The organism is Paenibacillus sp. P46E, assembly GCF_001909095.1.
In the GTDB taxonomy this organism is placed as follows: Bacteria; Bacillota; Bacilli; order Paenibacillales; family Paenibacillaceae; genus Paenibacillus_AQ; species Paenibacillus_AQ helianthi.
Genome location: NZ_LVYZ01000031.1, coordinates 57,672 through 115,342, shown reverse-complemented (window position 1 = coordinate 115,342; position 57,671 = coordinate 57,672). Strand labels below are relative to the sequence as shown.

Below are 57,671 nucleotides of genomic sequence, written 5' to 3'. Positions count from 1 at the left end.
CCCGGCTTCTGATCCAACCGATCGTGGAGAATGCGATCGTGCATGGACTTGAGAACGTCGAATACCCAGGCCGGGTGGAAATCAGTGTCTGTATCAAGGAAGGCTGGCTGCACCTCAAGGTAGAAGATAACGGCAAGGGGCTGAGTAGGGAGCAGATGGACCGGCTTCACAAGGAGCTGGATATCCCGGCAGGCGAATATGCCGGCTGCGGCCTATGGAACGTGTATCAGCGGCTGCAGGGCAACTTCGGCCCCGACGCTGAGGTCACGCTTACCCCGTCCAGGCTGGGAGGATTAAGTGTAAGGCTCCTCTGGAGTCCGGGGATGATTGACGAAGCGAAGGGGGAAGGTCATGAATAGTCTGCTTGTAGTTGATGACGAGAAGCATTATGCGGATAGTCTGGCGGATACGATTCCATGGACGACACTCGGTATCACCCGGGTGTTGAAGGCATATAGCGCGAGTGAGGCGCTTGCCCTAATGGAATCGGTGCCGGTCGACATCCTCATGACGGATATCCGTATGCCGCGCATGAACGGCCTGGAACTGATCGAGCAGGCCAGGAGGCGGATTCCCGGGTTGAAGTGCCTGCTGCTCACAGGTTATGCAGACTTCGATTATGCCCGCAAAGCGATTGAGCTGCAAGCGCTCGATTACCTGATGAAGCCGGCTAAGGATGAACAACTGCTTATGGCAATGGGCCGGATCGTTAAGCAGCTCGAGCAGGAACGATCGGTTGAACAGGGCTTCCGTATCTACCGGGACAATAGCGCAGAGCTGAAGGCAGGGCTCTTGCTCAAGGTACTCAGCGGCACTCTCAATGGCAAGGCGCTTGCCGAGAAATTGAAGCTGTTTGATCTCCCTCTTCCTATACCGGGCCGTGTCTCGCTATGCCTCGTTCGGCTGGGTCCCCCCTTTGACGGACAGGATCTGTATTCACAGTCCCTGATCCGGTTTGCGGTTACCAACATGCTGGAAGAACTGCTGATGGACCGGTATGACTGCTGGCCGGCTGCCGACGATGAAGAAAACCTGCTCGTTCTGGTGTACGACCTATCAGGCGCGCCGCCTGATTCGGAATGGGTGCATGAGCGGCTAGACCGTTTGAAGCAAGAAGTACGGAACTTGCTTAAAGGCGAGATATCCGTGGGGGAATCTGTTTGCCTCTTCCCGGAAGGGATGCAAGCCAGTTACATGACGGCCAAATCGCGTATAGGCAGTCACGTGTGTTCGTCCGGGCAGGTACCGGAGAGGAACGATGAAGAAGTGCGCCTCATGCGCAAGCTCTACGAAGCGCCTCTTCTGACGCATCTTTTGGAAACAGAGCAATGGGAAGCGGCGGAAGTTAAGATCCGCGCGTTCGTGTCTCCCTTACTGCATACAGGTTCGCCCGACCTAATGCGCGATGTTTTTTTCTTCCTGTCTAACAGCTTCCAGTATATTGCAAATCGCAGCGGCAGGACGCTGGTCCAGATGCTCACTCCGGGACAATCCGCCTTTGTTAAGGGGAAATCGATGCTGCACGCATCGCAGCTGGAGAACTGGGCCCTGGACTCACTGCGCACGCTTCATGATAAGCTGGGTGAGGAGACCGGGGACCACTGCCAGGCGATCGTCCGAAAGACGCAAGTCTACATCCGTAAGGAACTGGACAAGGACTTGTCACTGACTTTGCTGGCTAAGCGGGTCTTTGTACATCCTAACCATCTGTCTAAGCTCTTCAAACAATGTACAGACACTACCGTATCCCAGTATATTTACGAGCAGCGCATGCTCAAAGCGTGCGATTTGCTGAAGCATACGAATCATAAAATCTACTATATAGGAGAAAGTATCGGTTACCCGAATACCAATTGGTTTATCCGGAAATTCCGTGACTATTATCAGGTGACGCCGCAGGAATTCAGAGACAGATACCGGGCGGGAATGGAGTGATTGAGCCGATGAAAAGGCAAAGAAGAATAATCATTCTCTGGGCGGTTCTGACAGGAGCCCTGCTACTTGCCGGCTGTTTCAACAGCGGCGGGAAGACGATTCAAAACAGTCCGGAGAGCGGGGAAGCGAAGCCGCTATGGGACTTCAAATACGATCCGCCGGTTACGATTACGACGGCAATCGTGGACGAGAACCGGCCAAACGCATTCAAGCCGGGCGAGAGTCTTACGGACAACGTGCATACCCGCTGGATGGAGGAACATCTGGGGATCGTCACGAAGTTCGACTGGATTGTCAGCAAGTTCGAGGACGCGGACACCAAAATCCGGTTAGCGCTGGCTGTGAATGGCAAGCTGCCGGACACCTTTAGCGCAGATGGAGACATCCTGAAGAATCTGCTCAAAGCAGACAGGTTGCTTCCGCTGGACGATGCCATTGAGAGGTTCGCGCATCCGAAGCTGAAGGAGGCGCTGAGGAAGTATGCCTATACCATGACGGAGGTGACCAAAGACGGTAAGATTTACGGACTTCCCCGCTTCAGCGAGGGAAATGAGGGAACGGTCATGTGGATCCGTAAGGACTGGCTTGAGAAGCTGTCGCTCAACCCGCCGGCGACGATCAGTGAGCTCGAGAACGTGCTGAAGGCGTTCTCTGAGCAGGACCCTAACGGGAATGGCCAAGACGATGAAGTCGGCCTGGCGGTTCCGTTGAAGGAAGGCCCATGGAGCTGGATGGGGCAGACGGATGCGATCGCTGGCGCTTTCTCCACACAGATGCTCAGCACGTCTGACATTAAACTGTTCTGGAATGAAGACGGGAATGGCAGTCTGGTCTATGGAGCCGTTCATCCGGATGCCAAGAAATACCTGGAAACGATGGCGTCCTGGATGGCCAAGGGCTACATAGACAGGGATGCTGGCATACAGGATTCAAGCCAAGCATCTGAACTGGCGGTCAAAGGAAGGGCAGGGGTCATGTTTGGCCCGTTCTGGATGGGAGCCTGGCCGCTAGGGGATACGGTGAAGGCCGATACCGAAGCGGACTGGCAGGCCTATCCCCTTCCTGCCGGACCGGAGGGTTTAAAGGGTAAGGCGCAGAAACCGTTGTACGGCATATACACGGTGTTCAGTAAAGACTTTCAAAATATGGAGGCCTGGTTTGCCTATTATAATAAACTGCTTGCCCAAAATTTGGGCCCGGACGATCCGTACTTCGATCCCCGTTTCGCCAAAGGGTATCACGAAGGCTACGATTATGTGATCAAGGACGGCAAGGTCATCACTGTTAATTTCGCGACGGAGGGGGTGCCGAATGAGAAATGGCCGCTTGCGGATGGATCATCGATGGATATGCGTTGGATGCTCTACCCGCTGACGGGTGGTGCGCCGACACTGCCTTATATGAATGCGGATGCGATCAAAAAATTGTCTGAGAATTCAGATGCTGAAGTGAGGACGCCGATCGAACAGGGCATCAAGGGACTAAATTCGGCTCAATGGGCTGCGGCCGGGGTAGCGATTGCCGAACAGGGGCTCGAAATCCCGAACCGGTATCACGGGCCGCTAACCGACGGGATGGAAGAGCACGGAGTGTTCCTGCAGAAACTCGCAACAGAATGCTATCTGAGCATCATTTACGGTGAGAAGCCGCTCTCCTACTTCGATGAGTTCGTAGCCCAATTCTACAAGAATGGCGGAGACGTGATTACCAAGGAAGTGAATGATTGGTACAAAGAAAACAAGCCATGATATTGTGGCTTGTTTTCTTCTATGTTCACTTATTTCTTCTATATATTAGCGTCAGCGGAGTGAATTAAAATGACAGATAAGCATATGTTTCATGCCTGTTTTGTACGAAGCTGTTCAAGGTGTAACGCTCTTAAAACGATTAGGAGGAGAGGCAATGAGGAAAAAAACAAGTGTATTCCTGGCATTTACCATGTTTGTGAGCATTCTTTTTTCGAATCCGATCAAGACTGTTGCTGCTGCAAGCGAAGCGCCCGCAGGGTGGAGAGACTTAGTGGACTACCGCATTTTCAGTACGATATCGGATGGCTGGGCCGGGGATAGCGGATTTGGACTTGAGACGGTGGATAGCAAGCTGCCTATCGATACGACAACCATGTACAACGGTTTGCCATCGCTGCTATTAAACACGAAGACCCCTACGAGTCCGTCCTGGTACAATGCTCTGATTACGGTTGCCGGCTGGAAAGCATATGACTTCACTTCTTATTATCCCCACGGCTTCCTTGAGTTCAATATTAAGGGGAATGCAGGCGGAGAGTCCTTTCTCCTTGGCTTCAAAGACAGAGTGTTCGAAAGGGCTGCAGGGAATGAAATTACCACTACGGTTAACATTAACAGCTATACCAGCATCACGACGGGCTGGAAGCATGTAAAGATCCCGTTAAAGGATCTGATGCAGGTCTCGCAAGGCATTAACATTTCCTCCATAGATTCATTATCGCTTAAGAATAACGGGTTTCAGCCGTTAAAGGTCTGGCTCAATGATATCCGGGTTACCTCTCCCGATAAAGAGAAAGAGTATGCCCCCATCAAGGTCAATCAATTAGGATATCCGGCGAATGGCGTAAAGCAGGCACTCGTGACCGGATTTGAGGATGTCCTCACGGTTAATGCGGGTACTCCGTTCACCATTATTAATACCGCTACCAACTCCACGGCCTTCTCCGGAACGCTTGTGCTCACCAAGAATTATGATGCTATCGACAGTGGAGAGCGGGTGTTCACTGCAGACTTTACCCCTCTAACGGTTCCGGGAAAATATTATGTGGCGGTACAGGGCCTTCAGAATTCGCCCAAGTTCTCCATCGGCGAGGCTAACGATATCTATGCCCCTTTCCTAACTGACGTATCGAGATACTTCTATTACCAGAGAACCGGAATTAATATTACCAGCCCGTACACCCAGAATTATCAGAGAAGCGATTTCACTCCTGATACAGCAGTTCCTTTCATGTCTAATCCTTCTGTTAAAAAAGATGTTTCCAAGGGATGGTACGATGCGGGGGATAAAGGCAAGTACGTAAACGCCGGTGCCAAAGCCCTGTCGGATCTCTTCTGGGCCTATGAAATCATGCCGGAGAAATTTACGGACAATCAATTTAATATTCCTGAGAGCGGAAACGGCATCCCCGATATTCTGGATGAGTCAAGATGGGAACTGGAATGGATGCTCAAGATGCAGGATCCGGCAACCGGCGGTTTCTATGCGCGCGTAACCTTCCAGGATGATGACAATATGGTCGACAGGCAAATCATTGATAAGGATACGGTTAGCTCACGGACCAGCATCAAAACAACCGCTGATACGGCTACTGCAGCCGGTGTATTGGCTCATGCCTACCTGATTTACCAGAATATCGATCCGGCTTTTGCTCAGAGCTGTTTGAATGCAGCCGAAGCGGCATGGGGATATCTGGAGGCGCATCCGGAGAATATCCGTACGCCTAACACGGGCCGATGGCCGTATGATGTCACGGATGATGCATCGAATCGTCTATGGGCTGCAGGCTCCCTGTACCGGTCGACGGGGAACGCCAAATACAATAATTATTTCCTTGCAAACTATACGAATATGGGAATTTATTTCGAAGACACCCTTGATTTCGCCAGCGGATGGGCGAACACCTGGAATACAGGCTTCTTCAGTTATCTGAAAGCCGCTAATCCTAATTCCGCTGTCGTAAGCTGGTACACCACCAAATATCAGCAATGGTTCAATGACAAAGTAAGCAGATATAATGACAGTGCCTGGAAAAGCATCATCAAAGACGGTAACTATTATTGGGGTATCACCATGCAGGTTGCGGATACGCCGATGGAAATGATTATCGGGACGAAGCTGCTGGGAACCTTCGAGAGCAACCGCGCAATCATTAATAAAATTACCTACAGCCAGTTAGACTGGATTCTCGGGCAGAACCCGGTAGGCGTCTCCTTCGTTTCGGGTTATGGAGATAACAGCGTACAGTATCCGTTCAGTATCATGTACAGAACAGACAATTTGCCTGGGGTACCTAAGGGCTATCTGGTCGGAGGACCGAATAAATTCTCCAATGATATCACCATAGGAAACCAGATATCGAGATTCGCAGGCAAAAACTATAACGATAATTTCCAGGAATGGACGACAAACGAGCATACTGTGTATTGGAATTCCGGGCTTGTATTCGTAGCCGCATTTGCAACTGGAAATAGCAGTAACTCTTCAATCAGTCCTGCTGCCGCTGCCTTTGACAAGAAAATTGCGAATCAGGCGAACATTCCGGTGACTCTGACCCTGAACGGCAACACGTTCACTGGTATTAAGAATGGTACGGTGTCCCTGATTGCAGGCACGGATTACACGGTATCAGGCAACACCATTACGCTGCTCAAAAGCTATCTCGCGCAGCAGCCAACCGGAACAACGAACCTTACGTTCCTGTTTAGCGCCGGATCTTCTGCCGCGCTATCCATCGCAGTGAAGGATTCGTCAGTCACCAACGCGGTGATCACTCCGACGGTCGCTGTCTATGACAAGAATGCCGTGAATCCAGCCGGTATTCCGGTGACGCTGACGCTAAACGGCAACACGCTCACTGGTATTAAGAACGGAACGGCATCTTTGGTTGCCGGTACGGATTACTCAGTTTCGGGCTCAACGGTAACCATTCAAAGGGCATACTTGGGCGCCCAGCCGGTGGGCACAACTACCCTGACATTCAATTTCAGCGCTGGAGCGAGTGCGTCCCTTACGATCTCAGTAATCAATACCGCCACCGGCGGAAGCGGGTCCATCAAGGTGCAGCAGTACAATTCCAGTGTAGCAGCCACGGTCAACACACTGAATCCGCGGATCAAGCTGACAAACACCGGCACCTCCGCGGTCAATTTATCCGATGTGAAGCTGCGTTATTATTACACGATCGATGGGGATAAGGACCAGAGCTTCTGGTGCGACTGGTCGAGCGCCGGCAGCAGCAACGTGACGGGAACCTTCGCTAAGCTGGCAACTCCCCGGACCGGGGCAGACTCTTATCTGGAGGTTGGTTTTACGGGCGGAGCCGGAAGCCTGGCGGCTGGAGCCAGCATTGAGATTCAGATCCGTGTGAGCAAGACCGATTGGTCGAGCTACACACAGACAGGGGATTACTCCTTCGACCCGGCACATACAGCATATGCTGACTGGAGCAAAACGACTGGTTATATCGCAGGTGCCCTCCAATGGGGAATTGAGCCCTGAAGAATGGCGAAACTCAGTGAAAGGAGTGGAACAACTCTATTGAAAGTTATGCTGGCTCCTACGAAACCAAAATCGGTATTTACATTTTCTATCGTGAAGAATCTTCGTGCTTTTTGGATGTTTTACGTGATGATGCTGCCGGGAATCGTTCTGCTCCTGATCAATAATTATATCCCAATGTCCGGGATTATTATTGCCTTTAAGACAATCAACTACCAGGAAGGAATTCTGGGAAGTCCTTGGACGGGGATGAAGAATTTCGAATACCTGTTTGCCTCAAAAGATTCATACATCATCATCCGCAACACGCTGCTGTATAATTCACTGTTTATTGTGTTGAACTTGGGGTTTCCGCTGGCGTTCGCTTTAATGCTTAATGAGATGAAGAACCGCTTCCTCTCGAAGCTGCACCAGACGATTATGTTCCTGCCGTATTTTCTGTCCATGATCGTCATCTCGTACCTGGTGTACGGGTTCATGAGTGACGAACGTGGCTACTTCAACGGTACGCTGCTGCCGGCGCTTGGCCTGGAGCCTGTGCGCTGGTATTTCACGAAGGAAGTATGGCCAATCATCTTGCCGATCATTAACACGTGGAAGAACATGGGCTATTACACGGTCGTGTATATGGCGGCAATCATCGGCATCGATGAAGAGTACTATGAAGCGGCAACGATTGACGGGGCGAATAAGTGGCAGCAGATGAAAAAAATCACGATTCCTTTGATTATGCCGGTCATCACGATTATGACATTGCTGCAGATTGGCCGGATTTTCAATGCCGACTTTGGACTCTTCTTCCAGGTGCCGCGTGAATCAGGGGCGTTGTTCCCCGTCACGAACGTTATCGATACCTATGTTTACCGTACGTTCCTGACGGTTGGGGATATCGGTCTTTCATCAGCGGCCGGATTGTTCCAATCCGTAGTCGGTTTCGTGCTGGTTTTTGTATCCAATTGGGTCGTTCGCCGCTTTAACCGCGAGAACGCGCTGTTCTAAGAGAGGATCCCCTATGGCAAATATAATGAGCAAATCTGTATCCGGTTCAGGTTCAAAGAATCAGCTGTCGGGACGGGCGTCAGTTCTCATCAACATCTTCTTCGTGATCTATTCGGCCCTCTGTATCCTGCCGTTACTGCTGGTTGTTTCGGTATCTTTCTCCGATGAACAGTCCGTCATGACACACGGATACCGGTTCCTGCCGGAGAACTTCAATCTGGCGGCTTACCGGTTTCTGATTAAAGATATCGATCAGATCGTTCATTCTTACGGGATTTCGATAGCGGTCACGGTGATCGGTACGATACTGAGCGTCATCGTAATCGCGCTGTATGCATACCCGATCTCGCGGAGTCACTTCCCGCAGGCCAAGTTTTTTACATTCTTTGTTTTTCTTACGATGCTGATTTCCGGCGGTCTGGTCCCTTGGTACCTGGTATACGTGCAGATGCTGGACCTCAGAAATACGCTGTGGTCACTGATTATGCCGCTGATTATGTCTGCATTCTGGGTGCTGATCATGCGCACCTTCTTTAAGGAGACTGTGCCTGAGGCGGTATTGGAGTCGGCCAAAATCGATGGGGCCGGGGAACTGCGGATATTTATCCGGATTGTGCTGCCGCTGTCGCTGCCGGTTCTGGCGACAGTCGCACTGTTCCAGACGCTGACGTACTGGAACGACTGGTTCCTGAGCCTGGTATTTATTTCTGACAATCACAACATATCGGTACAATACTTTCTCTACAAGATGATGGTCAATATCCAGTACCTCTCCAGTAACCCGAACGCAATGGCTGAGATTACCCGGGCTGGCGGAATGGTTAACTTTCCGAGTGAGACCGTGCGGATGGCGATGGTCGTCGTGGGCGTCGGGCCGATCGTCTTTGCCTATCCGTTCTTCCAGAAGTATTTTATCAAGGGACTGACAGTCGGCTCCGTCAAAGGCTGAGGGGGCCGGCACCATATATCATTTGGGGGGGATTAATTGAAGATGAAGCACACCAAAAGTAAGACTGCACTTCTTCTAACAGTATTAATTATGTCGTCCTTGGCTGCTACGGCTTGCGGGAATTCAAACCATTCTAACACAGCCGCACCGGGAGAAAGCGTCAAGGCAAGCACCGCACCGGACGCTCCTGCGAATACAACCACTGATAATGCAGCCACAGATGCCTCGAAGCTGAAGCCTTATAAGCTAAAGCTGGTTTACGAAGGTGCACCGCAGGCGGACGAAGCTCTTGTAGAGGAAGCGCTGAACAAGATTTTAACCGAGAAAATCAATGCAACGATTGATATCGCACCGATCGACTGGGGGGCATGGGATGATAAGATTAACCTCATGATCGCTTCGCGCGAGCCTGTAGACATTCTGTTTACAGCCTCATGGAACGGCTATGCGAAGAACGTGGCCAAAGGCGTATACATGGATCTCGGCCCCTTGCTCGATCAATATGGCCAGGGCATCAAGGATAGCTTGGACCCGGCTTTCTTAAGCGGCTCCAAAATCGGCGGTAAAAACTACGCAGTCCCAACCAATAAAGAACTGGCATCGTCAGGTGGTATCGTGTACCGGAAGGACATTGCTGATGAACTCGGCATCGACATGAGCAAGGTTCAGAAAATTGAGGATCTCGATGCTGTCTATAAGATCGTCAAAGAGAAGAAGCCGAACATGTATCCGCTGTATACAACAGGCGGAACATTCTCCTCACACTCCTTTGTGGAGCTGGATTATCTGGGGGATACGACGATACCTGGCGCCATTGATAAGAATAGTACGGATGCCATAGTCAAACCGGCCGAAGAATTCCCGCAGTACTTGAATGCGCTGAAAGTAACCCGGGATTATTTCCTGAAGGGCTACATTAACAAAGATGCAGCTACTTCTCAAACTTCATCTCTCGATGCCTACAAGACCGGTAACGTGTTCTCCACCGTAGAGCCGCTCAAGCCGGGGAAGGCAGAGGAAATTGCATCCGCGACAGCGCTTGACGGCAAGCTTGCCCAGATTACGCTGACCGGCAAAACGGTCGCAACATCAGAGACTACCGGCGCCATGCTGGCCATCTCTACAACGTCCAAGGACCCGGAACGCGCTATGATGCTGATTAACCTGCTGCACACGGATCAAGAGATTATTAACCTGCTGAACTTCGGCATTGAAGGCACACACTATACGCGCAGCGGCAATGTCATGACCCAGACGGAGAAATCCGGTCAGTATGCGCCGGGCGTCGCTTGGGAGCTGGGGAACCAATTCCTGAACTATGTGTGGAGCTCGGAAGCCCCGGACAAGTGGGAGCAGTTCAAAAAGTTCAATGAAGGTGCCAAATCATCGCCGGCGCTCGGCTTTACCTTTGACAGCGAACCGGTTAAATCGGAGGTCGGAGCACTGGCCAATGTTCTAAGAGAATATCAGAAGGCACTTGAGACGGGTTCGGTTGATCTGGACGAAATGCTGCCCAAGTTTATATCCGCCCAAAAATCCGCCGGCCTCGACAAAGTCATTGCCGAAAAGCAAAAACAGCTTAATGAATTCCTCGCCAGCCAGAAATAAACTCATCTGGTTCATAAAAAAAGCAGTGAACGGAAAGTCCCGCTGATCCAAATGGATCAGCGGGACTTTCAAGTTGAAACGGTAATGTAACTGGCTTCGACCGTCGTTGTTACGGGTTGAGGTTTTTTTGTTATTTTCAGGCCGGAAATCAGGGGGATAAGGATTATTCAGGAGGTTGATGATTGGCCGAAATCTAATAAAAGTGGAATTTTTCCCAATGAGTGGTTCCTTATGCGCACGGGTGATCGGTTCTATAATTATGTATGCGGTTACACAAAACCGAGGAATCAATATAAAGGGGAGGCAAAGTATGAAAAGTATGAAACGTGTTTTGGTGGGGATCTCTACAATGCTTGTGATGACATCAGCTCTCACAGCGTGTGGCGGAAACTCAAATTCCAATTCAAACTCAAATTCATCCAGCCCAAGCGCAAGTCCAGCTCCATCCGCCAGTACTGCCGCGGCTCCAGCAGCCGGGAAGGGCGAAAAAGTGACCATCAATCTATGGAGCTTCACGGACGAGATTCCAAACATGACCAAGAAGTATATGGAAACCCATCCCGATGCAAATGTGGAGTTCAAAACTACGGTAATTGCAACCACGGATGGTGCTTATCAGCCTGCACTTGACCAGGCTCTTGCCGCTGGCGGCAAAGATGCACCGGACATTTATGCAGCTGAATCGGCGTTCGTGCTTAAGTATACACAAGGTGACGCATCCACCTATGCTGCTAACTATGCTGATCTTGGCCTTGATGACCAAATGGTTAAGGACGCGGGTATTGCCCAATATTCGGTTGATATCGGTAGCAAAGACGGGCAGTTGAAAGGCCTCGGCTACCAGGCAACCGGCGGAGCATTTATCTATCGCCGCTCGATTGCCAAGGATGTATTTGGAACCGATGACCCGGCTACCATCAAAACTGAAGTTGGACCCGGCTGGGATAAATTCTTCGATGCAGCTAAGAAGCTGAAAGCTAAAGGATACGGCATCGTATCCGGTGACGGCGATATCTGGCACCCGATCGAGAACAGTTCTGACACAGGCTGGCTGGTCGATGGCAAACTGCATATTGATCCAAAGCGCGAACAGTTCCTGGATCTTTCCAAAAAGCTAAAAGACAACGGCTATCATAACGATACCACTGACTGGACAGAAGCATGGTATGCGGATATGTCCGGTACCGGCGCTCAGCCAATCTTCGGATTCTTCGGTCCTGCTTGGCTCATCAACTACGTGATGAACGGTCAAGTGAAAGACACGAATGGCGACTGGGCAGTTACTGAGCCGCCAACAGGTTTCTTCTGGGGCGGTACCTGGTTGCTGGCTAACAAAGACGTGACCAAGGACGATGCTAAGAAGCAAGCAGTTGCTGACTTTGTGAAGTGGGTTACCCTGGATACTTCCGAAACAGGCCTTCAGTATTACTGGGCTAACGGCACGATGAAGCAAGGCGAGCAGGGCACGAAGGATAGCGTTGCTTCCTCCGTGGTAATGTCGAAATCCAACGGTGAAGTTCCACTGCTCGGCGGACAAAACATGTTTGATGTGTTCGTTCCAGCCAATGCTAACGCTTCAGGTAAGAACTTGACCCAGTTCGACGAAACTATCAACAAGATCTGGCGAGATCAAGTACGCGAATACACTGCAGGCAATAAGACCCGTGATAAAGCAATCGAAACCTTCAAGCAGCAAGTCAAAGACCAGCTTGGCATTGAAAGCGAATAAGAAGGAATCGGAGGGGCGGGGGAGTTATCCCGCCCCTTCATATCAACTAATGAGGTGAGAGCATGCGCCGCAAAGATGTCAGCTATGCGAAATACGGTTATATCTTTACTTTTCCATTTGTTCTTGCATTTCTGATTTTCTCACTGTATCCCATTTTATACACCGCAGTGATTGGATTTACCGATATGAAGGGACTAATACCTAAGCCGATTCATATGCTGGATAACCCTTTTCAGAATTTCAAGGATCTCCTTTTTGATAATCCTTCATTCCGGAAGTCTCTGATTAACACGGGGCTGCTCTGGATTACGAACTTCGTCCCTCAGATGCTTCTTGCGCTCCTCTTGACCGCATGGTTCACGAACCGGCGCCTTAACATAAAAGGACAAGGCTTGTTCAAGGTTCTGCTCTACATGCCAAACATCATTACTGCGAGTACAATTGCTGTACTGTTCAGTACTTTGTTCGCTTACCCGATGGGGCCGGTAAATAGTTTGTTTCATATGATGGGATGGAGCGACAGTCCGATATTCTTCCTGCAGGATAAGACGACAGCGCGTGGCATTGTGTCATTCATCCAGTTCTGGATGTGGTACGGTAATACCATGATCGTTCTGATTGCAGGCGTTATGGGTATCAATCCGGCACTCTTCGAGTCTGCAGCGATTGATGGTGCGAACGGGTTCCAGATTTTCTTCCGTATCACACTGCCGAGTCTGCGTACAATATTGCTGTTCACCCTGATTACCTCGATGGTGGGTGGTTTGACCATGTTCGATATTCCGCAATTATTCCTTACGGGCGGACCGGATGACTCCACGCTTACCACGTCCATGTTTATCTACGGGCAGGCATTCAAGGGCAGTTACATGTATAACCGTGCTGCAGCAGCGAGTATGATTATGTTCCTAATTTCAGCTTTGCTGTCGGGCTTACTGTTCTACGTGATGCGCGACCGCGATGCGGCCAAACTAAAGAAAATCCAAAAACAAAAGTACAGAAACGCTGCTCAAGCAGCCGCGAGGGAGGTGTAGCGCATGGAGAAAATATCGGAAAATGGTAAAGTAAGCCGGAGAATAAACAAAACCATCATCTATGTGGTCTGCATCGCTTTGGCGGTGCTCAGCATTCTGCCGTTCTGGATCATGTTTGTAAACGCCACACGCTCTACACCGGAAATCCAGAGCGGAATCTCGCTGCTTCCTTCGTCCCACATGATGCGCAACCTGCAGGTACTGCTCGACAAGAGCTTTGATCCGATTCAAGGGTTTATGAACTCTTTCATTATCGCAAGTTCTGCAACACTCTGTACCGTCTATTTCTCGTCCCTGGCAGCCTATGGGCTCGTAACGTATAGCTGGAAGCTGCGGGGTCCATTCTTTACCTTCATTATGTGCGTGATGATGATTCCTTCCCAGGCAAGCGCGATCGGGTTCTATCAATTCATGTATAAACTGCATTGGACGAACAATTTCCTTCCGCTGATTCTGCCTGCAATTGCAGCGCCGGCGGTAGTGTTCTTCATGCGTCAATACCTGCTCGCCACATTGTCCATTGAGATTGTAGAGGCCGCACGGGTAGACGGATCTGGCGAGTTCCGCACGTTCAACCGGATTATCATGCCGCTCATGATGCCGGCAATAGCGACACAAGCGATCTTTGCTTTTGTAGCCAACTGGAACAACCTGTTCATGCCGATGATTCTCCTTACACAGAAAGAGAAGTACACGATGCCGATCATGGTAAGTTTGCTTCGCGGTGATATTTACAAGATGGAGTTCGGCTCGATATACATGGGTCTGGCTTTGACGGCACTGCCGCTGTTTGTAGTTTATTTCCTGTTGTCGCGGTATATTATCGCAGGTGTAGCACTTGGAGGCGTGAAAGAATAATTTTGCCGTCAGGCATGTTTCAATGACGGGTGTAAACATTTCAAAGAGGGGAAGAATTCTGTTATGGCAGCACAAAATGAACCGTTAGTTACCCATCTCTATACAGCCGATCCTTCCGCTCATGTATTTGAGGGCAAGCTGTATATTTATCCATCCCATGATATCGACCATGGCGGTCCTACGAACGATAATGGCGACCAGTATGCGATGGAAGATTATCATGTATTTTCTTTGGAAAATCCAGCGTCTCCGTGTGTGGATCATGGAGAGGCGCTTCATCTCCGTGATGTCCCCTGGGCTTCCAAACAAATGTGGGCACCCGACGCCGCGTACCGGAAGGGGACCTATTACCTGTTTTTTCCGGCCCGTGACAAGGAGGGCGTTTTCCGTATTGGCGTAGCAACGGCAGCCTCGCCGGCGGGTCCTTTTCTGGCTCAGGAAAGCTATATCGAAGGGAGCTTCAGCATCGATCCCGCAGTATTTGTTGACGAGGACGAAAGAGCTTATATGTATTTCGGCGGCTTATGGGGCGGACAGTTAGAAAAGTGGCAAACCGGCGTGTACCAGCCGGATGCAGCTGAGAAAGACGCAGGAGAACCGGCTTACGGCCCACGGGTAGCGGAACTGACGGAAGACTTGCTGTCCTTCAAATCGGCCCCCGGGGAAATAACCATTACCGATGAAGAAGGGAACGCTATCCTTGCCGGTGATGAAGACAGGAGATATTTCGAAGGTCCATGGATGCATAAGTATAAGGGGAAATATTATCTGTCCTACTCCACAGGCACGACCCATAAAATCGTCTATGCCGTGAGCGACAAGCCTTGTGGACCTTTTGTGTTTCAAGGAACGATTCTGGAACCCGTCGTGGGCTGGACGACCCACCATTCCATCGTGGAATTTAACGGGAAATGGTACTTGTTCTACCATGACGCATCCTTGTCCGGCGGCGTGGACCACAAACGCTGTGTCAAATTTACGGAGCTGCATTATGAAGAAGACGGCAGAATCCGGCCGGTACTTCTCTAATCGAATGCCCCGCCTCAACTGCCTCTGTCCTACAGAGATAAGGATGTCTTGAAGCTAACGCTTTAAGACATCCTTATTTGCGTTTCTTTCATGTTTGCCTTCATTCACTACCTGCAGGCAGCATAATCGTAAAGGTTGAACCTTGTCCCGGCTCGCTATTTACCGCAATGGTGCCTCCGCTTAAGCTGATGATGCGTCCGACCAGAGGCAGGCCCAGTCCGTTGCCTTCGGAGGAACGTGCAGGGTCGCCTTGGTAGAATTTTTCAAAAATATGCTTGCGGACCTGAGGGGTCATTCCTATTCCTGTGTCGGATATGACCACTCTAATCCAAGGGTCTCCGGGCCGGAGAGAGACGGAGATTTCCCCGCCTTCCGGCGTGAATTTGATCGCATTGCCAAGTAGATTGAGCCATACCTGCATGATCAGCTCTTCATTCCCATAATACTGCAGCTCGTCCAGATCAATGTTGAGGTTCAGCTGCTTGGGAGCCCAGGCCGGCTCCAGCAATAACAGAGCCTGACGGAGCTGCTCATCCAAGCGGTATTCCGTTTGTTCTGTGAGCAGTTCCTGGTTTTCGAGCTTGGAGATTTTGAGAATATTGCCGGACAGGGTGGATAATTGCCGGGCGCTGTCTATAATCATGCCGGTGTATTCATCATGCTCTTCTTTGCTGAGATTATCCTCCTGCAAGAGTGTGGCGTACCCCTCGATAGCGGCAATGGGCGTCTTGAATTCGTGAGACACATTGACAACAAAATCATTGCGGAGGGTCTCGATGCTGCGCAGCTCCTGAACCATAAGATTGAAGTGATGGGCAACGTCGCTGATCTCACCCACCCGGTGCGATTCATTCAAATGAATGTCGAAGTTGCCTGTGGAGACCACCTTGGCCGCCTTGATCAGATCCGCAATTGGAGATAATATTTTTCGGCCCACGGTCACGGTGATGGTTGTCCCGAGGACGAGACTGAACAAAACAATGGTCAGAATAGGCGGAAAAGGATTTCTGTTCTGTATAGTTTCATTGCCAAGGCGAATGTATAGATAGGCTAAGATCAACATGAGTAAAAGGAAGGACAAAATAATCACAAACACCAACGATACAAAATACCACCACAAACCTCTGTTTTTTTTGAGCCTCATCCCAGCTTCACCGCCTTGTAGCCCAATCCTCTTACGGTGACAATTTCAAAGTCAGAGCTTTCCCTGAAACGCTCGCGCAAACGGTTAATATGAACCACCACTGTATGCTCGTCGGATTCTGTATCCATTCCCCAAATTTCATCCATCAGCTGCTGTTTGGTAAAGATTTTGTTCGGATAAGAGATTAATTTATAGAGTAAATAAAATTCTTTCTGCGGAAGAAGGGTGCTCTCTTGGCCCTGAATGACAGTTAACGCATCATAATCGAGCACCGTTCGTCCCCATTCGATCCGGCGTTCGCTGATAATCCTGGCCCGGCGAAGCAGTGCCCCAACCCGTAGAATCATTTCATTTACATTAATGGGCTTGACCATATAATCGTCGATTCCGACGAGAAATCCCTGCTGTTTGTCAGCAAAGTTCTCCCGTGCCGTCACCATGAGAACCGGAAGATTGTTGTTATTGTCCCGGAGTGTCCGCGTAAGCTCGTAGCCGTCCATACGCGGCATCATAATATCGCAGATGATCAGATCGATATATTCCTTATCCAGTAACGTGAGTGCATCCTCGCCGTTCACTGCCGGGATGGCGTTGTATCCATTTTTGGTCAGGACTGTACAGAAGAGCTGCCGCAATTTGCTGTCATCCTCAACCACAAGAATATTAAACATGGGGTTTCCTCCTGGAATGCTTCATTGGTTTCACTATATAGATGACTTAAGTATACCTCATCAAGATCAAGTGAATCTCAACTGGTGAAGTTTAGGTTTAGTTTACATTGGGCGCTTATACTGGGGCCAGCAAGACAAGAAGAGAGAGAGAGTAACGATCAATGATCACACGGGTACGGAAAGGGAGAAGAATACGATGCTGCAATTAAAAAACATCACCAAGAGCTATAAGACCGGGGAATTCACACAGGTTGCACTGGATAAGGTGAATCTGAATTTCAGGGAGAGTGAATTCGTTGCGATTCTGGGCCAGAGCGGATCGGGTAAGACAACACTGCTGAATATCATCGGCGGACTGGATCAATATGACAGCGGGGAGCTGATTATTAACGGCCAATCCACGGAGCATTTCAAAGACGGAGATTGGGATGCATACCGCAATAACAGTGTGGGCTTTATTTTCCAAAGCTATAATCTGATTTCACATCTGAGTATTACGGATAATGTGGAGATGGGGATGACACTCAGCGGGGTAGCCTCTGCTGAGAAGCACCGTAAGGCGCTTGAAGCGCTGGAGAAGGTTGGACTCAAGGAGCATGTCCATAAAAAACCAAACCAGCTCTCCGGTGGACAAATGCAGCGGGTCGCAATTGCCCGTGCCCTGGCCAACAATCCGGACATTATTCTCGCGGATGAGCCGACAGGTGCTCTGGATACAGAAACCAGTGAGCAAATCATGGAGCTGATTAAGACCATCGCGGAAGATAAACTGGTCATCATGGTTACCCATAATCCGGAGTTGGCCGAGAGCTATGCAGACCGCGTGATCCGCTTCTCGGACGGACATGCGGTATCGGACAGCAATCCGCTGGCCAATCAAAAGCTCTCAAGCTCCTACAAGCTGAAAGAGACCAGCATGGGTTTTTTTACCGCCTTGAAATTATCCGGGAAAAATATCGCAACCAAGAAATGGCGGACGGGCCTGACGGCTTTTGCTTCAAGTATCGGGATCATTGGTATCGCCTTGATTCTGTCCTTGTCGAATGGATTCGATAAGCAGATCAGCTCCTATGAAACCGGGGCGCTCTCCAACTTCCCGATCTCGATCAATCAGACGGCAATGAATGTAGAGCTGGGGCCGCCAAGAGACGGAGCATCAGAACTTCCCTCATACCCTGCAGAGAAAAAGCTGTATCCCTATGACCCCAGCGAAAACTCTACACAGCATACCAATGTGCTGACCAAGGAATATATAGATTATCTAAAGAAAATCGATCCTAAGCTAATTGACGGAATTTCCTATACCCGCACCGTGAATATGAATGTACTGGTATCGGATGGACAAACGGCGACCACGCTGGATAAAAATAATATCAGCTTAACGGCATATCCCAGCAAACAGGGAAGTGAGACAGGGAGCTATCTGGAGCAATATTATGATGTGCTGGAGGGAAAATATCCTTCCGGGAAGACGGATGTCGTACTCATTGTGGACGAATATAACCGCCTGACCGATGCTGCGGTAGATGCCCTGGGGCTCGATTATAAAGTGGACAGCATCAATCTGGGAGATCTTATTGGAACTCAGCTGAAGCTTGTGATGAATAATGACTATTACCGCAAAAACGGTGAGCAGTTTGTCGTAAACGGAACAGCGTCGAATTTAACAGAGCTCTATAACAGCCCTAAAGCAGTGACTCTGAACATCGTTGGGGTGCTGCGCGGCAAGGAAGGCTCCAGTGTATCTACAATGTCTCCAGGCATTGCCTATTCGGATGAGCTTGCCGCTTCATTTATAGCAGATGCACAGAAATCCGAGATCGTATTGGCACAGGAAAAAGCAGACGTCAATGTGCTGACCGGTCAAGCATTGTCAGATGGTGTCGCGGGTAGTGGTTCAGCCGGAGCAGCAGGTACAAACCGGCTGATGATGGGTCCTGGCGGAGGCGCAGCAGGAGGGCATGCTTCCTTGACTAAAGAGGATGTGCTTGCATCCCTAGGGGCAACAGATATTCCTAGCTCAGTTTCTTTGTACCCGATTGATTTCAGTGCCAAGGAATCGGTCACTGCTTATCTGGACAAATGGAATGAAGGCCGTGAATCCAAGGATCAGGTGAAATATACCGATTTGGCGGCTATGGTTACCAACATCTCCGGTGGTATCATGGACGGGATTACCATGGTGTTGATTGCTTTTGCCGCGATTTCCCTGGTAGTATCCTTGATTATGATCGGGATTATCACATATATTTCTGTCATGGAGCGGACGAAGGAGATTGGAGTCCTGCGCGCACTGGGCGCCCGCAAGAAGGATATTACACGGGTATTCAATGCTGAGACTTTTATCATCGGGGCTTGCTCCGGGATTCTGGGGATTGGTATTACCTACCTGCTTACCATTCCGGTTAATGCGATACTCTATAATCTGACCGATCTGTCAAACGTAGCCCAGCTCAACCCGTTGCATGCATTAATTCTGGGTGTGATCAGTGTAGGGCTTACGATGATCGGCGGCTTCATTCCGGCCAAGATGGCCGCGAAGAAAGACCCGGTTGCAGCGCTGCGCAGTGAGTAACGGCTTAACAGTCTAGTTATAGGATTAGCCGGAAAACTGCATTACCCATACAGAAAGAGAGCCGATCCATCGTTGAATCGGCTCTTTCTGTATCATTATGGCATTTATACATGAGCAGGAAAGGAGAATGCCGGAAGAAATCATGGACGGGTAAGCAGATTGAGCTCCTTCGCCTGGATAATGGCTTTGGTACGCCGGTTGACCTTTAGTTTGGCGAAAATATTTTTTACATGCACTTTTACCGTCCCAATCGCGATGACCAGTTGGTCGGCTATCTCCTTGTTTGACAGTCCTGCCGCCAATAGGGAAAGCACCTCTAACTCCCGCTCGGTAAGTGGTTCCTCCATTATAGCGGACAACGAGGCTTCTTCCGCTTCCGGGTCTTTATTGGACTGTCCGGCCGTATTTTGCAGCATGCAGAATAAAATTCCATTGGATGCCATAGCCTGAAGAACGGTTAGGCGATCATACGCGAATACACCGCTTGCCAGCTTGTTTTCCAGGTAGAGGACACCCAGCATATTCCCGTGAACGGTTACCGGTATACAGAGTGCGGACCCGGGCCGATGCTTCGCAATATAAGGATTATGGATCAGCCAGCTCTCTTCACCACCGATATAATGGACATGCTCTTGTGTGCGAAAGACATACCGGATGATGCCCTCCGGCAATAGAAGGCTATCATTCAGCTCAGAAGGCGGGAGGGGAGCCTGCGCTTCTGAATCGGCATACGCCTGAATATTGAGTCCATCCTTATTGTCCATCAGCAAAGCACCCTTGCTGGCACCCGCATATTTCATAATGGTATTCATGATTTCCGCAAGCACTGTCTCACTGTCCATCTGATTCGTTATCATTTGAGTGGTTTTGAGAATCGCTGCAAGATCCAGGCCGTCCAGGGCATGGGTCTCATGATGAGTACCGGCAGCCTCTCCAGCTAACTCTACATCACTCCGGTCCGCCGGAATAGGGATGATCTCAGACAATTCATTAGCCTGTTCCCCGCGTTGCCAGCAGAGTAGCAGGTCCTCTAATTGCTTTATTTTTATCTGCACTCCCCATTGTGTATACGCCTCAAGCGCCAATTGCAAATAGAAGAGGGCTGTTTTACCTTTATCCAGATTCCGGTAGTATCTCGCTGCGAGTTCACCCGCAAGGCTTGTCACCTGAACATCGCCTTGTTCTCTTGCTTCACGGATGGTTTTATCATACAATTCCTCAGCCAGAATGCCTTTACCAGAGGCACGCGCATGTTCAGCCTGCAGAAGGTAATGCCTGGACCGGTAATTGGCCGGACTCCATGCGGCCCATTTTTTGAAGCGGAGGAAATTTCTGTTGAATCGTTTCTTCAAATGTGCCCGTTTCCCAGGCTGTTCAGAATCTGCCAATAGGGCAAGCGATTCATACATCAGGCATTCCGGCAAATGCGGAAGATGTGTGGCATAGGCTTCATAGGGCTCTGCTTGACTGGCCCAGCGGATAGCTTCCTCATAATTACCCAGCAAATAGCTGAGTTGAGTCTTGTAGGTGCTGTACTGAAATAAGGTGGTAGCCGAGGTCTCCTCCATATGAATCCGGCCCAGGAACTCTTCTTCTTCAAAGCCTGTGCTGCTGAACGAATCCGGAGAAAGGGTTCTTCCCTGCAGCGCAAGAATAAATTGCTGATACAGATAAAAGTTCTGCTTCACAAACTCGTCGTTGGTTGTATCCAGAAATACCATATATTCAGTTATCGTTCTGGAAAATTCACTTAACGGTGCTCTTGTGTAGAGTGAGTTAATGTGCGCACCCATGGCATAGCTGGCAAATACATAATCCCCGGATTCCATCCCGAAACGAAGCGCTTTTGCCAAGTAAGCATCTCCTTCACGGGCATTTCCGGCAAATTGACAGAGTACACCGCCGAACATGGTATAAGATTTGCTTTTAACTGAAGTAATATTGTAACGCTCGGAAAGCTCAATTCCGACCTTGCCAATGGCATAGCCCTTATCAAATTTCCCCCGTGCATATCCCAGAAGCATACTGTAAGCAGAATAGACTGCTGCGGAAACAGGGGTGTTTCCATACTTAATAGATAGCTGAATGGCTCTGCACATGAGCAGGAAAAAGACCTCTTTGTTCGTGAAGAAGGTGGAGGGAGTAATCGCCAGAATGAGATGCATCGCAGCAATCCGGTCTTTGTCGGACATTTCCTCCAAATGCGCGAGCCGGTCATACCGGTTATGCAGCAGCACATCGATCCTCAGCGCTTCAATGAACAGTTCGAATTTGCCCGGATTGGGCGAAATGTTAACATGATGCTCCCGCAGACTTTCTAGACCGAGCGCAGTGCCCTCCAGATATTTACCCTGATTGATGTATTGCATAATCCGGATCATTTGCACTCTGCTCCGCTCAGCAGCATTGCGCGCACGGAGAAGCAAGAAGTCAATTATGCGGTCAGACTCCACAGCATTACCGCATAAATATTCACATTCTGCTTGTTCAGCATGCAGCTCGAAACAGAGCTCGAAGGTGTTGCTCCAAGCTTCTGCTGGCAGCAATTCTACCCCTTTTCTGAAATAACCCAGCGCAACGTCATAAGCGGAGGTGGCCTTGGCGCGGTTTCCCGCATCCAGATTCAATTGTATGAGCTGAAGGATCTCGGCTTCTCCGGTCATTCTGCCAGAGCCTCTATTCAGATGGTTGACCACATCAAACAAGTTCTCTTCGTACCCGGAAGCCTCCCTGTTCAAAGCTCTGCCTATTGAGCTATGGATCGCTTGTTTCGTATCATCATCAATCTGATTGTAAATCAGCTTATGTATATTATCGTGGGCAAAACGGAAGGTACCCGCTTCATCTGCCACTATCATCCCTTCGGCTTCAATCTGGGGCCATTCGGACATGACATCTCCGATCTCCCGATTAGCGACACAAGCTATCAGATTCGGATGGAAGGTGCTTCCTACACAAGCCGAAATTTGAAGCAGCTCCTGCGCAGTGACGGGTAGACGCCGCAGCCTGTGTTCCATCAAGTCATTGATCGCATAGCTGGGTTCCTGCCCAATGACCGATCCCAAATCCCATTGCCAGCACCGGTTCTCATGGTTATACACCAGAATGCTGTCATCCTGCAGGCGTAACAATATTTGCTTGAAATGAAACGGGTTGCCATTCGATTTATGATATAGCAGTTCTGTAAAAGATAGCGCAGTATCCGCTTGGGTATTCAAGGTTTCTATCGTAATATCGTTCATTTGTTCAAGGCTGAGCGGGGACAGATGAATATGCCGGATAGCTGCCTGATCGGTAACGCTCCCGCCATGTCCGTACCCTGGCAGACTGTTAAGGTCTATATCGTTATAGCGATAAGCGCAGACGAACATCAAATATTGGCATTCCGGATCGCACAACAGCGCGTGAATTAACTGCAGCGACGAAGAATCCGCCCATTGCAAATCATCGATAAACAGGACGAGGGGATGTTCTTTAGAAGCCAGCGCTTGAACAAATTTGCGGAAAACATAGATAAACCGTTTCTTCGATTCATTAGCCGGAAGCTCTTCCACAGAGGGCAGGGGGCCAAGTATCAGCTCGGCTTCAGGAATAATGGCAGTGATCACGTTGGCGCTTGCCCCGAGTGCTTCCTGCAGCTTTTGTCTCCACAGCTCGGACTGTTCCTTGCGTTCACCCAGCAAATGCCGCATCAATCCGCGAAAGGCTTGAATAATCGGATGATAAGGGCTTTCTTTAGAGATTTGCTCAAACTTTCCGGTGACATAAAAAAAATTACGGGCATGCTGCTGTTTGCGGAAAACCTCGTCCATAAGGCTTGTTTTGCCGATACCGGCTTCACCGGACACATACACCATTTCGGTTGATCCGAAGCAAGCAGAATAAAAAGCCTGGGTCAGCATGGAGATCTCATATTCTCTGCCGTGAAACCCCGGTTCCATAAAAAAGGTGTCGTGGGAACGTCCGACTTTATCCAGGTCTGCCAATAAAAAACCGGCATTTTGATAGCGGTTATCCGGATTTTTGTCGAGCAGTCTCATGACTACAGCTTCCAAGCCTTCAGGTAAATAGGTCTGCTCCTGGGTCAGCGGAGGGGGGACTTGGGCCAGGTGCATATACACCCATTCCAGCGGATTGTCGGCAAGAAAAGGCAGATGTCCGGCCAATAATTCGTAGAAAATAATGCCTACAGAGTACAGATCACTTCGCTCATCCACTGTCCGCAGCATTCTTCCTGTATTCTCAGGTGAACAATAGGCGAGGCCTGCATCTGATATACCATAACCGGCTGGACGCAAATAACCATGGTCTGAACGATGGAGGGCATAACCTGAATCTATTAAATAGGCTTCTTGTCCATTAGAACGAACACCGATCCGCTCCGGCCGCAAATCGAGATGAAGGATCTGTAACTGATGAAGCTGCAGAACACAAGCTACGATGGACCTGGCGAGGGTGAGAAACACCTCCGGGTTCATGCGGGTCTGTCCGTTCATCCATTCCCTAAGTGTTGAATTTCTGATAACAATGTCGGATTGCTGATTTACTTTCATTTTTAGACACCTCTAATCTTGAACGTAGTAGCGAATACAATCTATTGTAATGGAAGATATACCTTTTTAGGTATAGAGAATTTTAAGGAATGACTCTAATCTGGGAGTATGTTTAATGGGCTGAATTTAGAAGCAGGAGAGGTCTAGGTGATTAAAATGGAGAATGCACTGATTGCGTTTATTAGTATTGTTCTTCTTGGAATTGTGATCTTTGCGAAGATTTGGTGGGACGGATCCGGGATCAGTTTTAAATTTACAAAATGGTATTTTGGTATTTTTTTTATTGCGGCACTGATTGTTGGAGGAGGTACTTTTTTCGTCAGTTAAGTCATTATATCGGTAAGCTCCTTCGGATTTGGTAGGTACAATTCACAAATACATAAGTGTTTTTCGATTCATCGGAAATACAAGAAAGAGAGGATATTTTTATGAAAGGAATCAGACGATACAAACGCTGGATCGCCATGACTCTGATATTCATGCTTGCTATAGGATCGTTGTCTCATGGGGAAGTGTCTGCTGCAGATCCGGAGGTGCTCGATCAAAAGCAGGAAAATAATACTGGAAATGTATGGGCCAGTTATGATTATCCAAGATTTCAGACCTTTACTCCGGAGATTACCGGGAGTCTCAGCAGGATTGAACTGAATATTTTCGATACCGCTGCTCCAGGAGCCCTGAAGGTGAAAATTTATAAGGATGGCGATCTTTCGACATTGCTCGCTGAAGCGCAGCTGACTTCCTTCAGCGCAGGCTGGGTGTCGGTTAATTTCTCAGGAGCATCGCCTTATCTGCAGAAGGGTACGATGTATCGAATGGTTGCTTCCACGGAATTCGGAGGCTCGGCTGGCTTCGGATGGTATGGCAGCACCGGCAACCCGTATTCAAGAGGATACTCTTCGGCTAACAATTATGACTTCTCTTTTAGAACGTACATGGTTGCGGATTATTCGACATCCCCCGCATTAAGTGAGATCTCCACTGCTGAATCAAGTATTGTAGCGGATGGCATGAGTCAGACGGCAGTGACGGTGAAGCTGAAGGATGCACAGGGTAATGCGTTGACGACGGGAGGGGAGATCGTGGCCATTACGTCGACCTCGGGATCGGTGAGCACCGTCACGGACAACCATAACGGAACCTATACGGCGATGCTGACGGCACCGGTAACGGTGGGGACCGCGACCGTAAGTGCCACTGTTGGCGGAACTGCGCTGGGTGGAACGGCAACGGTGCAGTTCGTGCCCGGAGCACCATCTAGTGCGAACAGCACCATAGCCGTGGGCAATAGCTCGCTGATGGCGGACGGCACGAGTCAGACGGCAGTGACGGTGAAGCTAAAGGATATGCAGGGCAATGGACTGACGGCTGGAGGGGCGACGGTGGCCATTACGTCGACCTCAGGATCGGTGAGCACCGTCACGGACAACCATAACGGAACCTATACGGCGATGCTGACGGCACCGGTAACGGTGGGGACCGCGACCGTAAGTGCCACTGTTGGCGGAACTGCGCTGGGTGGAACGGCAACGGTGCAGTTCGTGCCCGGAGCACCATCTAGTGCGAACAGCACCATAGCCGTGGGCAATAGCTCGCTGATGGCGGACGGCACGAGTCAGACAATCGTGACGGTGAAGCTAAAGGATGCGCAGGGCAATGCGCTGACGGCCGGAGGGTCGACGGTGGTAATTACGTCGACCTCAGGATCAGTGAGCATCGTCACGGACAACCATAACGGGACTTATACGGCGATGCTGACGGCACCGGTAACGGTGGGGACTGCAACGGTCAGTGCTACTGTCAGTGGAACTGCGCTGGGCAGTACGGCAACGGTACAGTTCGTGACCGGAGCACCGTCCAGTGCGAACAGCACCATAGCCGTGGGCAATAGCTCGCTGACGGCGGACGGCACGAGTCAGACGGCAGTGACGGTGAAGCTGAAGGATGCGCAAGGCAATGCGCTGACGGCCGGAGGGGCGACGGTGGTAATTACGTCGACCTCGGGATCGGTGAGCACCGTCACGGACAACCATAACGGAACCTATACGGCGATGCTGACGGCACCGGTAACGGTTGGGACTGCAACCGTAAGTGCCAGTGTTGGCGGTAGTTCGTTGCCGGGAACGGCAACGGTACAGTTCGTGCCCGGAGCACCGTCTAGTGCGAACAGCACCATAGCCGTGGGCAATAGCTCCCTAACGGCGGACGGCACGAGCCAGACGGCAGTGACGGTGAAGCTGAAGGATGCGCATGACAATCCGCTGACGGCCGGAGGGTCGACGGTGGTAATTACGTCGACCTCGGGATCGGTGAGCACCGTCACGGATAACCATAACGGAACCTATACGGCGATGCTGACGGCACCGGTAACGGTGGGGATTGCGACCGTAAGTGCCAGTGTTGGCGGCAGTGCGCTAACTGGAACAGCAACAGTCGAATTTGTAGCCGGAGCACCATCTAGTGCGAACAGCACCATAGCCGTGGGCGATAGTTCCCTAACGGCGGATGGCACGAGCCAGACGGCAGTGACGGTGAAGTTGAAGGATGCGCAGGGCAATGCGCTGACGGCCGGAGGGTCGACGGTGGTAATTATGTCGACCTCGGGATCGGTGAGCACCGTCACCGACAACCATAACGGGACTTATACGGCGATACTGACGGCACCGGTAACGGTGGGGACTGCGACCGTAAGTGCCAGTGTTGGCGGCAATGCGCTAATTGGAACAGCAACAGTCGAATTTGTAGCCGGAGCACCATCTAGTGCGAACAGTACCATAGCCTTGGGCAATAGCTCGCTGACGGCGGACGGCACGAGCCAGACGGCAGTGACGGTGAAGCTGAAGGATGCGCATGGCAATGCGCTGACGGCCGGAGGGTCGACAGTGGTAATTACGTCGACCTCGGGATCGGTGAGCACCGTCACGGATAACCATAACGGAACCTATACGGCGATGCTGACGGCACCGGTAACGGTTGGGACTGCGACCGTAAGTGCCAGTGTTGGCGGCAGTGCGCTAACTGGAACAGCAACAGTCGAATTTGTAGCCGGAGCACCATCTAGTGCGAACAGTACTATAGCTGTGGGCGATAGCTCCCTAACGGCGGACGGCACGAGTCAGACAATCGTGACGGTGAAGCTGAAGGATGCGCATGGCAATCCGCTGACGGCCGGAGGGTCGACGGTGACCATTACGTCGACCTCGGGATCGGTGAGCACCGTCACGGATAACCATAACGGAACCTATACGGCGATGCTGACGGCACCGGTAACGGTTGGGACTGCGACCGTAAGTGCCAGTGTCGGCGGCAGTGCATTGCCGGGAACAGCAACGGTTCAGTTTATAGCTGGAGCACTTTCAACAGAGACTGGCATCATCGCGGCGGGTGACTTTTCGCTGATCGCCGACGGGACGAGTCAGACCGTGGTAACGGTGAAGCTGAAGGATGCACAGGGAAATGCCTTGACCACCGGAGGGGCAGTGGTATTGATTACATCGACCTCAGGTACGATGAGCACTGTAACCGATAACCACAATGGTACCTATACGGCGACATTGACGGCCTCAACAACGGTAGGGACCGCGAAGATAAGTGCCTCTGCCGATGGGAGGTCGCTGGCCTCAACGGTAACGGTTCAGCTTGTACCAGGTGAAGTAAGTGCATCTCACTCCACAATTACCGCAAGTAGCCTGGTCGTTCGGGCGGATGGACAGAGCCAAGCCTTGATCTCTGTGAAGCTTCAAGACGGCTATGACCATCCGCTTGAAGGAAAACAGGTACGTCTTCAAGCTCAAGCTGGAAGCTCTGTCATTACAGAAGTTTATGGGAACTCTGTCACCAAAGAAGTATATGGACTGACCAATGCGGAGGGCCTTACCACATTTGCGGTCAACAATGTGGTGGCGGAGAAAGTGACTTATTCTGCAATAGACGAAGCAAGTGGTACAGCGCTGGATCAAACGGTGAATATTACTTTTACGTACGACCAGCCTCCTGTTATTGAACTGAGCATGGATCAGGTCGAACCAACCTTCGGCAGTGTAAATGTTGCGGTAACGGCGTCTGTGTATGGTGAATTCAACCAGGTCTCCTCTATAAAATGGGCGGCAGGAAGCCGTTCGATCTCCTATTTTGATACACAGGGTACAGAACTTACAGACCACTTCACCGTGCAGGTGAATGGAATTTATTCAGTCTATGTGGCAGATAAGGCAGGTAATGTGAATGTAAGCTTGATTGAAATCCGGAATATCGTTCCTTTGAGCAGCAATGCGGACTTGAAAGTTTGGCAGCTGATAGGACTCGGCGGGACAGTAAAGTTTGATTTTGACCCCGGGAAGTCAAGCAGCAGTCTGGAAGTAAGCCATCCGGTGTATGGGTTGAAAATGCTTCTGACTCCTGCTGATGTCTATTCTGCCGTCTATGTGAACGAACTCCAGGTAGACAGTCATTCGCTAACTAGGGAGTATGTTCTGGCAACCGGTCCAAATAAGTTCGAGGTCCGTGTCAAAGCACAGGATGATTCAATGAAAACCTACACGCTCAACGTGACACGCTTAGCCGACTCCAAGCCGGATTCAACACCAGCACCAACATCAACACCAGCACCAACATCAACACCAACACCAACACCAACACCAACACCAGTCCCGATCCCTGTCCCGGCGGCTCCTTCGAATCCCCCAAGCTCTTCGAATCCGCCATCACCGGACAAAATGCCTGTGGTCCGGGTTAATGATCAGAAAGTAACAGGGATTGTCACCGTTCAAACCGATACGAATGGAGCAAAATCCATCGATGCTCTGCTGAATTTGGATCACCTGCGCCAGGTAATCGATTCGCTGCCTAACGCCGCTGAAGCTAATCTCTCGATTTCAATCGAGGAAGGGGCAGACAATCTCACACTAAGACTTTCTGGGGATACAGTCCCGATTCTAGCCGGGAAAGTAGCCACAATCACGTTTGCAACCCAGTACGGCCAATATCGCCTGCCACTAAATGAAATCGTAAATCGGGAGTCTGACTGGACGAAGGATATGGAGGTGAGGCTCTTGATGGGGCACGGCCCAGCGGAAGAAGGATTGCAGAAGGCGGCAAATGCCGGTGGGTATCAACTTGTGACTGATCCGGTCCACTTTACCGTCCAGATCAAGCGTAATGGCAAGACTGAAGAAGTATCCAGCTTCAATCATTTTGTAGAAAGAGTTATTTACCTGCCTTTGGATGCCGGTGCTGCTTCAACGGCTGTGGTATGGGATCAGAATGCGGGTGTGCGTCCGGTGCCGACAACATTCATCACAGTGGATGGTCACCGGTCTGCTGTGATTCGAAGCCTTACGAACAGCACTTATGCAGTAATATATAGAACGTCCAAATTAACAGATATTCAGGGACATTGGGCTGAAAATGAAATTGCCAGTATGAATAGCAGATTGATCGTCCGGGGGACGGATGGGTCAGAATTTGCACCTGAAGCTATGGTTACCCGTGCTGAACTCGCTGCAATGCTGGCAAGGGCACTTGGGCTGCCGGAAAGAGGGAATCCGGCGGGTTACCTCGACGTAAGCAGTGACGATTGGTACAGTGGCTCGGTATCAGCATCACAAGCATATGGAATGATGGATGGCTTCGGAGACGGTACATTCAGACCGGATCAGGCGGTATCCCGGCAAGAAGCGATTGTAACGATTATCCGGGCATTGCGGCTGGCGGATGCAGCACTGGTGACAAGGAATAGTAGAGCCCAAGCCGATCTAGATGTCTATACCGACAGTGGCCGAATTGCCGGCTGGGCAAGTGGCGCTATACAGTCAGCCATTCAATCCGGCTTGATACAAGGGTACGGAAATGAATTGCGGCCGCAGCAGTCATTAACCCGTGCTGAGACTACTGTCCTCCTGTACCGGATGCTAGTCCAAGCAGAACTAATCAATCACTAAAGCTTATTTATAGACTGTAAACACCCCTTCGCACAGCCCTTGGAGTAAACCTCAGGTTTATCCAATGGAAGTCAAGGGGTGTTGTGTTATGACAGGGTATAAGCCTTTTGACGGAATATACGTCCAATTCTATGGAGCAGCCAAGCTTGACCGTGCAGGGCGATTGGGTTTACCTTTAAAAATATCCAGCCACTTCTAAACATTTTAACGTGTACAGGTTCAGCAGAACAGGAGGCTATTATGGAGAGGTTATTCAGAACACATCATGTGCGCTTAGGCGAGGAACTTGAAGGCATGTGGGATTTTGCCCCGCTGGACGCATCGGCAGAGGATATACGCACAGCAGTCTATACGCACCGCCTGCCGGTACCCGGCTGCTGGGAGCAGCATCCTGACTTCTCCTCTTATCGCGGTAAAGGGGTATATCGCAATCTGATCACAGTACATACCAACGGGGCGCTCCGCCTCATCTTCAAGGGGGTCAGCCATACAGCCAGGGTGTATCTGAACGGTAGCCTCCTCGCTGAGCACTACAACGCGTATACGGCTTTTGCTGTGCTGGTTCCAGATATTGCGCCGGGCGTTCATGAACTTGCGGTCCTGGTGGATAACTCTTTCAGTGAAGCTTCTTCTCTACATGTTCCCAATGATTACTACACTTACGGCGGATTAATCCGCCCTGTTATTATGGAGCAGTTTCAGGGGGCATTCATTGAACAGGTGCGGTTCCGTCCTTATCTTGTAGATGAAGAATGGAATGCGGAAATTACGGTCAAGGTATGTAACCCGTCATCAGATGGAAGGAAAGTAGATGTTGACGGAACTTTAGATCACGATGAACTCTTCTTTGGCAGTGTGTGGATTGATCCGGGTGAAACCACAAGCATCAGCAAAGAGTATGTATTCAAGAATGTAAAAGCTTGGTCATCCGAAAATCCTAATCTCTACCCGCTTGCTCTGCGGCTGCATACTGCAGGGGAAGCGGCCGCTGATGATCTTATTGAACGCGTAGGGTTTCGGACAGTCGAAGCGCAGGGCGGGGCCATCCTGCTGAACGGGGAACCCGTGATTCTCCGCGGATTCAACCGGCATGAGGATCATCCCATGGCCGGGGCAGCGCTGCCTGTGTCCTTGATGGTCCGGGATCTGGAGCTGATCCGGGACATGAATGCCAATGCGGTGAGAACCAGCCATTATCCTAATGACGAACGATTTCTCGATCTGTGCGATGAATACGGTCTGCTGGTCTGGGAGGAGAATCATGCCCGCGGACTCAGCATTGAGCAGATGCGCAATCCAAATTTCATCCGCCAGTGTGAACAGGTCAACCGGGAAATGGTAGAGCAGCATTATAATCATCCGTCGGTTATTATCTGGGCCATTCTTAACGAGTGTGCCAGTGATCTGGAAGAAGGCAGGGTTCATTACAAGCGACAGCTTGAGCAAATCCGTGCTTTGGATGGCAGCCGTCCATTGACGTTCGCCTCGCACCAGCGGGAACGGGAGCTGTGCTTCGACCTGGCCGATATCGTGTCATTTAATCTGTACCCCGGCTGGTATACAGACGAGGACCCCGGCGATCTGTGCGATCAAGCAAGATCATGGGCGGATCAGAACGGAGGCCTTGGTAAACCGATGATTATGAGTGAGTTCGGTGCTGACGGGTATTACGGATTGCGTGATTCTACTGCAAACCGAGGAACTGAGGAACGCCAGGCAATGATTATGCAGCAGAATCTCTCAGCTTATACAACCAAATCCTATTTGTCCGGGATGCTGATCTGGCAGTTCTCGGACTGCCGTGTGAGCGAAGGTACGGATTGGTTGATTACCCGGGCAGGAACCCAGAACAGCAAGGGGATTGTGGACCGTTACCGCCGTCCGAAGCTGGCATACCAGACCGTGAAGGATTATTACGGCAGGCTGCGAAGTTGATGGGGGAATAGCAGCTTCTCCATCACCATAACATCGATAAATGCTCCATCCCTAACACCCTGCTTCTCAAACACCCCAACCTCACGGTAGCCCATTTTCCGGTACAGGCCTTGGCCTGCATCATTGAAGGAGAAGGTGAACAATACAATTTTATGAAAAGCGTTGTCTTGCGCGGCGGCTTCCAGCTTCTCAAGCAAGGCGTTGCCAATGCCTTGCCCGCGAACGCTGCGCTCAATGTACACGGACAGATCGGCTACTCCGCTATAAGCACAGCGGTGAGAGTACGGATTGAGGGAGGCCCAGCCGATGACTGAATCTTCCTGCTCGGCGACCAGCACGCTGAAGCGCCCCTGATGATCCTGAAACCAAGACTCTATATAGGCCGTATCCTTCAGTCCGGTTTCAAGTGTGGCCATCCGGTCTTCGATGCCCTGATTGTAAATGCGGAGGATACTTTCCGTATCCTCTTTCACAGCGGGGCGAACGGTAAGCGTAGAGTTTATCTCCATGTGTATCTCTCCTTGTCTCCTTATTTCTTCGCTTGGATTACTGCTGAAACGATATACTGATCAATACTTTCGCCTGGAATCCAGTCCTTAATAAAAGCTTTGGATTCATCCTTGGGCTCGATGGAAATCTCCGTGAACCCGCTCTCCCGCAGTATAGCCTCCAACTCCGATATGGAAGAAGCGCCGGAGATACAACCCGAATAAAGCTCGCCTAAGTCGTTCCTGATCTCAGGAGGAAGCTCAGCCGTGGTCACGATATCTGAAATGGCGAGGCGGCCGCCCGGCTCAAGGACCCGGAAGGCTTCACGGAATACCTGCGGTTTGTCCGGGGAGAGATTGATGACGCAGTTGGACATAATGACATTCACGGAATGGTCGGCGAGCGGAAGATGCTCAATTTCACCCAGGCGGAACTCGGTATTTCCGAAGTTCCCTTTCACCGCATTATTCCGGGCGCGGCTGATCATTTCAGGCGTCATATCCACACCAATGACATGTCCCGCATCCCCTATCTGGCGTGAGGCCAGAAAGCAGTCGAAGCCTCCGCCGCTCCCGAGATCAAGCACACGCTCTCCCGGTTTAAGCCCAGCAATAGCCTGGGGGTTGCCGCAGCCAAGGCCCAGATTGGCACCTTCGGGAGCTGCTGCGAGCTCACTGCCGGAATATCCAAGCTTTGCAGATATGGAATCGGCATCTGACGGCGAACCACAGCAGGAAGAGGCAGGCGCCACGGTTTTGACGGCAATTTGCGAATAGCGGCCCCGTACATTTTGGCGGATTTGGTCATTGGATAGCTGGTTCATTCTTCAACACTCCCTTTGGTGATAATATTTGCATAATGCAAGTATGAGCCAAGAGAAATCACCCGGTAACGGGCGCACAGCATTTGCTGGATTTCCCCATAGCTTCATTAAAAAGCTTCACAGAGCGAAGCAGAGTCTCTTGCTCAAATTCACTCATATACGAAAAGACCTCATCCAGATACGCATTCATTTGGGTATCGATGGTTGTGGCGGCCATCTTGCCGGACACCGTAAGCGACAGTGTGTAGACTCGCCGGTCGCTGGGATCCGGTGTTTTTTGGAGCAGATTCATTTTGATTAACGCTTGGACCTGCCGGCTGAACGTTGTGACATCTGTGCCCAGCGTTTCCGCGATCTGCTGCATGGAGGGGTTATGTCTGCGGTCCACCTCATACAGAATATGGCTGTGGGCAGGGGAGAGATCGCAGCCGCCAACGGTACAGCAGTTCTTGTTCAGCAGTCCCAGGCGCCGGGTCATGATCTGAAATAATTCACGTGCATTTTCCAAGTAAGCTCACCTCGTAAATCAGTTATACAATATTTAATTGCAAGTTGCAATGTTTATTTGAGGATTGTCAACGTTGCGATCCTGGTTTAGTATATAAGCACGGGCTTATATGTCTGGGATGGAGGGATTATCATGGAGGAAGCTTTCGGTATTGCGGATGTGACTGAGCTGGCTGAGGACTTGAAGCTTTTGGGGGATCGGACGCGCCTCTTGATGCTGGCTTTATTAAAAGAGCGCGAATGGTGCGTATGTGAATTTGTTGAGATTTTTGACATCTCACAGCCTGCCATCAGTCAGCATCTGCGGAGATTGAGAAGCAAGGGTATCGTCAAGGAACAAAAAAAGGGCCAATGGGTACACTATTCGCTTAACATAGAAGATAAACCCCACATCCAGGCCGTGCTTCAGCTTACGCCGGATACTCCTGCGATTCTGGCCATGCTGAATAGAACGCCGGTGACGGTTTGCTGCGAAATATTGCATTAATTCAAGCGGATGTACACAGGAGGATGAATTTTGGGAATCTTAGCAGGTCTTATCTTTGTAGTAACGTTGATATTTGTGATTTGGCAGCCCAGGAATCTGTCCATTGGATGGTCGGCCTGCGGCGGGGCGATCATCGCTTTACTTGTGGGTGTAGTCAGCTTTCACGATGTATATGATGTCACCCTGATCGTATGGAACGCCACACTCGCCTTTATTGCGATCATTCTGAATTCCTTAATCCTCGACAGAATTGGTTTCTTCGAATGGGCCGCCTTACATATGGCGAGAGCGGCACGCGGCAATGGCACCCGGATGTTCATCTATGTCACCATTCTTGGAGCGGTGGTGTCCGCATTTTTTGCCAACGACGGTGCGGCGCTTATTCTGACTCCAATCGTATTGGCAATGGTCCGTGCGCTGAATTTTGATGAGAAGAAGGTATTTCCGTTTATTATGGCCAGCGGGTTCATTGCGGATACCACTTCATTGCCGCTTGTTGTCAGTAATCTGGTTAATATTGTATCGGCGGATTTTTTCGGGGTAACCTTTATGGAATATGCCGGCCGGATGTTAATGCCTACTTTGTTTTCTTTGGGGGCAAGTATTCTGGTGCTATACCTCTTTTTCCGTAAAAGCATTCCGCGGTCCTTTGAAAGCTTACAGCTGAAACGTCCGGCAGATGCGATTAAAGACAAGAAGATGTTCAAGCTATCCTGGGTTATGCTTGCGGTCCTGCTGGTAGGGTTTTTCGTCAGTGAATTCCTGAACATTCCGGTATCTGCCGTGGTGGGAGTAGTCGCAATCTTTTTCCTGCTGATGGCAAGAAGAAGTCCCGTAGTACCTACCATGGAAGTGGTGAAAGGTGCGCCATGGGCGATCGTATTCTTTTCGATTGGGATGTATGTCGTCGTGTATGGTCTGCGCAATGCCGGTCTGACAGACGTTCTTGCCGATGTGATTCAGGCTGTGGCTGATCAAGGGCTGTTCGCTGCAACGATGGGGATGGGCTTTATTGCTGCCGTCATCTCTTCGATCATGAACAACATGCCTACCGTGATGATTGATGCTCTGGCCATTGATGCTACGCATACCTCGGGACTGATCAAAGAAGCGTTAGTCTATGCCAATGTGATCGGCTCAGATCTGGGGCCGAAGATTACACCGATAGGCTCTCTGGCAACGCTGCTGTGGCTGCATGTGCTTTCGAGCAAAGGGGTGAAAATATCCTGGGGGGCGTATTTCAAAACAGGCATTATTTTGACCATCCCCACGCTGTTCATCACGCTGCTTGGCCTCTATATAACGTTGACCCTATTTTAAACTCAAAGGAGACTGAAACGCATGGATAAGAAAACCATTTACTTTTTGTGTACAGGGAACTCATGCCGGAGCCAGATGGCTGAAGGCTGGGCCAAGAAATACCTGAGCGATGAATGGAAGGTGTACAGTGCCGGTATTGAGGCTCACGGTCTGAATCCGAAAGCCGTTCAGGCGATGAACGAAGTGGGGATTGATATATCGGGGCAGACGTCGGATATTATTGATCCGCAGCTGCTTAATAACGCTGACCTCGTAATCACATTATGCGGGGATGCCGCTGATAAGTGCCCGGTTACCCCGCCACAGGTAAAACGTGAGCATTGGGGATTCGATGACCCGGCGAAAGCGCAGGGTACGGATGAAGAGAAGTGGGCTGTTTTCCAGCGGGTACGTGATCAAGTGGGCGCTCGCATTAAGCAGTTTGCGGAAACCGGCGAATAAGGGAGAATGCTTATGGCGAATTATCACGAACTCATTCCGGGCAAAGTCTATATTGGCGGAGAGAATGCACTGTTCGAGGCTCTGCAGGAGCAGGAGATCAGCGATGTATTCGATCTGAGGGATACCGGAACGGAAGCGGAAGGATTTCCGGCAAAGGTAACCCGTCATCATTATCCGATTGTGGAGCATGAGAGCGGCCAGGAGGCTTCGGTGCAGGCGGCTATCCATGCGGTTACAGCGGCTGTGAATAGCGGCAAAACGGTATATTTTCACTGCGCTGGAGGCCGTAACCGTACAGGAACTGTAGCAACGGGAGTCCTGCTGGAGCTGGGGCTGGCATCCACGGTGCAAGAGGCGGAAACACTCGCCACATCCAAACGTCCGGATATCCATATCAAGCAGGAGATGCGCGATGTGCTCCATGGCTTTTATCCGCCCCAATAAGCTGCTTCGAAAGTTAGAGACCGTCTCCCTGGGAGATGGTCTTTTTACTTCCGGTTCCTGCGAATCCGGAGGAGATGTCCGGAAATTACGGGTAGATAAAACAACGATAACAATAACAATATGATTAAATACAATATTAATTTGTTTTAAAACGATAAATCATATGCTAAAATCATGTTGTCATTACATAAGAGGAGGAGGTGTTTTAAATGAATGTTAAACGAGGTTCAACCACTTTCTTAAAGGTGATTATTGTTCTGGCTGGAATTGCAGTGCTTGCTTTGTGTATATTTTTAGTACCCCGTATAGCGAATTTCGCAGCGGAGTTGTATCCAAATGTTTACCTAATGAAATATCTCATTTTCATCGTGATGTATGGAGCGGCTGTGCCTTTTTACTTAGCGCTCTATCAGTCTTTCAATCTTTTACGGTACATTGACGAGAACACAGCGTTCTCTGAATTATCTGTGAAGGCGTTAAAGAACATCAAGTGCTGTGCGATGACAATCAGTGGTTTGTATGTATTAGGTATGCCGCTCTTTCGTTTTATAGCGAAGAAAGTTGACCCTCCTGTTGGATTTTTGGGACTCATCATCATATTTGCTTCGTTGGTTATCGCCGTTTTTGCTGCTATCCTCCAAAGGCTTCTACAAGAAGCGATTAACATCAAATCAGAGAATGATTGGACGGTCTAAGATGGCGAAAATGACAATTATCATTAATATTGCTGTTAGAATTTAACATAGCCATGTATTAAAAAAAGGGATGCTGTACAGCCATTGATGATACGCATGGCGGATACAGCATCCCTTTAATTGTAGTTGTCGGAGCTACTGCGCAGCGGCTCCCCGGGCAAGCTCCTGGCGGACGATTGGCGCAACCTTGGTGCCCAGCAGCTCGATGGCACGTAGGACTTCGCGGTGCGGCATGGTACCGACGTTGACATGCAGGAAGAAGCGGGTAACACCGAGATTCTTGTGCAGCAGCAGAATCTTCTCGGCGACATATTCGGAATCCCCTACATAGAGGGCGCCGCGCAGACTGCGGGCATCGTCATAGGTCGCACGGTTGTAGGCTTGTCCCCAGCCCCGTTCGCGCCCGATGACATTCATCTGGGCTTGCGTGGAAGGATAGAACAAGGCGGCTGCCTGCTCGGTGGTTTCGCCGACAAAGCCATGCGAATGTGTGGCGATCTGCAGTTTGTCCGGGTTATGCCCCGCCTTGGCGGCGGCCTCTTTGTACAGCTTGACCAGCGGTGCGAAGCGCTCCGGCATGCCGCCGATGATGGCGAAGGCGATAGGAAGGCCAAGCATGCCTGCCCGGATTGCGGATTCGGGATTACCGCCGCTGGCGATCCATACCGGCAGTGGGTCCTGGACAGCGCGCGGATAGACAGGAAGATTGTTTATAGCCGGACGATGGCCGCCGGGCCAGGTTACTTTTTCCGAGGCTCTGATCTTCAGCAGCAGTTCCAGCTTCTCTTCGAACAACTCGTCATAGTCATCCAGACTATAGCCGAAGAGCGGGAAGGATTCGATAAATGAACCCCGGCCCGCCATAATTTCCGCACGGCCGTTAGAGAGGCCATCCAGGGTAGAGAAGGCTTGATAGACGCGTACCGGATCATCCGAGGACAATACAGTTACAGCACTGGTGAGCCGGATCTTCTTCGTCATAGCCGCTGCAGCGGCAAGCACTACAGCGGGGGCGCTGCCGGCGTAATCGGCACGGTGATGCTCCCCGATACCGTATACATCCAGTCCGACTTGATCAGCAAGTACAATCTCTTCCACGGCTTCACGCAGTCTTTCGGCATGACTGATGACTTCGCCGGTCACCGGGTCCGGTGTAGTCTCCAAAAATGTGCTGATGCCTATTTCCATACGGTTATCCATTTCGGGCATTTCAATCCGCCTCCTTTATTCGTATCTTTATATTACTATACTTTTTAATGTTTCTCAACTTTAGTAAGTGATTGTGAAGCAAAAAAATACCCGCCACCCCAAGCACGCAGGGACGGCAGGCAGATGCAATAGTGCGGGCTTCAGGATTTCTTTTTGCCAACGGCAAGCTGTACAATCATGATGACAAGAACGAGCAGGGCAATGAGCTGGTCTGTACTCATAGGGGTCCGACCTCCAATCCTTGGCAGGATGGCTCTTCGGACCGCATCTCCTCTCCCAAGAAGCTGCTTCGTTCCCCCTTTACAGACTATGAGCCCGTGAAGGAGAATATTACGTATATTGGATTCTATATCCATCCATCTGATCTTGTTGTCATCCGGCCATCAATATTGTACAAAAACAGATCAATATTTGAACCTATGTGAATAGGAATGAACCGTTTATACTAAAGGAAATAAGGCATTTTATACACAGGTTGGGGGAGGCGTTTATGAAGCGAATCAGTCTGCGTTTTCGGCTTATGATCCTCATGACCTGTCTGACTACGCTTCCGGTTGTCACGGTTACCTGGATTGCGACGATAAACACTCGTGAGTCAGTGGAGAAGGAAATGATCGGTGCTAATGAATCTAGAATGCTGTGGGCGGATCAATATTTAAGTGAATTAATTGATCAGATTGATGTCCTGTTCTATACTCTCCAAATTAACAAGGAGTTGATTTACAAGATGACGGCGGGTCTCGATGACATGAACAGTGATACTCAGTCACAGAACCATGAAAGATTACGAGACATGCTCATAACAACATTTTTCTCCAATGCGCGAAAGATTGACCGTCTCACCCTCTACAGTCACTCTACCGAGAAGGCGTTATCCGTGAGTTATGCAGATAGTGGAACCATTCGGCCTCTCAATATTCAAGGAAATGCCTGGCGTAGAACCGCCAAGGAGCCTGTAAGCATGTATTTTAAACAGACACCAGAAGGGATTAACGCCTTTCATAGTATTAACCGATTTCCGGATAAGATGTTTTTGGGAGGGATATCGGTTGGCATTCATAATAAAGTTTGGCAGGAAGTTGTTCATATCTTGCAATCGGAAGCGGATAGCTACGTGTTCTTGATGAACGATGAAGGTGAGCTTCTGTCAGGATCAACACAGCGAATTGCTTCATCCGAGGTATTGGACGTACTGCATACGATGGACATACCTGCGAACGAACTTGTATCCCATCAGAGTGAACAATATTTTTACTTCATGGAGCGGATTGGAGACGGACAATTGACCGTCGTGAAGGTGATCCCTCTGTCTACCGTAAAGGCAAGCGCCTCTCCCACGATTCGAGCAGGAATGCTGACCGGCGGTATATTTGTAACCGCTTCCATCCTTCTTTCTATCCTATTCTCCTTACGGATTACACGGCCAATTATTAGTCTGGCCAGGACGATGCGAAAGGCGCAGTTACAGAGCTTCGAAATGAAATCGGTTAAAAGCTTTGACGAGATTGGTCTGCTGCAGCATGGTTACAACCTGATGATGCACAGAATTAAAGAATTAATCGAGCACGAATATCAATATCAAATTGAAGTTAAAAATGCGCAGCTCCTGGCACTCCAGGCTCAAATTAATCCCCACTTCCTCAATAATACGCTCAATCTGATCGGCGGGATGGCTCTCGTCAAGCAGGCTCCTGAAATCTATCAGATCACGAGGATAATGGGGGACTTATTGCGATATTCCATTAGATCTGAGAATGAAATGGTTTCCCTTCAGGATGAAATGACCCATACCCGCAATTATTTGTTCATCCAGGAACAGCGGTTCGCCGGCAGATGCCATACGGTCATCGAAACGGATCAGGAAGTGATGGATTGCCTGGTGCCAAAATTCATTTTGCAGCCGCTGGTGGAGAATGCCTTCGAGCATGGGCTGCAAGCCAAAGAAGGGGCTTGGCATCTGCATATCAGAATTCTGCTGATTGATAAAAGGGTCATTGTAATGATCAAGGACGATGGTGTTGGGGTGTTGCCGGAGAAACTAGCGCTCCTTCGTGCCGGTTTGAGAAACGGCAGTGACACCGATGAGTCATCCGTTAATCTCCCAGGGCCGCGGCGCCGTAGAAGTATCGGGCTTCGTAATGTTCATACGCGGCTTCGACTGCATTTTGGAGAAGCCTACGGTATCCGCATGTTTAGTAAATCCATGGCAGGCACCCTCATACTTATGAAATTGCCCTATGCTGACAACAAGGAGACAGAGAGGAGGGATTCGTGATGTATAACGTGCTGATTATGGATGATGAGCCTTGGTCTAGGCAGGTGGTTAAGTCGTTGGGAGAGTGGGACAGACTAGGCCTGATGATCGCGGGCGAAGCGGAAGATGGCTATCAAGGAGTCCAATTCATTGCAGAGGCCATGCCTCATATTGTTATTACCGATATGCGCATGCCGGGTTTGGAAGGGGTAGAGCTTCTTCAAACCATTCACGATCAATTTCCGTCTATTAAAATACTTGTCATGAGCGGTTATGATGATTTTGTATATTTAAAACAAGCTATTCAATCCAGAGCGATTAATTACATGCTCAAGCCGATCCATCCGGAGGAGCTTAACGCTTCCCTGTCCCAGTGCGTAGAACAATTGAATACGGAAATGATGTCGGGCATGAACGTCGCGCCTACGATCTCGTTCCAGCTGGATGCTGCCATACAGGATCGGTATTTGTCCTATCGCAAGCTGATTTACGGACATTTGCTGGATTTGAATAGCCGTGCGGCAGAACATGCCTTTACGCAACTGGCTCTATATCTTAGCCAGTCTCTTCAGGATGAGGCGGCGAGAAGGAAGATGCCGATTAAGCTTGCCTATGATTTTATTACGATATTAGAGGAGCTTCTGGCTAAGGATGAATTTCAGCTTTCGGAGCTTGTAATGGATGTAGGAGAATACCGCGAACGGATCCGCCAGTCCTCCCTCTTGGATGCAGCTAAGGAATTGGCGGATTTGTATACAGCTGTGATCACAATCGTGCAAGACATACGCCAGACGAGAACCAGGCTGAATATCGGTGAAGTGAAGGCCTATGTTCATAAATATTATCAGGATGCTATATCGTTGGAAACGATTGCGAAGGCTTTTGCTATTAGTAAGGAGCATTTAAGCCGGGCATACAAGGCAGGCACCGGCGAGAATATTTCGGATGCTATTTTACGGTTACGTATGGAGAAGGCGAGGGATTTAATTGTAAAAGAAGGTGTCTCGATTAAACGGGCATCGGAGATGACGGGTTATTCGGATATCGCTTATTTTTACCGGGTGTTTAAGAAGCATTATGGAATTCCTCCCGGCAATTTAAGAAAGTAGGTCCGGCATCAAAATAATGCAAATCAGGATGCTAAAATGCTGGAAAGACCCTTGCAATCGTTTTCTTTATACTGAAGATGCAACTCACTCAAGGGGGGATCGAACATGAAGAAAACGTTTCACCTGTCCGTCGTACTGATTCTCATGCTATCCATACTTGCGGCATGCGGTTCGGGGAACAGCAAGGGCAACACGTCAGCATCCAATGACAACGATGCAGCTGAGACGGTGGCAAAGGCAGAACCTGCCAAGAAAGTGGAACTCAAAGTATTTCTGACCTTGCCGCAATTCAAAGACCAGTTCGACCAATACTTCGAACAGTTTAAAGCCAAGGAACTGAAGGAAAAGAACATCGAAGTGATCATCAAGCTTGAAACTCCAAACGCCGACCAGGCGAAACAAATTCTGCAAACCCGCTTGGCTTCAAATGATGCACCCGATGTATTTGCCATTCATGCTAACGACATTCCGACCTATTATAATGCAGGCTATTTGACGGATCTGTCGGATCAGCCGGCAGTTAGCAAGCTTTTCGACAGTGTCAAGCAGACCGTCACCTATGACGGTAAAGTTCCCGTTCTCCCGCTCGAAAGCCTTGCTTGGGGATATCTGTATAACAAAAAAATATTCAGCGATAATGGTCTGACGCCTCCGCAAACGCTGGATGAAATGAAAAAAGTGGTTGAAGCGCTGAAGTCCAAAAATATCCCGGCTTTCGAATTAGCCTTTCAGGAAGCATGGGTTCCCCAGTTAATGACTGCACTATCTCTCGGCGGTATTGTGAATTCCGAGCATCCGGATTGGGTCGACAAAATGAATAAGGGCGAAGCCTCTTATGCAGATGTGGCGGATATTTTCAATATCATTGATTTGATTATGTCGAATGGCACGGCTAAACCATTTGAGGCCGGCAGTGCGGCAGGCGCTGCAGATTTTGCGAATGGTAAGGCGGCCATGTGGGTTCAGGGACCTTGGATGGCAGATTCGATTCAAAAGACAAATCCGGACATGGAGTTTGGAGTAGCTCCGCTGCCCGTAAGCAATGATCCAAGTGGAACGATGATCAATCTGTCGGCTTCGACATCGCTCGCCGTATCGCCGGATAGTGACCATAAAGACGTTGCGCTTGATTTGCTGAACTACATGCTTGACGATACGGATTCTTCCGCTCTGTTCGAAAAACTTAAATTCAATCCGATTTCCTCGGTCCATACCTATAAATCGTTCCCTTGGATTGATGAAGCAATGAGCTATGTTTCTGAAGGAAAGGCTTATCAGGACCTGAAGCTGCCGAACGGCGTTACGGATGAGCAGGCGAAGCAGCTTCAAAGCTACTATAGCAAGACGGTGACAAAGGACCAATTCATCAAGACGATGGACAATACTTGGGTAAAAGCGATTCAAGTGACAGCCAAGTAATCACATAATAAGGTGACTAAGGAGTGAAGCCAAGGTGGCAGGCAACCCTATAACGAAACGAACGGTCATCCTCCTGGCATTCGTTCTTCCAGCTCTAGTCTTTTATGCATTCTTCGTACTAGCCCCCGCCTTTGGCGGGATCTGGTACAGCATGACGGATTGGAATGGCGTCAATCCTGCGTATTCGTTCATTGGATTGGCTAATTACCGGGAAGCACTGATGGAGGATGAGAACTTCCTGAAATCGATAGGCTTTACCTTGAAGTATGTCATTGCCATGGTCATTCTGCAAAATGTCTTTGCCATCATGCTGGCTGTTCTCATTGAATCGCGGCGAAAAACGAAATCGCTATTCCGCACGATCTTTTTTATGCCCAACATGATCAGTCTCATTATCGGGGGGATGATGTGGCTCTTTATTTTTACCAAAGTGCTGCCTGATCTGGCTGGTCGAACGGGTCTGTTATTTCTGGATCAGTCCTGGATTGGGGATCCGCGCTTATCCTTCATTGCGATTATCATCTTGTCGCTTTGGGGAGGCGTTGGCTATCTGATGGTCATCTATATAGCGGCGCTGCAAAATATTCCCGACCATGTAAAAGAAGCGGCCGCTATCGATGGCGCCGGCGGCTGGCAAACCTTGCGTTACATTACAATGCCTATGATTCTCCCCGCGATTACGATCGGTGTATTCTTGACGCTAAACAGCTCGTTCAAGGTATTTGAAGCCGTGTTCGCTTTGACCAAGGGAGGACCTGGCCGTGCGACCCAAGTCATTGCGCTGAATATATTTGATGAGGCTTTCTCGCAAAGCAACCGTTACGGTTATGCCAGTGCCAAGGCGATGATTTTGTTCCTGGTCGTCATGGCGATCACTTTCATTCAGCTTGCCATTATGAAGAAGCGGGAGGTGGAAGCATGATCAGAGGGCGCAACTGGAGGTCAGGCTTCATCCTCCTGGTCCTTCTTGCCGGTTCTGTCATTACGTTATTTCCTATTTACATGGGTGTCCTTAATTCATTCAAAACAGACGGCGAGCTGCTGAACGATGTTTTAGCGGCTCCCGCTTCCTTTCAATTTAGCAATTACGCCGCGGCCATAGACAAAATCAACTTTTGGAGAAGTTTGGGCAACACGGCGGTAATTGCTGCAGTTGGCCTTCTGGGAATTATCCTATTTTCGTCCATGGCAGGCTATAAATTGTCCAGAACGCCGGGCCGGTTAAGCCGCTTTTTATTCAGTCTATTCATTCTGTCGATGCTTATTCCGTTCCATTCGACCATGATTACGCTCACCAAAATAACGAGAGAGCTTCACGTTCAGGGCTCGATCCTTGGACTTGGCCTCATTTATATTGGCTTAGGCGTATCCTTCGCGATTTTTCTGTACCATGGCTTCGTGAAATCCATTCCGCGTGATTTGGATGAAGCGGCAGTGATGGACGGCTGCGGCGATTTCCGTCTGTTTTTTGTCGTCATTTTCCCATTACTTCTGCCTATTACAGCGACCAACGCCATTTTGAATTTATTGTGGATGTGGAATGACTTTCTGCTTCCTCTTCTGATGCTGACAGACAGCGACTCGTATACGCTGCTGCTGTCCACCAATATGCTGTTCGGCCAGTATGGCAACAACGACTGGTCGGGTATTCTGGCCTCGCTCGTTATGGCTATGCTGCCTGTTATCATTTTTTACCTGCTTCTACAGAAGTATATTTTGAACGGGATCGCAGATGGGGCGGTAAAGGGTTAATTCTTGCCAGAGAGAAGGAGCAGCGGATAAGAATGAACAAAGTCAGTGGATTTGTTAAGGCAAAAGGCCCGAAAATTGTGAATGGTCATGGTGAGGAACTGTTGCTGCGCGGTGTTGGCTTTGGCAATTGGCTGCTTCCGGAGGGATACATGTGGCGATTCCCCGGTCAGGGAGATCGCCCTCGCCGGATCGAACAAATGATACGCGACTTGATCGGTGAAGAAAAGGCGAGGGATTTCTGGAAAGAATACTACAACAGGTACATCACGGAAGCGGATATTCAGCGGATTGCTGCGGAAGGCTTTAACTCCGTCCGAATTCCGATAAATTCGCGTTTTTTGTATGACGGAGATACAGAGCGTTATGATGAGGACCATCTTGTTTTGCTGGATCGTGTCATCGGCTGGTGTGAAGCCCATCGCGTGTATGCGATACTGGATCTTCACGGTGCGCCGGGCGGGCAGACAGGCACAAATATTGACGATTCCCCGAACGACAAACCGGAGCTATTCACCGATGCAGACAACCGGCTGCGTACGATCGGGATTTGGCGCATGCTCGCCGGACGCTATAAGGATAAATGGATTGTCGCGGGGTACGATTTGCTGAATGAGCCGCTGCCGGAATGGTTCTCGGCCTATAATAGCCTAGTTATGCCGTTATATAACGATATCATTCGCGCTATTCGTGAAGTCGATGACAAGCACATGATTATTTTGGAGGGGGTCCACTGGGCGACAGACTGGTCCATTTTTGATGAGAAGCCGGATGACAACCTGATGCTGCAGTTCCATAAGTATTGGAATAGTCCGGACACAGAGAGCATTCAGGAGTTTCTGGACAAACGCACGGAGTGGGATGTGCCGATCTATATGGGCGAAGGGGGAGAGAACAACATCGAGTGGTATACCGGCGCTTTTCGCTTATATGAGGATCACGATATTTCCTGGAACTTCTGGACATGGAAGAAGCTCGATACGACCAACTCGCCTTGTTCGGTTAGGATGCCGGATGGATGGGGGAAGCTTATCGGCTATCTCGAAGGCGGAGCGAAACCGGAAGCGGCTGATGCTGAACAAATATTAGAGGAATACCTCGCGAATCTGTCCTTGGATCGTTGCGTCTACCTTCCGGAGATCGTTCACTCCCTGCTATTACGGCCTCCGGTTCGCATCCCTGCTATTTTCTATGGATATAAAGGACAAGGCATCAGCTATCATGTCGGGGCATTCGTCGAACGGGAATTAGGCTTCCGGGATTCGGATGGAACCGATATCCGGTTTACATCGGGGAACCGCAAGCTTGCTAACTTCCAGCATATGCGGGGTGAGGATTGGGCTGAGGATGAATGGATGCATGTGTATGTAAGACCTCATGAATGGCTGGCTTATGAGGTGAATCATGTACCCCATCATGGTGAAGGACATCTGGTTTCATTGCGTGTTTGCGGAATGGGCGATAAACAATCAAAGGTCGAAATTACCATCAATGATGGCATTTCTGTCATTCTCCCTGTCACTGGAGGCTCATGGCATACGATTAGAACGGCTGATCCTCATCCACTTCTTCACGGGAATAACCGGATTGTCATCAAGGTGCTGGAGCAGCCGATCGCTATGGAATGGATTGGGGTTGGAAGATAAGAAAGTGTGAGCCAATGGGGCTGTCCCATAAGTGGATTTTTTACGAGCAGAGACAGACCTCTCCCTTTTTCAAAAACCTAAAAAGTCAACAGAGCAGCGATCCTCCGTTATTGGAGGATCGCTGCTCTGCGTTTTTGGTCATTGGTTACGGCGGCGTTAACGACACGAACGAGGTGGTTTTCGGGAATACTCTCCTTATGAAATGGTTGTGTGGTAACTCCATTTTACCAAAGAATGGTTTTTTTGCGTTTTTTTGAAGATTGTAGATCCATTTCCCGCTTAAACACCGGAGAGGACGGAACGATTGTGGAAAAGCGATAGCGTTCGCCTTTGTGTCCGGATTTTCACCGCTAAGGGGAATGAAAAAAATCTGGAAACAAGAGCGATTGGAACAACGGTCCGTTCGCGGAGCGTGCTCACGGAGCACAACGTTTGTCCGACTCCAAAAACAAGGGCTGTACCAAGTAGCCATTTCGTAGCATATGGAACTCCCCATTTTTAAGAGCGGGATGAATTACATTGTCAATATTGTACATCTGCGGATGCTAATATGATCAAAAGATTTACATTTCTTTTTTTTCTATAATAGAAAAAAAAGGAGAAGAAGGTGATTTATGTACACTGGAAAAATGTAAACGCTTTTTTGGGGCGGGGGATTACCGGTGTTACCAAGTCAGGTTATTTTAAGAAAAAGAATGACTACTAGGAGGAAAAATGATGATGAAGAAACGGGGCCTTCCACTCTTCTTAGCTTTGATTCTCGCACTGGAGTTCCTTATTGTTTTGCCAAGAGCTGAGAGGGCTGAAGCTGCGCTCGCATCAAGCAGTTTCTTGAAAACGGACGGCAAATTTATTAAAAACAACTCTGGTTCCGGGGACGTTGTGACTCTAAGGGGGACAAACTTCGGAGGGTGGTTGAACTTTGAGGATTGGATGTCGCCTGCCGGGGAATTTGCCTTCGATCGGACAGGCTGGATCGCTTCGGCTTCAATCAACAGTTCTAACGCCGGAAATGCGATTGACGGCGACCAGACAACGAGCTGGAAAACAGCATCCGCTCAGACTAACGGTCAATGGTTCCAGGTGAATATGGGATATACGGGTTATTTCAACCGCATATATGTCAATGCAGCAGGCTTCACGGGAGAATATCCGGTAAGTTACCAGGTACTCGTATCGAATGATGGTACGAACTGGAGAGACGTCGCAACGGGTTCAGGCACGGTACAAAATACGGTTATTCGTTTCATACCACAGGTGGCACAGTATATCCGGGTGGTTCAGACCGGATCAAGCTCTTCCAATTGGTGGTCCGTGGCAGAGTTTAATGTATTCTCAGATCCAACTATGAACAATGCGAGCCTTAAGGCAACGGCATCCTCAACGGGAGCGGGCACTACTGCAGCTAATGCGCTTGACGGAGATGTGAATACCCGCTGGACGAGCGGGGCTGCGCAGACCAACGGACAATGGCTTCAAATGGATCTGGGATCAGGTCAGGATATAAGCAAGGTAGTTATAGATGCCGGGCCGTTATCTGCAGGCGATTATCCGCGCAGCTATGAGGTTCTTGGCTCAGCAGACGGAATTAACTGGACCAAATATGCAAGCGCTTACGGAAACTCGCGGATTACGGTTGCGGAATTTTGGTGGTCCTCCTATATGCGCTATGTCAGAATTGTACAAACCGGAAGCAGCTCTAGCTGGTGGTCGATTGCTGACGTCTCGCTTTTCTCCAACAACGCTTTGGAAAGAACGGGATGGTCGGTCTCCGCATCCTCCAGCGGTTCTGGCACGACACCTGGCAATGTTAAGGATGGAAATGCAAGTACACGGTGGACAACCGGCGCGGCCCAGTCGAATGGTCAATGGTTTCAGACCGATATGGGGGCAAGCATCCCAATTAATCAAATCATTCTGGATACCGAAAAGAATTCAACCTCTGAGCAGGATTACCCGGTCGGTTATACCGTCCAGGTATCCAAGGACGGGACCAACTGGACTACAGCAGCAAGCGGCCAAGGACGCCGCAAAGCAACACCGATTAACTTTCCAGCCGTAACTGCGCGTTACATTAAAATTACACAGACGGGCACCTCCACGAACTGGTGGTCCATCGGAGAGATGAACGTCTTTCTGAATAACGACGATCTGTCGATGAACTCCACGTACAAACAACGTTTTGGCGCTGCTGCGGCAGAAACCATTGTCACAACGCATCAAGATACATGGATTCAGTCCGGTGACCTGGACAATGTCGAGAACATGGGCTTCAACATGATCCGTCTCCCGATCGGCTGGAACGAGCTCCTCCATGAAGACGGCACCTGGAAAGCCAATGCTTGGACGAAGATCGACTGGCTGGTAAGTGAAGCCGCCTCCAGAAATATTTATGTCTTGCTGGATCTTCACACGCTGCCAGGCGGAAACTGTCCTTTTGCCAGCTGTGGACGCTCTGGACCGAATCCTAATGAATTCTGGACCAATACGACGTACCAGGATTGGGTTGTCGATATCTGGGAAAAGATCGCGAGCAGATACAAAAATAACCCCGCCATTGCAGGCTATGATCTTATGAATGAGCCATTAATTGATTATGGCGAAGATACGGACGATGTGAATCAGAAAGTGGATTTCTACGATCGCATGTATGACACCGTCCGGGGCATCGATCCTGATCATACGATTTACATTGCGGCCTTCTTTGACTGGGGTAATATTGTACCGCCAAGCGTCAAAGGCTGGACGAACGTTGTATATGAGGTACATCCGTACGATATGCCAAACGGGAAAGATTGGACCGCGCAAAACACATTGGCCGAAGATAAAATACAATCGATGGCGGTCAAGCAAAAGGATTGGGATGTCCCTGTATTGCTCGGCGAATATTCGCTCTATCATTACGATGATGTATGGTCTAAATGGATGGGCGGGCTGAACGCCATTCATGCGAACTGGACGAACTGGACGTACAAGGTTAAAGGCGATATGAATGAAGGCGTTGGCGGCTACTGGGGATTGTATAACAGCAACTCTGCACCGGTACCAGTCATCAATAATGATTCCGCGTCCACGATTACATCAAAGCTGCAGCAATTTGCAACAAGCAACTTCCAACCGAATACCAGCTTTATCAACACGGTGAAAAAGTTCGCCAAGGGTGATCCATGGATGGCAACCGTACCGCTTGACCAAACAGGCTGGACGGCAAATGCTTCTTCCACGGAGCCCGGCAGTTCTCCTTCCAATGCGCTTGATTGGAGTGCAAGCACCCGTTGGAGCACCGGGGCGTCGCAGGCGAACGGTCAGTGGTTCCAGGTGGATATGGGATCGAAGAAGGTGTTTGACCAGATTTCGTTCGAAACAAAGTCTACAGAAAAGTGGGATTATCCGAGAGGTTATGATATCCAGGTATCCAATGACGGGACGAACTGGACGACGGTGAAGAGTGGCAAGGGCTTTGGCTGGAAGCAGGCGATAACCTTCACGCCGCAGTATGCACAGTATGTGCGTGTTATCCAAACCGGCACCAGTCCCGATTGGTGGTCGATCGCCGAGTTCCATATTTATAACGAGCAGATGCTCAGTAAAGCGGGCTGGACCGCCACAGCATCGTCGTCGGACCCTTCTGGCAACGTTGCTTCCAGAGGTATTGACGGCAGCGGTTCCACCTGGTGGGCCAGCGGTGCCGGGCAAACGAACGGCCAGTATTACCAAGTGGATTTCGGGCGGGCCGAAACGTTTAATCGTGTATTAATCGATGCAGGAACTCATACGACCGATTATCCGAGAGGGTATCAAATTCAGGTGTCCGCTGATGCTTCGGCGTGGACGACTGTAGCAAGCGGAACCGGCAGCAGCCCTTCGGTTCTTGTGGATTTCGCTCCGCAGACCGCACGTTATTTGAAAGTCGTTCAGACGGGCAACGCGTCCAATTGGTGGACAATCGCAGAACTGAACGTTTACGGTGAACTGGAGAGGAACCGTACGGGGTGGACCGCCTCTGCATCTTTAACAGAATCGGGCAGTTCAGCGGCAAATGTCCTGGACGGAAATACCGTGAACCGTTGGAGTAGCGGTGCGGCACAAGCAGATGGACAGTCGTTCACAGTAGATATGGGATCTAATCAATGGATTAACCATATTGTCATGGATTCCAGCACCAGCACAAATGATTATGCGAGGGAGTTTGTTGTAGAAATGTCGTACGACAATACGAACTGGAAAACGGTAGCGAATGGCGAAGGAACCGGTCCTAATGTAGCGGTCAACTTCCCGATAACCGAAGGCCGCTATATTAAGATCACCTTGAAGCAAAGCTCCGCGAGCTGGTGGTCGATTTCTGAATTCAGAGTGTATGAATAACCGTTAGGGCTTCTCCATGAACAGGAGGGATCGTATGAAACATGTTAAGCCATTTTTCATTTTTCGAAAATATGCTTCCATTGCGCTTATCAGTTGCATGATATTTTCATTGTCAACGACGTTTCCAACTACTGTTTCTGCAGACGTACTGCCTTATCAAGATCCCGCTCGATCCATTGATACTAGAGTAGCGGATCTCATTTCACGGATGACGCTGGATGAAAAGATTGGCCAAATGCTTCAGGTTGAACGTCTAACCGCAACTACGGCGCAAGTAAAAGATCATTTCATCGGTTCCGTCTTGAGTGGAGGCGGTTCGAATCCAACTCCGAATACTCCAACTGCCTGGGCGGATACGGTGGATGCTTTTCAGACTGCCGCGATGCAAACCCGGCTTCAGATTCCTATCATCTATGGGGTTGACGCGGTTCATGGCCATAATAACGTCTATGGGGCGACGATTTTCCCTCACAATGCGGGTCTGGGGGCAACCCGGGATACGGATCTGGTGAAGCGTGTTGCCGCAGCAACCGCTAAGGAAGTCAGAACGACAGGGGTACAATGGAACTTCTCTCCATGCTTGTGCGCTCCGCAAGATATCCGATGGGGCAGAACCTATGAAGGCTTCTCTGAAAATGTCTCGCTTGTCTCTCAAATGGGCGTTGCCTACACGGAAGGCTTGCAGGGTCTTCCTTCTGACAACAGCTTCATGAAAGGAACCAAAGCAGTAGGGAGCATCAAACATTGGATGGGTGATGGCAATACCGTAAACGGTGACGACCAGGGCAATGTTATCCTAACCGAACCGGAATTAGAGCCGTACATTCAGCCGTATCGTGAATCGGTCGCAGCTGGTGCAAGAACGGTTATGATCTCACTCACTGCATGGAATAATGTAAAAGCGCATACGCATCACCACATGATTACAGATATGCTGAAACAAAACCTTAACTTTACGGGGATGGTCGTTTCGGATTGGAATGGTACGTATGCACTGTTCAATCAAGGCGTCTATTCCAGTTACTCCAGTGCCCTAAAGGATACGGTAAATGCGGGTATCGACATGTTTATGGAGCCGGATAACTGGCAGCAGTTTATTCCGGCGCTCAAAGATCTTGTTAATACCGGACAGGTATCCCAGTACAGAATTGATGATGCGGTCAGCCGTATTCTGCGTGTGAAATTTGAAGCGGGAATCTTTGAAGCGCCTTATACCGACAGAAGCTTGATTAGCGGCGGCACCTTCGGCGGGACCGAACACCGTGCGATTGCCCGGGAAGCCGTACGGAAATCGGCGACGCTGCTTAAGAACGAAAACCATATTTTGCCTTTGTCCAAAGGGGCGAAAGTATTCGTAGCCGGTACCAAAGCGAACGATATTGGTTATCAATCTGGAGGGTGGACGATTACGTGGCAGGGCTCTCCGGGCAATATTACGCCAGGCACGACGATCCTGCAAGGCATTCAAAACGCTGTCGCGAATTCCTCCAATGTCACCTATTCATCTACCGGTACTGGCGCGGCCGGGCACGATGCGGCAATAGTTGTTATCGGCGAATATCCTTACGCTGAAATGGTCGGGGATGTTGGAACCGGACAGCCGATAGCGGATTTGGAACTGAGCCCGGATGATATTACCTTGCTGAACAATGTGAAAAGTTCCGGTGTTCCCATGGTTGTCATCATGCTCTCGGGGCGACCGATGATAATCACCAATCAACTCCCGAATTGGGCTGCTTTCGTAGCTGCCTGGCTGCCGGGAACGGAAGGCAACGGGCTTTCGGATGTGTTATTTGGAGATTATGAATTCACAGGAAAGCTTCCGCTTTCCTGGCCAAGAAGCATGGCGCAAATTCCGGTCAACTCGAATGATGCCAATTATTCGCCTCTCTTTCCATACGGATTTGGCCTGAACACGTCCGCGACTAACACCAAAGAAATTCCAGGGGTGATCGAAGCGGAAAATTACAACAGCATGTATGGCGTTCATACGGAAGCGACGACAGATATTAACGGCGGATTAAATACAGGTTATATGGATGAGAACGACTGGATGGATTATAGGGTGAACGTCCCTGTATCAGGAACTTACAAAGTCAGTTTGCGATTAGCAAGTCTATCAGGTGCGGCGAATGGAATAGAGCTGAAGAACGGAGCGACGACGCTTGCCACATTCAATGTACCAAATACGGGCGGATGGCAGACATGGACAACCGTTTCGAGCAATGTCCCGCTGAATGCCGGCGTTCAGACTCTCAGAATTCATGCCGCTGCGGGCAACTGGAATTTGAACTGGCTAGAAGTGAAGCCGACCTCCGCTACAACCGCCGGTAATCTCTTGACCAATCCAGGGTTGGAAACAGGGACGATGACAGGCTGGGAACAATGGAATGGAGGTACTCCGGCCCAATCGGCGGATACGGACAACCCCTATACAGGCAGCTATAAGCTGACACATTGGGCGTCCACCGCGTACCAGCAATTAACCAAACAAACGGTAGCTGTAGCGAATGGCACTTATAGGTTCAGCGCCTGGGTACGTTCGAGCGGAGGGCAAAAGTCACTGCATCTGTTCTCCAAAACAGGCGGCAGGGAAGTGACGGCTGAAATTACTTCTAACGCTTCGGATTACTGGCAGAAGTATACAATAGACAATATAAAAGTTACGACAGGGCAAATTGAAGTGGGCGTATGGTCTGACGCCAATGCAAATAACTGGGCAGCATTTGACAGCTTCGAGTTAACCAAACTATAAGATGTAACTCTTGGTCCATGCGATTATGCATGGGCCTTTTCATTTCCCCGGGCCGCCGTACCCTGGATAGGTAACGACAGGCCATTTCACCTTACGCAGCGCGTCCATCAGCTCAGGCCCCACGTTCAGGTTGCTGCTGACGAGTTCCTCAGGTGTGAGCGCCATCCATTGATTCAGCGAGACGTCGGCGAAGCGGTCGCTCTTGAACATTTCCAGGAACCATAAGGTTTCTGTTCCGGTATTCTGGATATAATGTCCAAAGGCGAAGGGGACATAACCGACATCCCCGGCCCTGTAGTTGAACGTACGTGCTGCCCCGTTGCCGCCAAAAACAGTCATGCGGCCCTCTCCGGTTAAATAATACTGCCATTCATCGTTGTTCGGATGCCAGTGCAGCTCTCGCATCGCCCCCGGCTCGATCTCAACCAGCGCTGCAGCTATCGTCCTGGAGATGGGGAAGTTTGAGCTGTCCACAATCCGCACGCTTCCGCCCGGAGTTTTCAGTGGGGGCTGGGCCAGCAGCTGATGCTTGAAGCTCAGCGGAATTTCGCCGAACGGGGACTGGACCTTTTGGCTCTGTATGGAGCCAGGAACCTGGTCCTGGTAGATATAGACTTGATCCTTCGGGAGATAGTCAAAGGCCGAAGGCGGCACCCCGAAGTTAGCGGACAGCACCTCTTTTGGGGTATGGGCGAACCAGTCGGAGATGGAGAGGGTATTGAGATCGGAGAAGCTGCCATCATCAAAAACAAGTAAAAATTCGCAGCCCTCCGCCAGCCCCTGAATGGAATGGGGAATTCCCGGAGGGAAGTACCACAGATCACCCGGTCCAATGTCAGCAATGAAGTTCCGGCCATTCTGATCTACCGCGGTAATCCTTGCACTTCCAAGCAGCATGTAGGACCATTCGGCCTGCTGATGCCAGTGCAGCTCCCGTACACCGCCCGGGGTCAGACTCATGTTGACCGCCGCAAGAGTGGTGGCAATGGGCAACTCTCTGGCCGTGACCTCTCTGGACCAGCCGCCCTGATTCAGCTGCATGTGGGCATCGGAAAAAGAAAATTTCAGATTGGGAATGAGTCCGTTATCTGTAACTGGAGGGACGAACATATCCGGGTTCTCCCGGTCCCGCATCACATCGCGGGGGCCGAGATCAACATTGCCTGCGCCGTCACTGCGTATCGGCTGGGGGATATTTGGGTAACTCGCTGAATGTTTAGCGGATTCCATAGGCCTGGCTCCTTTCCTGATCGCAATTGCTCAATAGAGAATATATGCCGTAAGGATGTTTGAAGATGCCCGCTTTTCTAAAACAGTAATTGACAGAGGCCGCTTGAAGATGGATTCTTAATAGTGGAGTAAGCATCAATCAGAAGATTACAGAGAGCAGGGTATACACATATGACAGACAGCGGACAAGAACGCTACCGCTTCAGCGAAGCACCGATATGGGAGCTGCAGCGCAAATATTATGAAGAATTGGGCATGCAAGCCTGGAAGAACGACCAGGTTCCCCAGTATATAACGAGCAATCCGATGATTGGAACGGGCTATGCGGAGATGATCTTCGGCTTTCTGCAGGACCGGGCGGCGATGGGGCAGACGACAGAGCCGGTGATTATTCTGGAGCTGGGTGCGGGGGCAGGACGCCTTGCGTTCCATGTACTGCAGAAGCTGTGTGAATTGATCGATTATGCAGGGCTGACCCTGCCTCCTTTTACCTATGTCATGAGCGACCTTCCCTGGAAAAATATCACCGGCTGGCAGCAGCATCCCGGCCTGATTCCATTTACTCAGCAGGGTATCCTTGATTTCGCGCGTTTTGATGCCGTTGCGGATACAGAGCTGCATTTGACACAGAGCGGAAAGGTGATTGTACCAGGAACGCTTGAGCAGCCGCTGATGGTCATTGCCAACTACTTTTTTGACAGTATCCCGCAGGAGCTGCTCTATGTAGATGAAGGGAAAATATATGAATGCGAGGTATCCCTGAAGTACCCGGAGCAGTCAGCCACCATGGGCCCTTCAGAGGTGCTCAGGGATCTTATCCCGGAATATTACTACCGCCGTGCAGAGGGCTACGAAGAGAATTCATACCCTTACCGCGATGTGATCGCCTTCTATCAGGAAAAGATGGAGGATGCACATGTGCTCTTCCCCGCGGCTGCACTGGGATGTATGGAGCGGCTGAGTGCGCTGTCCGGGGCGGGCTTCCTGCTGCTGACCGCCGATAAAGGCGATCACCGGCCGGAGAACTGGGAGTATGCCGAGCCGCCGAAGCTGATTCATCATGGCAGCATCTCGCTAACCGCCAACTATCATGCGCTGGAGTGTTATTTTGAACAAAAAGGTGCAATATCTTCATTTACCGAGCATCATTACAAGAACCTGAACGTTGGCTGCATCTATATGCTGGAAGAGCCGATGCGTCATGTCCAGGCCCGCTTGGCCTACCGCAGATTTATCGAGCGCTTTGGTCCGGATGATTTCTTCAGCCTGAAGCTATGGATTGATCAGAATTTTGATACCATCGGAATGCAGCAGATTCTGGCCTTCTGGCGGTTGGGCGGCTATGACGCGGAGCTGTTCATTCAGAGTGCGGAGCGGATCTCCAGCCTGCTGGAGGACGCCAGTGACGAGGAGATTCTCGATCTGAAGCTGGGGATCGACCGGATGTGGACTGGCTTCTACCCGATGCCGCAGAAATACGATTTGGCCCTGGACAGCGGTCTGCTGCTGTTCGAGATGGGACTGTATGAGGATTCCCGGCGCTTCCTTACGCAATCGCTGAAGGAGACGGAAGACGAGCCTGTGGTTACAGTTCTCTACTGCCTGGCGATCTGCAGCTATGAGCTTGAGGATCTGGAGGCTGCGCTGGAGTATACCCGGCAGGCCCTGGTTCTTGAGCCGGAGCATGAGGAAGCGCTGGATCTGCTGGCGGCACTTAGCGGGGACTGATGCCTGCTTTACATTACGGCTGTTTTTTGGTAATAATATAAGCAATTATAATGAAACGCAATGAAGAGAAGAGTAGATAGATCCATTCTTTCACAGAGAGCTCCGGACGCTGAAAAGGGGCAAAGAACGGTGTATTGAACCAAGTCTCTGAGCGGCGTACCGGAACGGGCTGATGAAGCTGGGGATGGTACGACAGGAGCTCCTGTTACAGAGCTAGAGTATAAGCCTTGCCTGCCCGGCAATGCCGTACTCGATGAGATTAATATGGCGACATATTAATAAACCTGGGGTGGTACCGCGAGAATCTCGTCCCCAAGACCATACGTCTTGGAGGTGAGGTTCTTTTTTGCATGGGCAAAGGTTCGTCAAAGCGGTAATCACATACACAGGAGGTTTCGGGCATGAGTAACGACTTGGAAGCCGCGGCAGCGGAGAATTATATGGATAAGCTGATCCGGGAAGATATAGAGGCAGAAATCTACAGCAGAGGGATCTGCACAAGGTTTCCTCCGGAACCAAACGGGTATCTGCATATCGGCAGTGCGTTCGCCATTCACACCAATTACGGGATAGCACAAAAATATGGCGGAACCTTTCATCTGCGCTTCGACGATACGAATCCGCTCAAAGAGGATATGGAATATGTTCAAGCGATCATCCGGGATATCGAATGGTTGGGCTGCAGTCCGGGAGAGCATATCTACTACGGCTCGGACTACTCGGAGCGCATCTACAGCAGCGCGCTGGACTTGATCCGTAAAGGCAAAGCCTATGTCTGCGATTTATCACCGGA

39 protein-coding genes and 1 other annotated feature (2 of these 40 cut by a window edge) are annotated in these 57,671 nt (G+C 50.1%); of the genes, 31 read left to right on the top strand and 8 right to left on the bottom strand.

Annotated features, from left to right (window positions below; all coding sequences use genetic code 11):
- From A3849_RS08910 to A3849_RS08860, 11 genes are all read left to right on the top strand, one after another.
- A protein-coding gene (locus A3849_RS08910) for a sensor histidine kinase (RefSeq protein ID WP_074111076.1) crosses the window boundary here: on the top strand, window positions 1-359 show its final stretch. The gene continues 1,387 nt to the left of window position 1, outside the view; only the last 359 of its 1,746 coding nucleotides appear in the window; its start codon lies beyond the left edge, outside the window; it ends in the stop codon at window positions 357-359.
- Window positions 352-1,935, top strand: a complete 1,584-nt coding sequence (locus tag A3849_RS08905; protein WP_074111075.1) for a response regulator transcription factor — start codon at window positions 352-354, stop codon at window positions 1,933-1,935. The genes A3849_RS08910 and A3849_RS08905 overlap by 8 nt, the downstream gene beginning before the upstream one ends.
- 8 nt (window positions 1,936-1,943) lie before the next feature.
- Window positions 1,944-3,683, top strand: coding sequence for a type 2 periplasmic-binding domain-containing protein (locus tag A3849_RS08900; RefSeq protein ID WP_074111074.1), 1,740 nt, complete (start codon window positions 1,944-1,946; stop codon window positions 3,681-3,683).
- Between the two features lie 154 nt (window positions 3,684-3,837).
- Window positions 3,838-7,185 carry a glycoside hydrolase family 9 protein gene (locus A3849_RS08895; protein WP_074111073.1) on the top strand — a complete coding sequence of 1,116 codons (3,348 nt, stop codon included), beginning with the start codon at window positions 3,838-3,840 and terminating at the stop codon, window positions 7,183-7,185.
- Between the two features lie 48 nt (window positions 7,186-7,233).
- Window positions 7,234-8,184 carry an ABC transporter permease gene (locus A3849_RS08890; protein ID WP_074111097.1) on the top strand — a complete coding sequence of 317 codons (951 nt, stop codon included), beginning with the start codon at window positions 7,234-7,236 and terminating at the stop codon, window positions 8,182-8,184.
- A gap of 13 nt (window positions 8,185-8,197) precedes the next feature.
- Complete coding sequence (locus A3849_RS08885) at window positions 8,198-9,133, top strand: carbohydrate ABC transporter permease (RefSeq protein ID WP_083613414.1); 936 nt, start codon at window positions 8,198-8,200, stop codon at window positions 9,131-9,133.
- Between the two features lie 42 nt (window positions 9,134-9,175).
- The gene (locus A3849_RS08880) at window positions 9,176-10,741 is read left to right on the top strand and encodes an ABC transporter substrate-binding protein (protein WP_074111095.1); all 1,566 of its coding nucleotides are present in this window, start codon (window positions 9,176-9,178) and stop codon (window positions 10,739-10,741) included.
- A 490-nt stretch (window positions 10,742-11,231) separates the two neighbouring features.
- The gene (locus A3849_RS08875; protein WP_256700705.1) at window positions 11,232-12,470 is read left to right on the top strand and encodes an ABC transporter substrate-binding protein; all 1,239 of its coding nucleotides are present in this window, start codon (window positions 11,232-11,234) and stop codon (window positions 12,468-12,470) included.
- A 62-nt stretch (window positions 12,471-12,532) separates the two neighbouring features.
- Entirely contained in the window at window positions 12,533-13,504 is a 972-nt protein-coding gene (locus tag A3849_RS08870) for a carbohydrate ABC transporter permease (RefSeq protein WP_074111072.1), read from the top strand.
- A 3-nt stretch (window positions 13,505-13,507) separates the two neighbouring features.
- Window positions 13,508-14,362: a carbohydrate ABC transporter permease gene (locus tag A3849_RS08865; protein WP_074111071.1), complete on the top strand. Its 855-nt coding sequence runs from the start codon at window positions 13,508-13,510 to the stop codon at window positions 14,360-14,362.
- 63 nt (window positions 14,363-14,425) lie between these two features.
- Window positions 14,426-15,391, top strand: coding sequence for a glycoside hydrolase family 43 protein (locus A3849_RS08860; protein WP_074111070.1), 966 nt, complete (start codon window positions 14,426-14,428; stop codon window positions 15,389-15,391).
- A gap of 100 nt (window positions 15,392-15,491) precedes the next feature.
- Here the strand turns inward: A3849_RS08860 and A3849_RS08855 are convergent, their stop codons facing one another.
- Window positions 15,492-16,535, bottom strand: coding sequence for a HAMP domain-containing sensor histidine kinase (locus tag A3849_RS08855; RefSeq protein ID WP_074111069.1), 1,044 nt, complete (start codon window positions 16,533-16,535; stop codon window positions 15,492-15,494).
- Window positions 16,532-17,206, bottom strand: a complete 675-nt coding sequence (locus A3849_RS08850; protein WP_074111068.1) for a response regulator transcription factor — start codon at window positions 17,204-17,206, stop codon at window positions 16,532-16,534. The genes A3849_RS08855 and A3849_RS08850 overlap by 4 nt, the downstream gene beginning before the upstream one ends.
- 196 nt (window positions 17,207-17,402) lie before the next feature.
- On the opposite strand from A3849_RS08850, the gene A3849_RS08845 reads away from it, so the two are divergent.
- Window positions 17,403-19,781 carry an ABC transporter ATP-binding protein/permease gene (locus A3849_RS08845; RefSeq protein WP_074111067.1) on the top strand — a complete coding sequence of 793 codons (2,379 nt, stop codon included), beginning with the start codon at window positions 17,403-17,405 and terminating at the stop codon, window positions 19,779-19,781.
- A gap of 140 nt (window positions 19,782-19,921) precedes the next feature.
- Here the strand turns inward: A3849_RS08845 and A3849_RS08840 are convergent, their stop codons facing one another.
- Complete coding sequence (locus A3849_RS08840; RefSeq protein WP_074111066.1) at window positions 19,922-24,334, bottom strand: helix-turn-helix transcriptional regulator; 4,413 nt, start codon at window positions 24,332-24,334, stop codon at window positions 19,922-19,924.
- A gap of 147 nt (window positions 24,335-24,481) precedes the next feature.
- Here A3849_RS08840 and A3849_RS08835 point away from each other — a divergent pair, with 147 nt between their 5' ends.
- The 3 genes from A3849_RS08835 (at window position 24,482) to A3849_RS08765 (ending at window position 32,208) form a co-directional block, all read left to right on the top strand.
- A complete protein-coding gene (locus tag A3849_RS08835; protein WP_074111065.1) occupies window positions 24,482-24,661 on the top strand; it encodes a hypothetical protein in 180 nt (59 codons plus the stop codon).
- A gap of 101 nt (window positions 24,662-24,762) precedes the next feature.
- Window positions 24,763-30,273 carry an invasin domain 3-containing protein gene (locus tag A3849_RS32030; RefSeq protein WP_083613412.1) on the top strand — a complete coding sequence of 1,837 codons (5,511 nt, stop codon included), beginning with the start codon at window positions 24,763-24,765 and terminating at the stop codon, window positions 30,271-30,273.
- A 240-nt stretch (window positions 30,274-30,513) separates the two neighbouring features.
- A complete protein-coding gene (locus A3849_RS08765; RefSeq protein WP_074111064.1) occupies window positions 30,514-32,208 on the top strand; it encodes a glycoside hydrolase family 2 protein in 1,695 nt (564 codons plus the stop codon).
- On the opposite strand, the gene A3849_RS08760 is transcribed toward A3849_RS08765, so the two are convergent.
- From A3849_RS08760 to A3849_RS08750, 3 genes are read right to left on the bottom strand one after another with little or no spacing between them, the layout of a single operon-like run.
- Complete coding sequence (locus A3849_RS08760) at window positions 32,187-32,717, bottom strand: arsinothricin resistance N-acetyltransferase ArsN1 family A (protein ID WP_074111063.1); 531 nt, start codon at window positions 32,715-32,717, stop codon at window positions 32,187-32,189. The genes A3849_RS08765 and A3849_RS08760 overlap by 22 nt on opposite strands.
- A 20-nt stretch (window positions 32,718-32,737) precedes the next feature.
- Window positions 32,738-33,520, bottom strand: a complete 783-nt coding sequence (locus A3849_RS08755; protein WP_074111062.1) for an arsenite methyltransferase — start codon at window positions 33,518-33,520, stop codon at window positions 32,738-32,740.
- Window positions 33,521-33,578: 58 nt separating this feature from the next.
- On the bottom strand, window positions 33,579-34,028 hold the full coding sequence (locus A3849_RS08750) for a MarR family winged helix-turn-helix transcriptional regulator (RefSeq protein ID WP_074102789.1): 450 nt from the start codon (window positions 34,026-34,028) through the stop codon (window positions 33,579-33,581).
- A gap of 132 nt (window positions 34,029-34,160) precedes the next feature.
- Here A3849_RS08750 and A3849_RS08745 point away from each other — a divergent pair, with 132 nt between their 5' ends.
- The 5 genes from A3849_RS08745 (at window position 34,161) to A3849_RS08725 (ending at window position 37,414) form a co-directional block, all read left to right on the top strand.
- Window positions 34,161-34,514 carry an ArsR/SmtB family transcription factor gene (locus tag A3849_RS08745; protein ID WP_074102788.1) on the top strand — a complete coding sequence of 118 codons (354 nt, stop codon included), beginning with the start codon at window positions 34,161-34,163 and terminating at the stop codon, window positions 34,512-34,514.
- Between the two features lie 30 nt (window positions 34,515-34,544).
- Complete coding sequence (locus A3849_RS08740; RefSeq protein ID WP_074085052.1) at window positions 34,545-35,834, top strand: arsenic transporter; 1,290 nt, start codon at window positions 34,545-34,547, stop codon at window positions 35,832-35,834.
- Between the two features lie 21 nt (window positions 35,835-35,855).
- Window positions 35,856-36,275, top strand: coding sequence for an arsenate reductase (thioredoxin) (gene arsC, locus A3849_RS08735; protein ID WP_074111061.1), 420 nt, complete (start codon window positions 35,856-35,858; stop codon window positions 36,273-36,275).
- Between the two features lie 12 nt (window positions 36,276-36,287).
- Window positions 36,288-36,719, top strand: coding sequence for a protein-tyrosine phosphatase family protein (locus A3849_RS08730; RefSeq protein WP_074085050.1), 432 nt, complete (start codon window positions 36,288-36,290; stop codon window positions 36,717-36,719).
- Window positions 36,720-36,928: 209 nt separating this feature from the next.
- On the top strand, window positions 36,929-37,414 hold the full coding sequence (locus tag A3849_RS08725; RefSeq protein WP_074111060.1) for a DUF2975 domain-containing protein: 486 nt from the start codon (window positions 36,929-36,931) through the stop codon (window positions 37,412-37,414).
- 135 nt (window positions 37,415-37,549) lie between these two features.
- Here A3849_RS08725 and A3849_RS08720 read toward each other — a convergent pair whose 3' ends face one another.
- Window positions 37,550-38,623 (bottom strand): LLM class flavin-dependent oxidoreductase, encoded by a 1,074-nt coding sequence (locus A3849_RS08720; protein WP_074111059.1) that lies wholly within the window; start codon window positions 38,621-38,623, stop codon window positions 37,550-37,552.
- 131 nt (window positions 38,624-38,754) lie between these two features.
- On the opposite strand from A3849_RS08720, the gene A3849_RS08715 reads away from it, so the two are divergent.
- The 9 genes from A3849_RS08715 (at window position 38,755) to A3849_RS08670 (ending at window position 53,920) form a co-directional block, all read left to right on the top strand.
- A complete protein-coding gene (locus A3849_RS08715) occupies window positions 38,755-39,048 on the top strand; it encodes a hypothetical protein (protein ID WP_074111058.1) in 294 nt (97 codons plus the stop codon).
- 65 nt (window positions 39,049-39,113) lie between these two features.
- A complete protein-coding gene (locus A3849_RS08710; protein WP_074111057.1) occupies window positions 39,114-40,898 on the top strand; it encodes a sensor histidine kinase in 1,785 nt (594 codons plus the stop codon).
- Window positions 40,898-41,986 carry a response regulator transcription factor gene (locus A3849_RS08705; RefSeq protein WP_074111056.1) on the top strand — a complete coding sequence of 363 codons (1,089 nt, stop codon included), beginning with the start codon at window positions 40,898-40,900 and terminating at the stop codon, window positions 41,984-41,986. Before A3849_RS08710 ends, A3849_RS08705 begins: the two co-directional genes overlap by 1 nt.
- A gap of 105 nt (window positions 41,987-42,091) precedes the next feature.
- A complete protein-coding gene (locus A3849_RS08700) occupies window positions 42,092-43,405 on the top strand; it encodes an ABC transporter substrate-binding protein (RefSeq protein WP_074111055.1) in 1,314 nt (437 codons plus the stop codon).
- 34 nt (window positions 43,406-43,439) lie between these two features.
- Window positions 43,440-44,327: a carbohydrate ABC transporter permease gene (locus A3849_RS08695; RefSeq protein ID WP_143191768.1), complete on the top strand. Its 888-nt coding sequence runs from the start codon at window positions 43,440-43,442 to the stop codon at window positions 44,325-44,327.
- Window positions 44,327-45,157 carry a carbohydrate ABC transporter permease gene (locus tag A3849_RS08690; RefSeq protein WP_074111091.1) on the top strand — a complete coding sequence of 277 codons (831 nt, stop codon included), beginning with the start codon at window positions 44,327-44,329 and terminating at the stop codon, window positions 45,155-45,157. Before A3849_RS08695 ends, A3849_RS08690 begins: the two co-directional genes overlap by 1 nt.
- 32 nt (window positions 45,158-45,189) lie before the next feature.
- Window positions 45,190-46,800, top strand: coding sequence for a cellulase family glycosylhydrolase (locus tag A3849_RS08685; RefSeq protein ID WP_074111054.1), 1,611 nt, complete (start codon window positions 45,190-45,192; stop codon window positions 46,798-46,800).
- 717 nt (window positions 46,801-47,517) lie between these two features.
- Complete coding sequence (locus A3849_RS08675) at window positions 47,518-51,165, top strand: discoidin domain-containing protein (RefSeq protein ID WP_218619219.1); 3,648 nt, start codon at window positions 47,518-47,520, stop codon at window positions 51,163-51,165.
- Window positions 51,166-51,199: 34 nt separating this feature from the next.
- Window positions 51,200-53,920 carry a glycoside hydrolase family 3 N-terminal domain-containing protein gene (locus A3849_RS08670; protein ID WP_074111051.1) on the top strand — a complete coding sequence of 907 codons (2,721 nt, stop codon included), beginning with the start codon at window positions 51,200-51,202 and terminating at the stop codon, window positions 53,918-53,920.
- Window positions 53,921-53,959: 39 nt separating this feature from the next.
- On the opposite strand, the gene A3849_RS08665 is transcribed toward A3849_RS08670, so the two are convergent.
- Entirely contained in the window at window positions 53,960-55,150 is a 1,191-nt protein-coding gene (locus A3849_RS08665) for an oxalate decarboxylase family bicupin (RefSeq protein ID WP_074111050.1), read from the bottom strand.
- Window positions 55,151-55,321: 171 nt separating this feature from the next.
- Here A3849_RS08665 and A3849_RS08660 point away from each other — a divergent pair, with 171 nt between their 5' ends.
- Window positions 55,322-56,878 carry a tetratricopeptide repeat protein gene (locus tag A3849_RS08660; protein WP_074111049.1) on the top strand — a complete coding sequence of 519 codons (1,557 nt, stop codon included), beginning with the start codon at window positions 55,322-55,324 and terminating at the stop codon, window positions 56,876-56,878.
- A 51-nt stretch (window positions 56,879-56,929) separates the two neighbouring features.
- Window positions 56,930-57,195, top strand: a binding site (T-box leader).
- 84 nt (window positions 57,196-57,279) lie between these two features.
- Window positions 57,280-57,671 carry the start of a glutamine--tRNA ligase/YqeY domain fusion protein gene (locus A3849_RS08655; RefSeq protein ID WP_074111048.1) on the top strand. 1,294 nt of this gene lie beyond the right edge of the window, so only the first 392 of its 1,686 coding nucleotides appear in the window; its start codon is at window positions 57,280-57,282; its stop codon lies beyond the right edge, outside the window.

Excerpts from the sequence above, each read along its gene's own strand:
- A3849_RS08860 (WP_074111070.1), top strand. The coding sequence starts at position 14,426 with ATGGCAGCACAAAATGAACCGTTAGTTACCCATCTCTATACAGCCGAT.
- A3849_RS08905 (WP_074111075.1), top strand. The coding sequence starts at position 352 with ATGAATAGTCTGCTTGTAGTTGATGACGAGAAGCATTATGCGGATAGT.
- A3849_RS08895 (WP_074111073.1), top strand. The coding sequence starts at position 3,838 with ATGAGGAAAAAAACAAGTGTATTCCTGGCATTTACCATGTTTGTGAGC.
- A3849_RS08870 (WP_074111072.1), top strand. The coding sequence starts at position 12,533 with ATGCGCCGCAAAGATGTCAGCTATGCGAAATACGGTTATATCTTTACT.
- A3849_RS08660 (WP_074111049.1), top strand. The coding sequence starts at position 55,322 with ATGACAGACAGCGGACAAGAACGCTACCGCTTCAGCGAAGCACCGATA.
- A3849_RS08760 (WP_074111063.1), bottom strand. The coding sequence starts at position 32,717 with ATGGAGATAAACTCTACGCTTACCGTTCGCCCCGCTGTGAAAGAGGAT.
- A3849_RS08850 (WP_074111068.1), bottom strand. The coding sequence starts at position 17,206 with ATGTTTAATATTCTTGTGGTTGAGGATGACAGCAAATTGCGGCAGCTC.
- A3849_RS08675 (WP_218619219.1), top strand. The coding sequence starts at position 47,518 with ATGATGAAGAAACGGGGCCTTCCACTCTTCTTAGCTTTGATTCTCGCA.
- A3849_RS08710 (WP_074111057.1), top strand. The coding sequence starts at position 39,114 with ATGAAGCGAATCAGTCTGCGTTTTCGGCTTATGATCCTCATGACCTGT.
- A3849_RS08840 (WP_074111066.1), bottom strand. The coding sequence starts at position 24,334 with ATGAAAGTAAATCAGCAATCCGACATTGTTATCAGAAATTCAACACTT.
- arsC (WP_074111061.1), top strand. The coding sequence starts at position 35,856 with ATGGATAAGAAAACCATTTACTTTTTGTGTACAGGGAACTCATGCCGG.
- A3849_RS08890 (WP_074111097.1), top strand. The coding sequence starts at position 7,234 with ATGCTGGCTCCTACGAAACCAAAATCGGTATTTACATTTTCTATCGTG.
- A3849_RS08665 (WP_074111050.1), bottom strand. The coding sequence starts at position 55,150 with ATGGAATCCGCTAAACATTCAGCGAGTTACCCAAATATCCCCCAGCCG.
- A3849_RS08705 (WP_074111056.1), top strand. The coding sequence starts at position 40,898 with ATGTATAACGTGCTGATTATGGATGATGAGCCTTGGTCTAGGCAGGTG.
- A3849_RS08880 (WP_074111095.1), top strand. The coding sequence starts at position 9,176 with ATGAAGCACACCAAAAGTAAGACTGCACTTCTTCTAACAGTATTAATT.
- A3849_RS08720 (WP_074111059.1), bottom strand. The coding sequence starts at position 38,623 with ATGCCCGAAATGGATAACCGTATGGAAATAGGCATCAGCACATTTTTG.
- A3849_RS08700 (WP_074111055.1), top strand. The coding sequence starts at position 42,092 with ATGAAGAAAACGTTTCACCTGTCCGTCGTACTGATTCTCATGCTATCC.
- A3849_RS08755 (WP_074111062.1), bottom strand. The coding sequence starts at position 33,520 with ATGAACCAGCTATCCAATGACCAAATCCGCCAAAATGTACGGGGCCGC.
- A3849_RS08670 (WP_074111051.1), top strand. The coding sequence starts at position 51,200 with ATGAAACATGTTAAGCCATTTTTCATTTTTCGAAAATATGCTTCCATT.
- A3849_RS08765 (WP_074111064.1), top strand. The coding sequence starts at position 30,514 with ATGGAGAGGTTATTCAGAACACATCATGTGCGCTTAGGCGAGGAACTT.
- A3849_RS08725 (WP_074111060.1), top strand. The coding sequence starts at position 36,929 with ATGAATGTTAAACGAGGTTCAACCACTTTCTTAAAGGTGATTATTGTT.
- A3849_RS08885 (WP_083613414.1), top strand. The coding sequence starts at position 8,198 with ATGGCAAATATAATGAGCAAATCTGTATCCGGTTCAGGTTCAAAGAAT.
- A3849_RS08730 (WP_074085050.1), top strand. The coding sequence starts at position 36,288 with ATGGCGAATTATCACGAACTCATTCCGGGCAAAGTCTATATTGGCGGA.
- A3849_RS08865 (WP_074111071.1), top strand. The coding sequence starts at position 13,508 with ATGGAGAAAATATCGGAAAATGGTAAAGTAAGCCGGAGAATAAACAAA.
- A3849_RS08685 (WP_074111054.1), top strand. The coding sequence starts at position 45,190 with ATGAACAAAGTCAGTGGATTTGTTAAGGCAAAAGGCCCGAAAATTGTG.
- A3849_RS32030 (WP_083613412.1), top strand. The coding sequence starts at position 24,763 with ATGAAAGGAATCAGACGATACAAACGCTGGATCGCCATGACTCTGATA.
- A3849_RS08845 (WP_074111067.1), top strand. The coding sequence starts at position 17,403 with ATGCTGCAATTAAAAAACATCACCAAGAGCTATAAGACCGGGGAATTC.
- A3849_RS08745 (WP_074102788.1), top strand. The coding sequence starts at position 34,161 with ATGGAGGAAGCTTTCGGTATTGCGGATGTGACTGAGCTGGCTGAGGAC.
- A3849_RS08900 (WP_074111074.1), top strand. The coding sequence starts at position 1,944 with ATGAAAAGGCAAAGAAGAATAATCATTCTCTGGGCGGTTCTGACAGGA.
- A3849_RS08855 (WP_074111069.1), bottom strand. The coding sequence starts at position 16,535 with ATGAGGCTCAAAAAAAACAGAGGTTTGTGGTGGTATTTTGTATCGTTG.